This window comes from Mesorhizobium sp. PL10 (assembly GCF_053714315.1).
In genome coordinates this window covers 54,736-111,485 of sequence record NZ_JBSKBR010000006.1, presented here as the reverse complement: position 1 = coordinate 111,485, position 56,750 = coordinate 54,736, and the positions used below count along the sequence as shown (strand labels likewise).

Sequence of the window (56,750 nt, the reverse complement as noted above, 5' to 3'; positions counted from 1 at the left end):
CTCGGCGTTACCGACCCGGTCTCCGGCACGTCCGTCGTCGAGATCCGGCCCTGAGTGGCCCAACTGCAGGTTTGATATGCACCGCTCGACCACCAATGTGGGGGCCAATCCATCAACGCCAGCGAGCGACGCACGAACTGCTGGAGCGCGACCAGACTTCGACGTATAATCAGGCCCGATCTCCGGAGGACGAGCCATGAATGCAGTGCCTCAATGGCGGCTCGCAGGCGACTGGTTCGACATCTGCAGTTGCGACATCCCTTGCCCTTGCGAGTTCGCCCAGCGGCCAACCGGCAATCACTGCCAGGGCGTGCTCGCCTGGCATGTGCGTGAGGGTCAGTATGGCGGCGTGAAGCTCGACGGCCTGACGCTGGTGGCGCTCGGCGAGTTCGAAGGCAATCTATGGGCCGGCGAGGCAAGGGCTGTGATGGGCATGTATCTCGACGAGAAGGCGGATGATGCGCAGCGCGAAGCCCTGCAGGCGATCTTCGGCGGCCACGCCGGCGGCTGGCCCGCGGGCTTTGCCGCAAATATCGGCGAGATGCGCGGAATGGAGTTCGTTCCGATCACTTTCGAGGTGGCGGGCGACCTGGCCACATGGCGGGTCGAAATTCCTGGCCTCGTCGTTGGGCGCGCAGAGGCGCTTTCCGGCCCCACCACACCACCTGGCAAGCGGGTGCAGACGATCAATCCGCCGGGTTCGGAGGTCGGCCCGGGCCAGGTTGTCACCTGGGGGCGTTCTGTCGAGGTGAGCACCAAAGGCTTTGGGTTCGACTGGACTGGCACGGCCCGGTCGAGCAAGCACATCCCGTTCGACTGGACCGGCCCGAACTAGGGCATGACAATGGCTGACGCGATCCCCAGGAAATCGCGGCGGTTCACCCGGAATCTGCGCGGCATCCCGCTCGGTCTGCTCGCATCGCTCGTCGGGCTGACAGCAGTGGCGTGGGCGCTCACCCTCTACCAGACCTTCAGCATGGATATGCCCATGGGCATTGCCGTGCGCGGCGGTATGGAGGGTATGGAAGGCATGGCCGGCATGGCGACGGCCGGAATTGCCGCCGACGGCTGGTCAGTTGCCGGCGCCGCCGCTTTTGTCGCTGTGTGGACCGTGATGATGGCGGCCATGATGCTGCCAGCTGCGGCGCCCATGATATTTATGTTCGCGGCCGCGCAGGCCAGGCGCGAACAACACGTGGCCATCCCGACGTGGACCTTCGTCGCGGGCTATCTGCTCGTCTGGGCGGCGGCGGGCCTTGTCGTCTATGCCCTGGTCCAGCTCGGTAGCGACGTTGCAACGAACCTCGATCCGCCCCAGCGTTCGAAATGGGCACCGCTCGCGCTCGGTGCCACGCTTTGCGTCGCCGGGCTCTATCAATTCACGACCCTCAAGCATATTTGCCTCAGCCATTGCCGTTCGCCGCTCGCTTTCGTTGCGCAGCACTGGCGCGAGGGGCGTGTTGGCGCGCTCAAGATGGGACTGCGCCACGGTCTCTATTGCTTTGGCTGCTGCTGGGCGCTGTTTGCCGTGTTGGTCGCAACCGGCGTCATGAGCATCGCCTGGATGCTGCTTTTGACGCTGCTCGTCTTCGTCGAGAAGCTGCTGCCCCCTGGCCGCCGCTTCGAAGGTAGTTTGGGAGTTGCGCTAGTGGCCCTCGGGATCGTTGTATCGCTCGGGGCGATCGATATGCCTTGGATGGGAGGCTAGAGGAGCAGGAGCATCTCTGCTGTGCCGGCAGACGCTTTCGACGGCAATCCATTCGCATCGCGCTGGTTTTTTAGTAGGCTGTGGCGCGGCAAGGTTGAGGGTCCGGCGTGACAGTAGTCGACGATCGTCTTCTCGAAAGCAGCATGACCAAGGTGGAGCAGGCGCGAGCCTGGAGCCCGCGCGTCATCTCGAAATTCGAGACGCTGATCAGGAGCGCCGACGACCGCTCACTCTATCGCGTCAATCCGCTGAGCTTTGCTCGTGACCGCGCAATCGCCGAGCCTGAAGCAATCGACCTCTTCCTTCATGCCACCCGCTGTGGCTTGTTCGACATGAGCTGGGATGTGCTCTGTCCCCAGTCCGGGATGGTGCTCGATAGTTTCGGCGCCCTGCGCACGCTGAAGACCCATTACGTTTGTGGCCTGTGCGACGTATCGGGCGACACCGACCTCGACGACTTCATCGAGGTCACCTTCTCGGTGTCGCCGAAGTTACGGCGCCTGCCGTATCACGACCCTGAGACGCTCCCGGTCGAGGATTTTCACTGGAAGCTCCACTTCGGACATGACGGGCGTCTGCCGGGGCAAGACGTTCGCTTTCTTGACGTTCTGCGCGGCTTCGTCAGGGGCATGACGTTTTTGCCGCCCGGCACCACCACAGTGCTCCGCGCCGACATAGGACCGGGCGCCCTTGCGGGCGTCAACGTGCGGACACAGGCCGCATTCGCCGTGCCGATATCAGGCAATCCGATGTCGGCACCGACAGTTCTGAAGATCGATTATGATGGCAAGCGCTTCCTGCCGGCATTGCCCGCCGTGCCACCTGGCCCGATCGTCATGGAGGTGGCGAATACTGGGCCGGTGCGCGGTTCGTTGCTCGTCATCAACTGGCCGCCCGAGCTTGTCGCGCTGACCACCAAGCCGGCGCTCGATTTCGACCCTTATGTTTCCGGCGGAGCGCTGCTTGCGCGGCAAACCTTCCGCCAGCTCTTCCGGTCCGAGCGTGTCGACGAGAAGGAGGGGCTCGGCATCCGGCAGATCACCTTCCTGTTCACGGACCTCAAAGGCTCGACCGCCATGTATGAGCGCCTGGGCGATCTCAACGCCTATGCTTTGGTCCGCGAGCATTTCGCACTGGTCAACGCGACGGTTCAGCAACATTCCGGGGCGGTGGTCAAGACGATTGGCGATGCGGTGATGGCTGTATTCTCGCAGCCGTCGGATGCAATCTCGGCTGCACTCCACATCCTTGACGAGATCGATCGCTTCAACGGCGACCATGACGGGCCGGGGATCATCCTCAAGATCGGGGCCCACTGTGGGCCATCGATCGCCGTGACGCTCAACGAAAACCTCGACTATTTCGGCCAGACCGTGAATGTCGCCGCGCGCGTGCAATCCCTGGCAGAAGGCGGACAGATCTGCATTTCCGAGGCGCTCCACTCCGCGCCCGGGGTTGGCGAAATGCTTGCCGGCCACCGCGTCGAGGCCTTTGACGCGCCTCTTCGGGGTGTGGAGGGTGATGCAACTGTCTATCGCATTATGCGGGGATAGATACGATTGCGTGCCATGGCGCGAGGAAACCATGGCCGGCCAGTTGCTCTCGCAAGCCGGAGCGGTCGCGGGCGCCTTCATGCAGGCGCTGCAAAGCAGCGGTTTCTCGGTTCCAGACGATTTTTCAGTCATCGGTCTCGACGATATCGCAGTTGCCCTTCATAGCCGCCCGCCCTTGACCACCATCCGCATCGACCGCGTCGAACTGGGCCGTGCCGGAATACAGATGCTGATGAAACGCATCGCGGATCCGGGCGCAAACATTGTGCGCGTCAACATCGGCGTGCAATTGGCCGTGCGCGCCACCGTCGGCCCGGTGCGAAAAAGCCCCTATGAGGGTGGCTCAATAAAAGCGTCTGTCGACGTAGGTGTAGACGCCGGCCCCAATGGCGACCGCACCGACCGTGATCACGATCGACGGTGCGCCCATCAAACTGGCAAGGATCGCCCAGATAAGGGCAATGACGATAGCGCCGAGCGTTCCCAGGATCAGTCTCGGCAATGTCTACCCCTCCACGTACCGACCGTTTGCGGATCGGTCGTCCAACCACCGGTCATGCGAAACGCCGCATGAAAGCACAGTGCAGCCCATGAGGTGAAGGGCTGCGCGGGAATACTATGGTGCGAAAAAGATGATGTCCGCGCCGCCACGGCCCGGCTTGAATCGCCAAAAAAGTCTGTGGCCGCAGCCTAACGGCGCAACGCGTAGACGTCCGCCATGCTTTCGCCGCCCATCGGCATCGCCATATCGTCGTCGAGAAGGCGGGTGATGCGGGCAAAGCCCGTAAACGCCTTCCTTGCCTCCTCGGCCGACATCCGGCCCGACAGGGCCGCGGAGCAGCAATTCACGGCGCATTGATAGACCGGTCCACGCCGTCCCACCGGCCACTTCTGCAGAAAGACCATCGCTTCGGCAACGCTATCGACTTCCTCGATGGGATGTCCCTGCCCGCGCGCGATGCGCACCGGCGTAAAGAAATGCAAGCGGTTCATTTTGTTCTCTCCCTGGTCGGCCGCAGTGCGAACCAACCCTATGAAATTCGCGAACAGCGAGTTGGTTCCCGCTCGTTGCAAAAAAATTTCGCGCTGGTCGAACCGAGATTGCCGGCGGCCGTCTTTTGTCCGGAACGTTACGCCCGCTGATGCATTTCGCTCCCGTATTCGCCTTTTGAGGGACAGTTTATACCATGCGCATAGCCCACGTCGCCCCGTTGCATGAATGCGTGCCACCCAGACTCTATGGCGGCACCGAGCGAATCGTTTCCTATCTCACCGAAGGGCTGGTCGAACTCGGCCATGAGGTGACCCTGTTTGCCAGCGGCGACAGCCACACCTCTGCCAGACTGATACCCGGACGCGAGCGTGCGCTGCGCCTCGACCCCCGCCCGCTCAAGTCAGAGACAGCAGCCCATCTTGCGATGCTGGCCGATGTGAGGAACCGCGCCGATGAGTTTGATATCATTCATTTTCACCTCAGCCATTTCCTGCATTTTTCGTTCTTCGAGACCATGCCGGGCAAGACGGTGACGACGCCGCATGGCCGGCTGGACTATGTCGATCTGGCGCCGGCGTATGAGTGTTTTCCACGCTTTCCCCTGATCTCCATTTCGCGCAGCCAGAGAACCGAGCTCGCAAACGCCAATTGGCTGGCCACCATCCATCACGGGCTGCCGACCGGCCTCTATCAGCCGACCTTGGAGCCGGCGACGGACGAACCGTACCTTGCCTTCCTCGGCCGGCTGTCGCGCGACAAGCGGCCGGACCGCGCCATCGACATCGCCTTGCGCTCGGGCATGAAGCTCAAGCTGGCGGCCAAGATCGGCGATGACGACCGCGCCTATTTCCACGAGACGATCGAGCCGCTGATCGAAGGCAACCGTATCGAGTATGTCGGCGAGATTGCCGAGGACGAGAAGGCTGAATTCCTCGGCAATGCGGCCGGGCTCCTGTTTCCGATCGATTGGCCGGAGCCGTTCGGCCTTGCCGCGATCGAGGCGATGGCCTGCGGTACGCCAACCATCGGCTGGAACTGCGGTGCGTTGCCGGAAGTCATCGACCAGGGCGTCACTGGCTTTATCGTCGATTCGCGTGACGCTGCCGTCGCCGCGGTGCCGGCCTTGCTGCAGCTCGACCGGAGAAAGGTGCGTGCCGTCTTCGAAAAGCGGTTCTCCGCCAAGAGGATGGCCCGTGACTATCTCTCTGCTTATGCGCGCCTGATCGGCATTCCAGCGGAAGCGAAAGCATCTTGAGCGACGGCGGATGCTCCGGAGCCAAAACAGAGATTTGTGACTGATGACCCAACTTGACGAGCGCAAGCTCGACCCCGCCGTGGCCCTTGCCTCCCTGGATGAAACCGCGCCGCGCGAGCCGCACCGGCTGTTCGCCCTGAAACAAGGCGACTGTTTTGCGGTAGCCGATGCTTATGGCGACATACGCGGCGCCGGCGATGGGTTCTTCCGCGACGACACGCGGGTGCTGTCGGAATTCCGGCTGGCCGTCGGCGGCCGGCAGACATCGCTGCTCGGCGCCTCGCTCAGCCAGGACAACGTGCTGTTTACCAGCAATTTGACCAACCTGCCGATGCAGAGCGTCGGCGGCCGCGACATCCCGCAGGGCGCCATCCACATCGAGCGCGTCAGGCTGCTGTGGCAGGACAGACTGTTCGAGCGCATCACTCTCTCCAACTACAGTCAGGAGCATTCCGCGATCCGCATTTCGCTGCACTTTGCCGCCGATTTCCGTGACATGTTCGAGGTGCGCGGTTCAACCAGGCCAAAACGCGGCACGGCGCATGCGGCCGAGATAGATGCGACTTCGGTGCTCCTGCGTTACGACGGGCTGGACGGTCTGGCCCGGCAGTCCGCGATCTCGTTTTCGCAGGCGCCGGACCAGCTGAGTGCCGAGCGCGCGGATTTCCTCATCGCGGTGACGAAGCGCAGCAGCAAGGTGTTCTATGTCGAGGTTGGTCCGGAACTGGCCGAGCCACCCGACCGCGACCGGTTTCGCGCGGCTGCGGCGCGCGCCCGCTTCGGCATGCGGGCCAAGCGCCGCCATGGCGCGACGGTGCACAGTTCGGGCCGCGTCTTCAACGACTGGGTGGAACGCGCCCGCGCCGATGTGGCCCTGCTGACCACCGAGCTGTCGACCGGCCCTTACCCCTATGCCGGCATTCCATGGTTTTCCACCGCCTTCGGCCGCGACGGGGTCATCTCGGCGCTGCAGATGCTGTGGCTCAATCCCGGCCTGGCGCGCGGCGTGCTCACCTTCCTCGCCCAGCACCAGGCGACCGAGACCTCGCCGTTCAGCGACTCGCAGCCAGGCAAGATCATGCACGAGACGCGCAAGGGCGAGATGGTGGCGCTGCAGGAGCTGCCCTTCGGCCGCTACTATGGCGGTGTCGACACCACGCCGCTCTACATCCACCTTGCCTGTGCCTATGCCGAGCGCACAGGCGACATGGACTTCATCGCCAACCTGTGGCCGTCTCTCTGCGCCGCCGCCGAGTGGACCGAGGAAGCCAGCCGCGCGACAGGCTTCGTCACCTATCAGCGCGCCGCCGAATCCGGCCTTGCCAATCAGGGCTGGAAGGACAGTTTCGATTCTGTCTTCCACGCCGACGGGCGCATTCCCAAGGGTCCGATCGCGCTGGTCGAAGTGCAAGGCTATGTCTTTGCCGCCTTCCGTGGCCTGGCGGCGCTCGCCCGCCGCCGGGGCGAGTTCGCCCAGGCCGATCACTGGGAAAACCGCGCCGAAGAGATGCGGATCGCCGTCGAGCGCGATTTCTGGCTCGACGATCTCGGCTTCTACGCGCTCGCCATCGATGGCGCCGGCGAACCCTGCAAGGTGCGCACGTCCAATGCCGGGCATTTGCTGTATGTCGGCCTGCCCGACCCGGCGCGGGCGCAAATGGTCGCCGACCAGCTGCTTTCGGCGTCCTTCCAGTCCGGCTGGGGCGTGCGGACACTGGCTGACGATGCGGTTCTGTTCAATCCGATGTCGTACCACAACGGGTCGATTTGGCCGCACGACACGGCGATTTGCGGTGCCGGCCTGGCGCGGTTTGGCGAGCGCGACAATGTGGTGCGGCTGATGAGTGGCACGTTCGAATCGGCCGTGCATTTCAACATGCGGTTGCCGGAACTGTTCTGCGGGTTCACCCGCTCGGTCGGCGAAGCGCCGATCGCCTATCCCGTTGCCTGCCTGCCGCAAGCATGGTCGGCGGGGTCGGCCTTCATGCTGATGCAGGCCTGCCTCGGCCTGGAAATCGACGGCTGGAACGGCGAAATCCATGTCACGCGTCCCCGGCTGCCGATCGGCATCGACACACTGACGCTCCGACATCTGGGCGTCGGCGAAAAGAAAGTCGATCTGACTTTCCAGCGGGTAGGCGACCGTGTCGTCGCCTTTCTCGCCGACCGCCATGAGGGGCTGATTCCGCTGATCGTGCGAAGCTAGCTGGGTCATTTTCGCGGGAACCGATCGCGGTTTTGTGCGTTGCAACATGACAGCTGCCTGCGGCCAGCCGCCGGAAGCATGTTCAAATTCAACGAAGAAGAATGGCCGCCGAAGGCGGAGATTGGCACTTTAATGACAGATTATGGCGTCGACATGCTCTGGATCGTGATCCTGGCAAGCCTCGGCCTATCCGCCCTCGCCATTGTGTTTTCAGTATCCCGGCAGCGCGGCAGCCACCCACCAGTCGCTCGAACGGCGGGCGAGGATGTGGTGGCGGAAGCAGCGCGCAAAGTCATGCGCGAGTTTGAAAAGAACGGCCAGTCCGTCGATGCCGCACTGGTGACGTGGTCACCCGAAACCTTGCGCAAGATCCTCACCGACGACCTGCCGGACGCGCAGGTCATCGTCGTCTCCAATCGCGAACCTTACATTCACAACGTCAAGGACAATGGCGTCGAGCTTGTCGTGCCTGCCAGCGGACTGGTCTCGGCGCTGGAGCCGATCACCCGCGCCTGCGGCGGCACCTGGATCGCCTATGGCGGTGGTAGCGCTGACCGCCTCACCGTCGACGAGAACGACCGGTTGCCGGTGCCGCCGGATCATCCGTCCTACACGCTGCGCCGCGTCTGGCTGAGCGAGGACGAATATCAGGGCTATTATCTCGGTTTTGCCAATGAAGGCCTGTGGCCGCTCTGCCATATCGCCTTCACCCGTCCTATCTTCCGCGCCTCGGACTGGGAGGCCTATGAGGCCGTCAACCGCAAATTCGCCGATACGGTGGTGGCCGAAGCGCGCAACGAGCGGCCGATCGTGCTGGTCCAGGATTACCATTTCGCGCTTTTGCCGCGCATGATCCGCGAGCGCCTGCCGGAGGCGATCATCATCACCTTCTGGCATATCCCTTGGCCGAACTCCGAAGTCTTCAGCATCTGCCCGTGGCGGGAGCGCATCCTGGAGGGGTTGCTCGGCAGCTCGATCATCGGCTTCCACACCCAGTTCCACGCCAACAATTTCACCGAAAGCGTCGATCGCTTCCTGGAAAGCCGCATCGAACGCGCCGATGCGGCGATCTCCTATGGCGGGCAGACGACGTTGGTACATGCCTATCCGATCTCCATCGAGTGGCCGGCCGAGTTGCTGGCAAAACTCCCGACAGTCGAGGAATGCCGCACCCGCCTGCGCGAGAGGTTCGGGCTTCGGGCTGACGTCAAACTTTGCATCGGCGTCGAGCGGCTCGATTACACCAAAGGGATTCTTGACCGCTTTCAGGCTTTGGACGAATTGTTCACGCGCCATCCCGAATGGATCGGCAAACTGGTCTTCCTGCAGATCGCGGCGCCCAGCCGCGGCACGCTGCCGGCCTATCAGCAACTGCATGACGAATGCATGCGCTATGCCGACGACCTCAACCAGCGCTATGGCAGCAGTGACGGCTACGAGCCGGTGATCATGGTGGCCGAACATCACTCGCAGGAGCAGGTCTACGAGATCTACCGAGCCGCCGACATCTGCATGGTCACCAGCCTGCATGACGGCATGAACCTCGTCGCCAAAGAGTTCGTTGCCGCGCGCGACGACGAGCAGGGCACTCTTTTGCTCAGCACCTTTGCTGGAGCGTCGCGCGAACTGCTGGAGGCGCTGATCGTCAATCCTTACGACGCGGCGATGATGAGCGAGGCCCTGCAGCAGGCGCTGACCATGCCGCCGGAAGAGCAGCGCCAGCGCATGCGGCGCATGCGCGAGAATGTGCGCGACAACAATGTCTATCGCTGGGCCGGCAGCATGCTGCTCGACGCGGCGCGGCTGCGCAAACGCGGCGATCTCGACCGGGCGACAGGTGTTGCCGAGCGGCCAGCAAGCACCGACACCAACATCGTCTCGCTCGTCGAGCGCATGCACAAGGTGGCGTCATGACAAGCCTGCCAACCGCCCCCAACCTGCCCGCAGGACAATGGGCGCTTTTCCTCGACATTGACGGCACCTTGCTGGAGCATGCCGCTCACCCGGACGCTGTGTCCGTCAGCGACGAATTGCGCACTCTGCTCGGCGCCATTGACGAACGGCTGGACGGCGCCGTCGCCTTCATCACCGGCCGCTCGGTTGAGGTCGCCGATCGCCTGTTTCATCCCCTGAAGCTGCGCGTTGCCGGCCTCTACGGGCTGGAACATCGGCTCACGCCCGACGGCCCGGTCGTTGCCGCGGATACTCCCGCCGATATGGCTGCCCTTGCCGACGCCATCGAAGCCGAACTGGATGACGGGCAGGTCCATATCGAGCGCAAGGGTCCGATCCTTGCCATCCATACGCGTGCGGCGCCGCATTTGCTGGCCAGGGCCACGCAACTTGTCGAGCAGGCATTGGCCAATCTTCCCAAGGGCTATCGGGTCATTCCGGGAAATGCCGGCGTCGAGCTCATGCCGCTCGAAGCAGCCAAGGGCGCCGCCGTGCGGCGCTTCATGGCAATCCCGTCCTTTGCCGGGAGGCGGCCGGTTTTCCTCGGCGACGACACCGCTGACGAAAACGGTTTCGAGGCGATCAATGAAGCCGGCGGCATCTCGATCCGTGTCAAACCGCGCGGCCCCACGGCGGCTCAATACAAGCTCGATGACGTCACCCGCGCGATCGCTTGGCTTGCCGCCAATTTCGAGGCGTCTCCGGTCCTTGACCGGAAAGTGTCCTGATCGCGGCTGTCAGCAGATCGAATCAAGACCGCTGCGATGGCGTCCGCCTCTACAAACGCCAATCGATAAGCGCGATTTGCATTGAATATCTTTAAGGTCAGAGCCGGCAAATGGATTGCTTGCGGGTTCCCCTGCGTCAGGCTTAACCTCCACGCAGCCAACGCGTGAGGGCGCGTGCTGCAAAAAGGGGACATCGCCATGACAATACAGGGTGCCTCGCCTGACCTCTACAACGAGGATCTGGCTCCGGCAAAAATTCGAAACTGGGGACCGTTTTCCATCTTCAATGTCTGGACGTCGGACGTTCACAGCCTGTGGGGCTACTATCTCGCTGCCAGCCTGTTTCTGTTTTGCGGCGGATTCGTCAATTTCATCATCGCCATCGGCATCGGCTCGCTGATCATCTATGCCCTGATGAACATGGTCGGCTATGCCGGCGTGAAGACCGGCGTGCCCTACCCCGTGCTGGCCCGCGCCTCCTTCGGCATCTGGGGCGCCAACATTCCTGCCCTGGTGCGCGCCATCGTCGCCTGCTTCTGGTACGGCGCACAGACGGCGGCAGCCTCCGGGGCGATCGTGGCGTTGTTGATCCGCTCGCAATGGTTCGCCGATTTCAACGCCAACACGCATTTCCTCGGCCATAGCGGCCTTGAGGTGATCTGCTTTGTCGTCATCTGGGCGCTCCAGCTCTTGATCATCCAACGCGGCATGGAAACCGTGCGCCGCTTCCAGGATTGGGCTGGCCCGGCCGTGTGGGTGATGATGCTGATCCTGGCGATCTATCTCTGCGTCAAGGCCGGAACCTTCGCCTTCACCAGCGATATCCCAATGGATGTGCTGTTGGAAAAGACCAAGGATGCCGGCGTGCCGGGAACGCCCGGTTCGTGGACGGCGCTGTTTGCGGTGGCGGCGATCTGGGTGACCTATTTCTCGGCGCTCTATCTAAACTTCTGCGATTTCGCCCGTTATGCGCCCGACCAGGCGTCGCTGCGCAAGGGCAACATCTGGGGCCTGCCGGTCAACCTCATTCTGTTCTCGTTGGTCGCCGGCGTCACCACCATCGCCGCCTATGACGTCTACCACGAGGTGTTGCTGCATCCCGACCAGATCTCGGCCAAGTTCGACAGTTGGTTCCTAGCAGCACTTGCCGCACTGACATTCGCCGTGGCGACGCTCGGCATCAATGTGGTGGCGAACTTCGTCTCGCCGGCCTTCGACTTCTCCAATGTCTTCCCGCGCCAGATCGACTTCAAGAAAGGCGGCTATATCGCTGCATTGATCGCGCTTGTGCTCTATCCCTTCGCGCCGTGGGAAGGCAGCGCCGCGTCCTTCGTCAACATCATCGGCGCGACGATGGGGCCGATCTTCGGCGTGATGATGGTCGACTACTATCTGATCCGCAAAGGCGAGGTCGATGTCGAGGCGCTCTACCGCGAAGACGGCGAATTCCGCTTCCAGGGCGGCTGGCATGTCAATGCCTTCATCGCCGCCGGCATCGGCGCCATCTTCTCGTCGATCCTGCCCAACTTCACCAACTGGCTGCCGGCCTGGTGGGGCGTCTATGGCTGGTTCTTCGGCGTGGCGATTGCCGGCGCGATCTACTACGTGCTGCGCACCATGGCGCTCGGCGCTGGAGCGAAGACGGCGAAGGCGTGAGCACACTTTCCCCTTCTCCCCCTGTGGGAGAAGGTGGATCGGCGCGTTAGCGCCGAGACGGATGAGGGATGTTCCAGCGGAGTGAGACGTTGGCGTTCCCTGGAACACCCCTCATCCGTCGCCTTCGGCGACACCTTCTCCCACAGGGGGAGAAGGGAAGTCCCTACCGACCATCTCAGCCAACCTGCGCACCGTGTTCCAGTTGCGTGCAGTCCCTATGCCGAGACGCTTGTGATTCATGGCCGCAAGCAGCCTTGAACTTGGCCGCTCGCGCGAAAAGACGACCCAGATGTCGCCCTCGACCGACGCCACCTTCTCGTCCTCGGCGGCATAGGCCTGTAGCGCGGCGACGCCATCTGCGGGCGTAGGCGTGCGCATGATCCGTACCGCGACCTGATCGCCAGTTTCAGCCGACTCGGCTGGGAATGGATTGGCGGCGGCAAGCTTCAGCCAGTCCTCGGCAGTGCGCACGATGATGACGACATGGCGGCCGAAGGTTTTTTCGAAGGCCGTTTCGAGCCGCTGTTCCAGCCTGGCTATGTCCGCCGCCCGTGTCTCGAAGACCAGATTGCCGGTCGCCACAAGCGTGCGCGGGTTCTTCAGCCCGAGGCTTTCGGCCATCGCCTTGAGGTCGGACATGACGACCCGGCGGCCGTCGCCGAGGATGATGCTGTAGAGCAGCGCGACATAGGTCTTCACCGGCGCCGCCAGCGACTTATACCAGCCGCGACTGGTCCACCGCAGCCGAGATGAAGCTGGCAAACAGCGGATGCGGCTCAAGCGGCCGGCTCTTCAGTTCCGGGTGATACTGAACGCCGATAAACCAGGGATGGTCTGGGTATTCGACCGTTTCCGGCAGCACGCCGTCGGGCGACATGCCGGCAAACACCAGGCCGCAATCTTCCAGCCGCTCCTTGTAGTCGACATTGACCTCGTAGCGGTGGCGGTGGCGCTCTGAAATCTGCGTGTCGCCATAGATCTCGGCGATCTTCGAGCCCTTGGTGAGCTCGGCCTGATAGGCGCCGAGCCGCATCGTGCCGCCGAGATCGCCTGATACGCGGCGCTTTTCCAGCATGTTGCCTTTCAGCCATTCTGTCATCAGGCCGACCACCGGCTCCTCGGTCGGGCCGAATTCGGTCGACGAGGCATGCTCGACCCCGGCCAGCGAGCGCGCCGCCTCGATGCAGGCCATCTGCATGCCGAAGCAGATGCCGAAATACGGCACCTTGCGCTCGCGGGCGAATTTCGCTGCCAGGATCTTGCCTTCGGAGCCGCGCTCGCCGAAGCCGCCGGGGACCAGGATGCCATGCACCTTTTCCAGCCAGGGCGTCGGGTCTTCCTTCTCGAAGATCTCGCTTTCGATCCAGTCGAGCTTGACCTTGACGCGGTTGGCCATGCCGCCATGCGACAACGCCTCGATCAGCGATTTGTAGGCGTCCTTGAGGCCGGTATATTTGCCGACGACGGCAATCGTCACCTCGCCTTCCGGATTGTGGATGCGGTTGGACACCGCCTGCCAGGGCTCCATGCGCGGCTTGGGCGCCGGATCGATGCCGAAGGCGGCCAGCACTTCCGAATCGAGGCCTTCCTTGTGGTAGGCCATCGGCACGTCATAGATGTGCGGCACGTCGAGCGCCTGGATGACAGCACTCTCGCGCACATTGCAGAACAGAGACAGCTTTCTGCGCTCTTCCTTGGGAATGGCGCGGTCGGCGCGGACCAGCAGGATATCGGGCGCAATGCCGATGCCGCGCAGTTCCTTGACCGAATGCTGGGTCGGCTTGGTCTTCAGTTCGCCGGCCGTCGGGATGTAGGGCATCAAGGTCAGGTGGACATAGACCGCATTGTTGCGCGGCAGGTCGTTGCCGAGCTGGCGGATCGCTTCGAGGAAAGGCATCGCCTCGATGTCGCCGACGGTGCCGCCGATCTCGCACAGCACGAAATCGTAGTCGTCATTGCCGTCGAGGACGAAATGCTTGATCTCGTCGGTGACGTGCGGAATGACCTGCACAGTCGCGCCCAGATAGTCGCCGCGCCGCTCGCGCTCGATGATATTCTTGTAGATGCGGCCGGTGGTGATGTTGTCCTGCTGATTGGCCGAGCGGCCGGTGAAGCGCTCGTAATGGCCAAGATCGAGATCGGTCTCGGCACCGTCATCGGTGACGAAGACCTCGCCATGCTGGTAAGGCGACATCGTGCCGGGGTCGACATTAAGGTAAGGGTCGAGCTTTTTGATGCGTGCGCGATAGCCTCGCGCCTGCAAGAGAGCCCCAAGGGCCGCTGCGGCAATGCCTTTTCCAAGTGAGGAAACCACGCCGCCTGTGATGAATACATATCGCGCCATGGGAGTCATCGCTTAACGCGGCCGAATTGATTCCGCCAGAGAAAAAACCGCCGCTGAGGCTTTTTCCAGAGAAGGCGCGATAGTCACGAGGTTCGAGACTGTTGTTTTAGTCAAAACAAAAGGGCCGGCAGAAGCCGGCCCTTTCGGCAGGATTGGGAGAACGTCAGATGATGACGACCTTGGTGCCGACCCTGACACGGCTGTAGAGGTCCATGACGTGCTCGTTGATCATGCGGAAGCAGCCATTGGAGGCGCTGGTTCCGATCGACTGCGGCGCGATGGTGCCGTGGATGCGCAGATGCGTGTCCTTCTTGCCGTCATAGAGATAGATGGCGCGGGCGCCGAGCGGGTTCTGACCGCCGCCGGGCATGCCGTCCTTGTACTGGCCATAGTGCTTGGGCTCGCGCTTCTGCATGTCCAGCGTCGGGATCCAGCGCGGCCATTCCTGCTTGTCGCCGACGGCGACCGTGCCCTTGAACTGCAGGCCTTCGCGGCCGACGGCGATCGCATAACGGCGGGCCGTCGAGGATGATTCGACGAGATAGAGGCGGCGCGCGCTGGTATCGATGACGATGGTGCCGGCGGAATAGCCGCTGAATTCGACTTCCTGCGGCACGAATTCCGGCTTCACCTTGAACTGCTTCTTTGCCTCGCGCTTGGCCAGAGCCTGGTCGAGCGCGCGCGTCTCGGGAAGATAGGCAATCGAGGAGGCAGAAGATGTACCACCGAACAGGCCGGCGAACAGACCGCCGCTCTGTGGCTTCTGGCCAGGGGCCTCGCTGCGCAATTCGCTATTGTTGCCGGTCAGCGCGACGTTCATCGCTTCGGCCGGGAGCGGCTCGGCCGACAGGATCGGCTCGATTGGCGCTAGCGGGTCAACCGGCGCAATGATCTTGGTGGTCTTCTTGGCCGACTTGGCGTCGGCGACCACGACCGGCTTGCCCTTGCTGGCCAGGAAGGCCTGGCGCTGGGCGTCGGCTTTGGCTTTTGCCGCCTCGCGCATGGCCAGCTTGCGGGCCTCGAGTGCCTTGGCGCCGGCTGCCGCCTTGTCGGCAGCGATCTTGTCTTCGAGCTTGCTGATCTGAGCCAGCTCCTCAGGGCTCGGGTCTTTCTTCTTCTTGAGAAGCTTCAACTGCGCCGCATCGCTCTTGGCGGCGACGTTGATGACAGCGGTTTTGCTAACCGCCTGCGGTGAGGTCATTGCCGGAGTGCCGGCGAAGGCCGCGGAGCTCATGCCGAATACGGCACAAAACCCCATAAAAATGAAGCTGCGAAGCTGCATGGCGAAGATCCGATCGTTCAATGCTTGTTGCCCACGGCGTCGCCCGGCGCCCCCCAAGGGCGCAGAAAGTGCCGCGCGCAATCTATAATCGAAGTGCCGGAGGAGCCTCAAGCGGGAGGCATAGTCGAATCTTCGTGATCATGTGCATTTGCCGCGACTGTGTTGAAACAACAACAGATCGCGGCGTCTGAGCTTACCCGACTACTGGTTCGGAACCTGTGGCGTGACCGGCAAGGTGACGCCGTTGGCAGCCGGCGGCGTAGCCGAATCGGTTGCAGGCGGCGTCGCCGGGGCCGGAGCCGTCGCAGGGGCTGTGGTGGCGGGAGCGGTGGCCGGAGGCGTCGTGGCGGGGCCATTGCCCGAAGGCGCAGCCGGTGCGGTGGTGCCGGCAGGTGGCGTCGTGCCGGGCAACTGGTTGAGCACGCCATTGCCGGCCGGCACGCGGTCGAGAATGTCGATCGGCTTTTCGCCGTAGCGGGCAACGATCGAGAGTGTCAGCGACGTGACGAAGAAAGCCGCGGCCAGGATCGCCGTCGCCCGCGTCAGCGCATTGGCGGCGCCGCGCGCGGTCATGAAACCGGAACCGCCGCCGATGCCGAGACCACCGCCTTCGGAGCGCTGCAGCAGCACCACGCCGACAAGGGCGAGCACGACCATGAGGTGGATGACGATCAGTACGGTTTCCATATTTTATCCTGGCAAGCCCTGCCGCTCCCTGGCGATCAGGGCCGGCGATTTGGAGGCGGCTCCATACAATGCTTTAACGGCATTTCCAAGCCCGTGGCCGGAATATGGGAAGCAATGCGCCCTTTGCAACGATTTCGGCCGCAGCGCGGCGTTTGATCAAGTCGGCGACGGAACTGGTCGGCAACGAAATTTCGGGGCCTACGCGATATTCTCGTAGGCCTCGGCAATGGCGAGAAAATCCGCCGCTTTCAGGCTGGCGCCGCCAACCAGCGCGCCGTCGACATTTTTGACGCCGAGCAGTTCGACCGCATTGGACGGCTTGACCGAGCCGCCATAGAGGATGCGGATCTTGCCGGCCACCGAGGCGCCGAGCCCCTCCGACAGTTTTTCGCGGATATGCGCATGCGCCTCGGCCACGTCGTCGGCGGTTGGCGTCAGGCCGGTGCCGATCGCCCATACCGGCTCGTAGGCGATGACGGTGTTGGCTGGCGTCGCGCTGGGCGGCACCGAGCCGGCGACCTGGCGCGACAAGACGTCGAGGGCAGCGCCCGCCTCGCGCTCGGCCTTGGTCTCGCCGATGCAGATGATGGCGACGAGCCCGGCTCGCCATGCGGCAGACGCCTTGGCCTGGACGGTCGCATCGTCCTCGCCGCGCTGTTCACGGCATTCGGAATGGCCGACAATGACGTGGCTGGCGCCGGCGTCCTTCAGCATCTCGGCCGAGACACAGCCGGTGAAGGCGCCGCTTTCCTTGGTGTGGCAATCCTCGCCGCCGGACCGCACCGGCGTGCGCGACAGGATTTCGGCCGCGCGCGACAACAAGGTGGCGGGCACGCAGACCAATGCTTCGGTCTCGGCGTCCAGCCCGCTCATGAAGCCGTTGCCGATCATCCTGAGCTCGTTCAGCGAGGCGCTGGTGCCGTTCATTTTCCAGTTGCCGGCAACGAGCGGTCGAATTCCTGGCGTCATGGGATCTGGTTCTCCGGGCGACATTGGGGTCTCGCCCTCCCTACCAAAATCAGGCCACAAAGCAATCGACAGTGAGCCGGAAGGGCGCTATTGCGCTTGTTTCAGACTCGGGCGCACACGAAAGTGCGGAAAAATCGGAAGTAGCAATGCTTGGTATATTGAGAAGCGCGGCGGGGACCTGGGTCGCGAAGACCCTGCTGTTACTGCTGGTGGCAAGCTTTGCCGCCTGGGGCGTCACCACCCGCCTGGCGGGCGGCTTCCTGGCCGGCCATCACGCGGTCATCACCGCCGGCAGCACCACCGTGTCGATCACCGAATACCGCCTCGCCTACGATCGCCAGATCAACATGCTGCAGCAGCAGATCGGCCAGCGCATCAGCCGCGAGCAGGCCAAGGCCTATGGCATCGACAACCAGGTGCTGGCGCAGCTGGTGTCGGGCGCCGTTCTCGACGAACAGGCGCGCAAGCTCGGGCTCGGCTTCTCAAAGGACAAGTTGGCCGAATTGACGCGCCAGGAACCCGCCTTCCAGGGCCCGAATGGCCAGTTCGACCGGCGGCTGTTCGAATCGCGGTTGCGCGAGCTCGGCATGCGGCCGGAGGACTATCTGAAGAACCGTTCCCAGGTGGCGGTGCGCCAGCAGATCGTCGAGGCGGTTTCGGACGGCCTCAAGGCGCCGGACACGTTCTTCAAGGCGGTCGCGCTCTATCGCGGCGAAGACCGCACCATCGACTATCTGACCTTGCCGAAGGCGCTGGTCGAGCCGATCGAGGCGCCGTCCGACAGCGTGCTTCAAGCCTATTTCGAGGCCAACAAGAAAACCTACGCGGCGCCTGAATACCGCAAATTCTCCTATGTCCGGCTCGAGCCTGAAGACATCATGGATATCAGCGCCGTGACCGACCAGCAGGTCAGCGACGACTACAACAAGAACAAGGGGCGCTACACCACGCCGGAGATGCGCACCATCGAACAGCTGGTGTTTCCGACGCTGGATGCCGCCAAGGCAGCATCCGATTCGCTGAAGACGGGCGCCACCTTCGACAAGATCGTTATCGCGCAGGGAAAGACCCAGGCCGACACGTTGCTTGGCACGCTCTCCAAGGACAAGATCAGCGACAAGGCAGTCGCCGATGCCGCATTCGCGCTTGCCGTCAACGAAGTCAGCCCGGTCGTCCAGGGTACGTTCGGCCCTGTGCTTTTGCGCGTCACCGATATCAAGCCCGAGGTGGTGAAGCCGCTGGCCGAAGTGTCAGACCAGATCCGCAAGGATCTGGCACTGGGCGAAGCAAGCCGCATCCTGCTCGACGTGCACGACAACTACGAAGACACCCGCGCCGCCGGCAGCACGCTGGCCGAAGCCGCCGCCAAGCTGAAGCTCAAGGACGTCACCGTCGACGCCATCGACCGCACCGGCCTCAAGCCGGACGGAACCGTCATCAAGGACCTGCCGGCATCGCCGGACCTGATCAAGGCGGTGTTCGAGGCCGAACCCAACACCGAGAACGAGGCCCTGACCACGACCAACAATGGCTTCGTGTTCTACGAGCTGACATCGATCACGCCGGCGCGCGACCGCACGCTGGACGAGGTTCGCCAGCGGGTGGTGGCGGACTGGACGACAGAGGAAACAACCAAGCGGCTGACCGCCAAGGCCGATGAGCTCGACAAACGCCTCAAGGCCGGCACCACGCTTGACGTCATCGCCGGCGAACTGAAACTTGAAAAGCAGACCAAGCGCGGTGTGAAGCGCGAGGCCGACGATGTCGATTTCGGCAAGGACGGCGCGGCAGCGATGTTCGGCGTCGGCGAAGGCGGCACCGGGCTGATCCCCTCGCCCACCGGCGAAGGCCAGATTCTGTTCAAGGTGGCCGAAGTGTTCGAGCCGGCCGGAGCCGATGCCAGTTCGGTGCCCGACGATGCCCAGAAATCCTTCACGCAAGGCATGTCCGACGATCTGCTCGACCAGTTGGTGGCGCAGCTGCAGACGCAGTACGCCGTCAGCGTCGACCAGGCCGCCGTTGCCCAGGCCTTGGCTCAATGAACGCCTTAACCCAATGAATGTCTTGGCCCCATGAGCGCCCTGAAGATCCATATCGCCAAGGTCGCCACCGGGACCGCGCTGACCTTTGACGAAGCGCGCGAAGCCTTCGACATCATCATGTCGGGCGACGCGACGCCTGGCCAGATCGGCGGCTTCCTGATGGCGCTGCGCGTGCGCGGCGAGACGGTGAGCGAGATTTCCGGCGCTGTCGCCACCATGCGCGCCAAGATGCTGCGCGTCGAAGCCCCTGAAGGCGCCATCGACATCGTCGGCACCGGCGGCGACAACTCGCACTCCGTCAACATCTCGACGGCTTCGGCCTTCGTCATCGCCGGCTGCGGCGTGCCGGTGGCCAAGCATGGCAATCGCGGCCTGTCCTCGCTGACGGGCGCCGCCGACGTGCTGGTTGCGCTCGGCGTCAAGATCGATATCCCGCCGGACGTGATCGGACGCTGCATCCATGAGGCCGGCGTCGGCTTCATGTTCGCGCCGGCGCATCATCCTGCGATGAAGCATGTCGGCCCGACCCGCGTCGAACTCGGTACCCGCACCATCTTCAACCTGCTCGGCCCGCTGTCCAATCCGGCTGGCGTCAACCGGCAGATGGTCGGCGTGTTCCTGCCGGAATGGATCGTGCCGGTGGCCGAGACATTGAAGGCGCTGGGCACAGAGCATGCCTGGGTCGTCCATGGCGACGGCTATGACGAGATCACCACTACCGGCGAGACGCAAGTTGCGGAACTTGCCGGCGGCGAGATCCGCCATTTTACGCTCATCCCGGAAGCGGTGGGTTTGCAGCGCCACACCAAGGACGAGTTGCGCGGCGGCGATGCCGCCTACAACGCCAAGGCATTGCGCGACATGCTGGGCGGCGCTACCGGGGCCTATCGCGACACGGTGCTGATGAATGCCGGCGCCGGTATGGTGGTGGCGGGCAAGGCAACGACGCTGGCCGACGGCATGGCGGCGGCGGCACAAGCCATCGACAGCGGCCGGGCGCTGGGCGTGCTCGACAGGCTGGTCGAGATTTCGAACGGATAGGACCGTGGCTGACATTCTGCGCAAGATCGAGGCCTACAAGCGCGACGAGATCGCGACGGCAAAGGCGAAGATACCGCTGGCCGAGATCAAGGCGCGGGCCAAGGACGCGGACGCGCCGCGCGGCTTTCTCAAGGCGCTTGAGGCGAAGCGCAGATCGGGCAGTTTCGGGCTGATCGCCGAAATCAAGAAGGCGAGCCCGTCCAAAGGCTTGATCCGCGCCGATTTCGACCCGCCGGCGCTGGCCCGGGCCTATGAGAAAGGCGGCGCCGCCTGTCTTTCGGTGCTGACCGATGCGCCATCCTTCCAGGGCGCGCCGGAATTTCTCACCAACGCGCGCAAGGCGGTGTCGCTTCCCGCGCTGCGCAAGGATTTCCTGTTCGACCCCTATCAGGTCTACGAGGCACGCGCCTGGGGCGCCGATGCCATCCTGATCATCATGGCCAGCGTCGACGATGCCTTGGCGAGCGAACTGGAAGCGACCGCATTCGAACTCGGCATGGATGCGCTGATCGAGGTGCATGACGAGGCCGAGACGCAGCGCGCGGTAAAACTGTCGTCGCAGCTGATTGGCATCAACAACCGCAATCTGAGAACATTCGAGACCAGCCTTGAAACCTCGGAGCGGCTGGCGTCGATGGTGCCGGGCGGCCGATTGCTGGTCAGCGAAAGCGGCATTTTCACCCACGACGATTGCCTCAGGATGCAAAAGACCGGCATCGAAACCTTCCTTGTCGGCGAAGGCCTGATGCGGCAAGAGGATGTCGCCGCGGCAACGCGCCTGCTTTTGACAGGCAAGGCGACAGCCGAGGTAGCCTGACGATGACAGCCGCCCTCACCCATCTCGGCGCCAAGGGCGAGGCCAACATGGTCGATGTCGGCGGCAAGGACGAGACGACGCGCACGGCAATCGCCGAGGGCTTTGTCTCGATGCGGCCTGAAACCCTGAAGATGATCCTCGATGGCGACGCCAAGAAGGGCGATGTGCTGGGCACAGCGCGCATCGCCGGCATCATGGCGGCCAAGAAGACGCATGAGCTGATTCCGCTCTGCCATCCGCTGCTGTTGACCAAGGTGTCGATCGACATCGAGCCGGATCCCGCTTTGCCCGGCCTAAGGGTCACCGCGCTCGCCCGCGTCACCGGCAAGACGGGCGTCGAGATGGAGGCGCTGACCGCTGCATCGGTGGCCTGCCTGACGATCTACGACATGGCCAAGGCGGCCGACCGCGCCATGGTCATCTCCGGCATCAGGCTGGTGGAAAAGACCGGCGGCAAGTCCGGCGACTACAAGGCGGGTTCGTAAATGGCGCTGGTTCCGGTCGCCGAGGCGCTTCAACGCCTCCTCGACGGCGCTGCGGCGCTGCGGGGTGAAAGCGTCGCGCTGGCGGATGCGGCCGGCCGGGTGCTGGCGGAGTCAGTCGTAGCGCTGCGCACCCAGCCGCCTTTCAACGCGTCCGCCATGGACGGCTATGCGGCCCGGGCGCAGGATGTGGCATCCGCCCCGGCGCGGCTTTCTGTAATCGGAATGGCGCCTGCCGGGCGCGGCTTTGACGGCACTGTCGGCAAGGGTGAGGCCGTGCGCATCTTCACGGGCGCGCCGCTGCCTGAAGGCGCAGACACCATCGTCATCCAGGAAAATGTCAGGGATCTCGGCGGTGGCCAGGTCGAGGTCACCGAGCCGACGGCAAAGGAACGCAACATCCGCCGCCGCGGGTTGGATTTTGCGCAAGGTGACGTCCTGCTGGAGAAAGGCCGCGTGCTCGATCCGGCCGCACTTTCGCTGGCGGCATCGGCCAACCATCCGATGGTGAATGTGGTGCAACGGCCGCTAGTCGCCATCATCGCCACCGGCGACGAGTTGCTGCCGCCGGGCAGCGCGCTTGGCCCCGACCAGATCATCTCGTCCAACGCCTATGGCGTCGCGGCCGCCGCGCAATCGGTCGGCGCGCGCGCTCTCGATCTCGGTATCGCGGCCGACCGTAGGGAGGCGATTGCAGCACTGGTGCAGAAGGCAGTCGCGGCAAAGGCCGACGTCATCGTCACGCTCGGCGGAGCTTCGGTCGGCGACCACGACCTTGTGCACGACGTGCTTACCGGCGAAGGCATGAAGCTCGATTTCTGGAAGCTTGCCATGCGCCCGGGCAAGCCGCTGATGTTCGGGCGTCTCGGCGACATCAGATGCATCGGCCTGCCCGGCAACCCGGTGGCGAGCCTGGTCTGCTCGCAACTGTTCCTGAAACCGCTTTTGGCGCAGCTGGGTGGCCGCGCCCATCGGCAGGATATGCGGCAGGCGCAGCTCGGCGCCGCGATGCCGGCCAACGATCTCAGGCAGGACTACGTGCGCGCCGTGATCACGGAAGAAGCCGGCGCACTTGTCGCAACGCCGTTCGGCATCCAGGATTCGTCGATGCTGCGAATGCTGGCCGACGCCAACGGCTTGATCGTGCGCGAGCCCTTCGCTCCAGCCGCCGCCGCGGGCGCCGCCTGCAGCGTGCTGATGTTACGCTGAACAAAACGTCAACACATTCATTAAACTTTAAAAGGTTGCGGAACACAACTGGAACAGATAGTGTTTGTTCTGGGTTTGTTTTTTCTGATTCTGGTTTCAGAACCCGTGGGGGGCCGCGATGCTGACGCGCAAACAACATGAACTCCTGATGTTCATTCATGAACGCCTGAAGGAGAGCGGAATCCCGCCGTCTTTCGACGAGATGAAGGAGGCGCTCGATCTCGCTTCCAAGTCCGGCATTCACCGCCTGATCACGGCGCTGGAGGAGCGCGGTTTCATTCGCCGGCTGCCGAACCGGGCGCGCGCGCTGGAAGTGCTGCGGCTGCCAGACTCGATTGCACCCGGCCTCAATGCGGCGAAAAAGTTCTCACCAAGCGTTATCCAGGGCAGCCTCGGTCAGAACCAGGGGGGTCTCGGCCGCCAGATCAAGCCGGCCTCGCCCTCGCGTTCGATGTCTGCCGGCAATGACGACGCGGTTTCGGCGGTGTCGATCCCGGTTATGGGCCGGATCGCCGCCGGTGTGCCGATCGACGCCATCCAGCACCAGACGCATTCGATCTCGGTGCCGCCCGACATGATCATGGGCGGCGAACACTACGCGCTCGAGGTCAAGGGCGACTCGATGATCGAGGCCGGCATTTTCGACGGCGACACCGTCATCATCCGCAATGCCGACACCGCCAGCCCCGGCGAGATCATCGTGGCGCTGGTCGACGACGAGGAAGCGACACTGAAACGCTTTCGCCGCAAGGGCGCCTCGATCGCGCTGGAAGCCGCCAATCCGGCCTATGAGACCCGCATCTTCGGACCGGATCGGGTCAAGGTGCAGGGCAAACTGGTCGGGCTGATCAGGCGTTACTGAGCCGGTTTAGGTTTGTACTTTTCGCGCTGCTTGTAAGGCGGCAGGCCGCGTGCTTCGCGTGAGAAGTGGCGTTGCTCGTGCCAGGGACGGTAGGGTTTGTCGACGGCGAAGCGAATGGTTGGGGCTGTCGCGGCCGATTGCGGATCGAAGAAGACGGCGGCACTACCATCGCGGGCAAGCTGCTTCTTGGTCACGACCAGAACCAACGGGTCGCGGCACGGATTGTAGGCGGTGGCGTCGTCGATGACGATCAGGCTCGCGAAAGCGCAGGCTGGCCGGGCTGTTTTGCGGTCTTTTGCAAGCGCGACAATGGCTCCGGACGGGTGCCGGGCAATGCAGAGATCGCCTGTGCAGTAGAAGGGTGAGCCGGGCGGCAGGTCGAGCGGATCGAGATCGAACCGCCTGTCTCCCGTCTCAAATGTCTCGGGCTGAATGATGGTCTCGGCCATCAGCGCCCGTTTCCAGTTGTCGGTGGTGAATTCGTTTGCGCGGTCCCGGTTGAGAGCGAGCTCGCCGCCACCGATCGGCACAGCCACCAGATGCGCATCCTCGGAAATGAGCACATCGGGCGTGTGCACCTGCGGCACCGTCAACAGACCAGCCAGCGCGAAAGGTACGGCCGCCAGCCTCAGCCAGGTTGTGGCCATGGTTGCGATGACCAGTGCGACCGTTGCCAGCAACACGGACTGGATGGAGATCAGGCCGACGGCATCGAGCGGCGAACGCTCGGAGATCCAGGCAGAGATCGCGATCATTGCCGTCAGGCCCTTGCCCATCACATAGAGGAATGGCCCGTCCGCGCCGAACGGCATGGCCAGCGCACTGAGCACTCCGAATGGCATGACAACCAGCGATACGATCGGCATCACAATGAGATTGGCGAGCAGACTGAGCGGCGACACGCGCTGGAAATGCCAGATCGCGAACAGCAACGTGGCGCTGCCGGCAATGATCGAGGTCATGGCGAGGCCGCCCATGCCAGCCAAGAATCTTTGCGACAGAAAACCGACAAGGGAGCGCTTTGCCGGCGGCGTTCTCACTTTGTCGGCGCGGTAGTCGGCCCAGCCGGCATAGGCGCCGACAAGGGCGGCGGTGGCGGCAAACGACATCTGAAAGCTCGGGCCGACAACCTCATGCGGCGACACCAGGATGACGGCGATGGCCGAGATTGCCAGGTTGCGCATGGTGAGCGCGGCACGATCGAACAGCACTGCGATGAGCATCACCGCCAGCATGATGAAGCTGCGCTCTGCGGCGACCACGATGCCTGAAATGACGAGATAGGCGGCGATCGAGACGAGTGCCACGGCGGCCGCATATTTCTTCACCGGCCGGCGCGAGGAGAAATCGGGAAACAGTGCGAAGGCGCCACGCAGCAACGCCATGATGGTGCCGGCGACCAGCGCCATGTGCAGACCCGAAATGGAGATGATGTGGTAGATGCCGGTGCGCCGCATCGCTTCGTTGACCTCGTCCGGAATGCCGGCGCGCACGCCGACAATGAGCGCTGCGGCAATCTCGCCTTCGGCCCCGCCGATCTTGCCCCTGATATGATCGGCAATGTTTTCGCGCGCATTCTCAATCGCGGAAGAGAGCCGTGCAGTCAGTCGCGGCGGTTCCTGCGCGGCGATGGTTTTGGGATTGCCGAGAAAGAAGCCGCTGCCGCCGATGCCGCTGAAATAGCTGTCGAAGGAGAAATCGTAGCTCTCAGGCCGCACCGGACCCGTCGGCGGCAACAGCCTGGCATAGCCGGTCACCAGGGAGCCTGCCGTCATATCGGACGGAATCCTACGCGCCGAGAGCCTGACCCGCTCCGGCGCGTAGCGCAGCTTGGGGTGAGCGGTGGAAATCACGTCGAGCGTCAGCCTGACGCGGCCGTTCTCCATGTCTTCAAGACTGACAACGCGCCCGGTCAACCGTGTCTGGATCTCGGAGCCCAGCATCTGCGTTCCGGCGCGCCAGGTCTCGACCTTGGCGGCAACCACGCCCAACGCGCATAGCATCGTAGCCATGCAGCACAGATGCGTCCTTTGCCAGGATCGCGTGGCGACAGCACAGTATGTCGCCAACGCCACAATGGCGATTGGCTGGGCAAAGCCTGGCTCGCTGGCCAGCGAGAAATAGACAATGACCCCGGCCGCCAGGAAGACCGGCACCAGCAGGAAGGCAACGCCACGGTCGAGTTCCGTGCCGGCGGCCACCGCAACGCTGCGGCGGATTGCGGGCCATGACGGACGGCGGAGCAGTCTGCCCAGACGGACGCCAGTTCCAGGCACGGCGACAGGCGCTGATGGCGCGTCATCCGGAGACAAGGGCCGGACGCCAGGTCGCGTCTCGGGCAACGCGACGGGCATCGGCTCGGCATAGGGAGTATCGGCAAACAGAGAGCGTTCGCTGACGCTTGCTTCAGCGCCCTCGCCTTCCCTCGCGCCCCAGCTACGTCCAGCCATCGGGTCTGCCCCTTGCGCCCCAGACCTCCTATGCTACATGAACGCGCAAAGCGCGAAAGTCCGCGCGATCATGCCCTGCTTTCCAGCCCTTTCCGAGAGTTCCATGCCCGACAAGGTCGTCACCCGTTTTGCCCCCTCGCCCACCGGCTACCTGCATATCGGTGGTGCGCGCACGGCGCTGTTCAACTGGCTCTACGCCAAGCACACCGGCGGCACGATGGCGCTGCGCATCGAGGACACCGACCGCGAACGCTCCAGCGCCGCGGCAACCCAAGCCATTCTGGATGGGTTGACCTGGCTTGGCCTTTCCTGGGATGGCGAGGCCGTCTCACAGTACGAGCGCGCGCCGCGCCACCGCGAGGTGGCCGAGGAACTGGTGCGTCTGGGCAAGGCTTATTACGCCTACGAGACGCCTGCAGAGCTCGAGGCGATGCGCGAGGCGGCACGCGCCAAGAGCTTGCCGCCGCGCTACAATGGCGCGTGGCGCGACCGCGACCCCTCACAGGCTCCTGCCGGCGTCAAGGGCGCCATTCGCATCAAGGCGCCGATCTCGGGCGAGACCGTGGTGTATGACCGCGTGCAGGGCGAGGTGCGCTTCCCCAACAAGGATCTCGACGATTTCATCATCCTGCGTTCGGACGGTGTTCCGACCTACATGCATGCTGTCGTTGTCGACGACCATGACATGGGAGTCACCCACATCATCCGCGGCGACGACCATCTGACCAATGCGGCGCGCCAGACGGTGATCTACAACGCCATGGGCTGGGAGGTGCCGTCCATGTCGCACATCCCGCTGATCCACGGCGCCGATGGCGCCAAGCTGTCGAAGCGGCATGGCGCGCTCGGCGTCGAGGCCTACCGTGCCATGGGCTATCTGCCTGAGGCGCTGCTCAACTATCTGGCACGGCTCGGCTGGAGCCATGGCGACGACGAGGTGATGTCGATCAAGGATATGATCGCATGGTTCGATATTGGCGACGTCAACAAAGGTGCGGCGCGCTTCGACTTCGCCAAGCTCGATGCGCTGAACGGGGTGCATATGCGCAAGATGGACGACGTCCAGCTGCTCGACATCTTCATCGCCACTTTGCCCTATCTCGAAGGCGGCCCGGCGCTTGCCGCCCGCCTCGACGATAAGAGGAAGGCGCAGCTGCTGGCCGCCCTGCCGGGCCTGAAGGAGCGCGCCAAGACGCTGGTGGAGCTGGTCGATGGCGCCGGCTTCCTGTTCGTCGAGCGGCCGCTGCCGGTCGACGAGAAGGCGGCGGCACTTCTCAGTGCCGATGCGCGTACGATCCTGCGCGGCGCGCACGCGGCCTTGCAGACCGTTTCCGGCGAATGGACAGCCGCTGCGGCGGAAACCGCCGTGCGCGAGTTCGCGACGGCCGGCGGCCACAAGCTCGGCGCCGTGGCCCAGCCGCTGAGAGCCGCGCTTACCGGCCGCAGCACCTCGCCCGGCGTTTTCGACGTGCTTGCCGTGCTCGGCCGCGAGGAAAGCCTGGCGCGGATTGCGGATCAAATCGATTAGGAGCGAACTGGCCCAAGAAGATTGGCATTGAAAGGCGCGTTTCGCAGTGCAACATTAGGCCCTGGCCCAATCTGGCACGCACCTCCCAAAATGCGGTGGCGAGTTCGCGCATTCCGGTGATTTCGACGTGTCGTTTGCAGGACTTGCCTTGCCGGCATAAGGAAGATGAAGGAGTTTGAGAATGAGCGAAGCTGCGACAAAACTGGACACCGGCAGCAAGACGCATCCGTCGACTGCCACGCTCGAACTGGCCGGCAAGACGCACGAACTCAAGGTGCGAAGCGGTTCGGTCGGGCCTGACGTCATCGATATCGGTGCGCTCTACAACACCACCGGCGCCTTTACCTACGACCCCGGCTTTACCTCGACGGCAAGCTGCGAGTCGGCGATCACCTTCATCGACGGCGATGCCGGCATCCTGCTGCACCGCGGCTACCCGATCGACCAGCTGGCCGAACATGGCGACTTCCTCGAAGTCTGCTACCTCCTGCTTTACGGCGAACTGCCGACCAAGGCGCAGAAGGACGATTTCGACTACCGGGTGACGCGCCACACCATGGTGCACGAGCAGATGTCGCGCTTCTTCACCGGCTTTCGCCGCGACGCGCACCCGATGGCTGTGATGTGCGGCGTGGTCGGCGCGCTGTCGGCCTTCTATCACGACTCCACCGACATTTCGGACCCATATCAGCGCATGGTCGCCTCGATGCGACTGATCGCCAAGATGCCGACGATCGCGGCGATGGCCTACAAATACCATATCGGCCAGCCCTTCATTTACCCGAAGAACGAGCTGAACTTCGCCGCCAACTTCCTGCATATGTGCTTTGCTGTGCCGTGCGAGGAATACAAGATCAACCCGGTGCTGGCGCGCGCCATGGAGCGCATCTTCATCCTGCATGCCGACCACGAGCAGAACGCCTCGACCTCGACGGTGCGTCTCGCCGGCTCGTCGGGCGCCAACCCGTTCGCCTGCATCGCCGCCGGCATCGCCTGCCTGTGGGGCCCGGCGCATGGCGGCGCCAACGAGGCGGCGCTCAACATGCTGGGTGAGATCGGCCATGTCGACCACATCCCGGAGTTCATCGCCCGCGCCAAGGACAAGAACGACCCGTTCCGGCTGATGGGCTTCGGCCACCGTGTCTACAAAAACTACGACCCGCGCGCGAAAATCATGCAGAAGACGGCGCATGAGGTGCTGGGCGAGCTCGGCATCAAGGACGATCCGCTGCTCGATATCGCCATGGAGCTGGAAAAGATCGCGCTGACCGATTCCTACTTCATCGAGAAGAAGCTCTATCCGAACGTCGATTTCTATTCCGGCATCACGCTGAAGGCGCTGGGCTTCCCCACCACCATGTTCACCGTGCTGTTCGCGGTCGCCCGCACCGTCGGCTGGATCGCGCAGTGGAAGGAAATGATCGAGGATCCGCACCAGAAGATCGGCCGCCCGCGCCAGCTCTATACCGGCGCGCCGGAACGCGACTACGTGCCGATCGCCAAACGCTGATCGAGGCCGCATCCGGCTTTGCCAATGACAATGCAAAAAGCGCCCGCAAGGGCGCTTTTTAGTTGGAGTGACGAAGCTTGATGTGGCGAAGAACGACATCCGCCGCGATATCGCCCGAGAGTTTGTCGGTCGCCATGCGCCGTGCAACCTCGGCAAAGCCGTCCTTTTGCCAGGTGCGATAGGCAGTGTCTGAAAACAAAGCCTCGACTTGCCGCGCCAGATAGCGTGGCCGGACATATTGGTTGTAGTGTTCCGGCACGATCGCCTTGTCGGCGATCAGATTGGGCAAGGCGGCGCTCCATACCGTGACCAGCCCCTGGACCATGCGCATCACCGGATCGAGCCGGTAGCAGGAGATCATCGGCACACCAGACAGCGCCAGTTCGAGCGATACCGTTCCCGAAGCAATCAGCGCCGCATCGGCCTTGCCGAAGGCCTGCCATTTGCGCTCGGCATCGAGGATGATCTCAGGCTTTTCGTCCCAGCGCGCGACTGATGTTTTGACCAGATCTGCGACATGCGGCACCGTGGGCAACAGCAGACGCAGGCGGTGTCCGCGCGCGCGCAGCGCCGAGACCGTCTGGCCGAACGGATCGATAAGCCGGCTTACCTCGCCGCGCCGCGATCCTGGCAGGACGAGCAGTGTCTTGGCGCGGTCTGCCGAGAGATCGCGCGGCTGGCCTTGCGCCCTTGCCGCGCCAAGCACACCCGGATCATGTGTGAGGCGGTGTCCGACATAGGTACCGGGCGGACCGCCGAGGCGGCTCAGCTCCTTCACCTCGAAAGGCAGGATGCACAAGATGTGGTCGACATAGGGCTTCATCGCCACCGCCCTGCCCGGCCGCCATGCCCAGACACTCGGGCAGACATAGTGGATGATCGGGACGGAAGGATCGGCAGCGCGGACTTTCTTGGCGACGCGCAGCGAAAAATCCGGGCTGTCGATGGTGATCAGACAGTCGGGTTTCTCGGCAGCGACCGCACTTGCCGTCTGGCTGATGCGCCGCATCAGGCGCGGCAGATCGCGCAGGATGGCGCTGAGCCCCATCAGCGCGATCTCGGCCCCGTCGAACAGCGGCACCAGCCCGAGCGCCTGCAGATGCCGTCCGCCAATGCCGACCAGCCTGATATCGCGCCCGGTCGTGCGCTTCAGCGACTGGACGATGTCGGCGCCCAACAAGTCACCGGATTCTTCGCCGGCGACGATGGCGATCTTCAGCGGTTTCTCAGCTGCCATGGCCAGGCTCCACGGCCGGCAGGCCATACACGAACAGCCCAAGCGCGTTGGCGCGCGCGACAACGACGGGACCTTCGAGGATCAGCGAACGGCCGGCCTCGACGGCAATGCCGGCAAGCCCGGCGGCGTGTGCTGCCTCGACCGTCTGGGGGCCGATGGACGGCAGATCGGCGCGCAGTTCCTGGCCGGGTTTGGCGCATTTGACCAGGACGCCGCGCGTCTTGCCGGCGAGCCTGCCATGGCCGCGCAGCTGCTGCGTCCGCTCGAGCAGTCCATGGGTGCCCTCGACGCCTTCCAAAGCGATCGCGCGGCCGCCTATCGCAATCGCCGCCTGGCCGATGTCGAGTGCGCCGATGGCCTTTGCCGCTGCATGTGCCGCTTCGATATCGCGCCAGTCGGACTTTCGCGGCACTGCCTTGGTCAGCGGCCCTTCTGCCGCCACGAGCCGGGGCACGACCTCGTGCGCGCCGACGACCTTGATGCCGCGCGCCTCCAGGCCACGGGTCAATATTTTCAACAGGCCGTCGTCGCCGCGCGCAAGCGCCATGGCGACGGAGGGTATCAGCGCCACCAGCGCAAGGCTCGGGCGCATGTCGACCAGCCGCGGCCGGCGCCTGATCTCGCCGGCAAGCACCAGATGGGTGATCCGTCGGCGTCTCAGCAACGCGACCAGTGAGCCGACGTCTTCCAGCGCCAGGCTTTCATGCTCGTAGATTGTGAGGTCCGATTGACGGTCCGCCTGACCTTCGACCAGGATGATGACGGGCGGATGTCCGGCCTCTGCCAAGCCGGCGGCAACTTCAACCGGCAGGCTGCCGCCGCCGGCAATGATACCGACCCTGGCGTCCGGCGCGAGATCGAGGCCCGTTGAGCTGGCCTCAGTCTTCGTCATCGGCATCGTCGCCGGCGCCACCTTTAAGCGACGGGACGGCATAGTGCCGCTTGCCGCGACTGGCGATGAAATCGATGATCTTCATGGCGGTCGGCGACGAGGCGAACTCGGCCTTGGCGAATTCGATGTTTTCGCCGACGGTGCGGGAGCGGTCGAAGATCGTCTTGTAAGCCTTGCGCAGCAAGTAGATTTCAGCGCGCGGCAACCCAGCGCGCTTGAGGCCGATGATGTTAAGCCCACGCAGGCTGGCGCGGTTGCCCACGGCAATGGCGTAGGGAATGACATCGCCGACAAACGCCGAGCAGCCGCCGAGAAAGGCGTTGTCGCCAACACGTACGAACTGATGAACGGCGCTGAGGCCGCCAATATAGACGTTGTCACCGATCTCGCAGTGTCCGCCGAGCGTTGCGCCATTGGCGAAGGTTGCGTTTTTGCCGACGACGCAATCGTGAGCGATATGGGCATAGGCAAGGAAATTGCCATTGTCGCCAATGGTCGTCTCGCCGCGGCTGGAATCGGTGCCGAGATGCATGGTCACGCCTTCGCGGATCGTGCAGTTCTGGCCGATGACCAGCGTGGTGCGGCCGCCCTTGTGCTTGGTGTTCTGCGGGGGGCCGCCGAGCGTCGCCATCGGATAGACCTTGGTGGCGGCACCAATGGTGGTCGCACCCAGCACCGAGACATGGCTGACCAGTTCGACGCGGTCACCGATAACGGCGTCAGCGCCGACATAGCAGAAAGGCCCGATGGAGGCGCCTTCGCCGATTTGAGCACCGGCCTCGATAACGGCCGAGGGATGGATTGAAGCATGGATTTTCATAAGCATTTCGAACCGTCAGCCGGTAACCATCATTGCCGAGATCTCGGCTTCGGCGGCCTTTGCGCCTTCCACCATGGCCTCGCAGGCGAATTTGAGCAGGTTACCGCGCATTTTGATTTTCTTGACGTGGATCTTCAGCTGGTCGCCCGGAACGACCGGTTTGCGGAATTTCGCATTGTCGATGGTCAGGAAATAGACCAGTGACGGCTTTTCCGTGTTGAGGCTGCGAATGCAGATCGCACCAGCCGTCTGGGCCATGGCCTCGACGATCAGCACACCCGGCATCACCGGCTGGTCCGGGAAATGGCCCTGGAAATGCGGCTCATTGATGGTCACGTTCTTGATGCCGATGGCCGAGTCGTTGCCATCGATTTCGACGATTCTATCGATCATCAGGAAGGGATAGCGATGTGGCAAAAGCTTCATCAAACCCAATATATCGACCGCTTCGAGCGTCGCCGGCACCATCTCAGCTACTTCCCCCCTCGCCCTGCTTGCGCGTCCTGGCGAGCTTGCGCAGCATGGCGATCTCGCGCATGGCTTCCGCCATCGGCTGCGCCGGATAGCCTCCCCAGATCTCGCCCGCCGGCACGTTGCTCATAAACCCGCTTCTCGCCGCAAGCTTGGCTCCCGATCCTATGGTCAAATGATCGGCAAGGCCAACGCCGCCGCCCATGGTGACACCATCGCCGACGACGACGGAGCCGGAGATACCCGAAAGCCCTGCTATGATGCAATTGCGGCCGATGCGAACGTTATGGGCGATCTGCACGAGATTGTCGATCTTGGTGCCCTGGCCGATGACCGTATCCGACATGGCGCCGCGATCGACTGTCGTGTTCGAGCCGATTTCAACATCGTCCTGGATGATGACGCGGCCGATCTGCGGCACACGCTCGGGCCCTTTGGCACCGCCGACGAACCCGAACCCGTCCTGGCCGATGCGGGCGCCGCCATGGATGATGACGCGGTTGCCGATCAGCGCATACTGGACGCTCACGCCTGGACCAATATAGCCGTCGCGGCCGATCTGGCAGGAAGGGCCGATAACGGCGTGCGGCGCAATGACGGTTCCGCTGCCGATGGAAGCGCGCGGGCCGATGACTGCTCCGGCCTCGATGATGGCACCGGCCTCGACATGCGCCGAGGCATCGACATGAGCCTGCGGCGAGACCCCGGTTTCGCTGGTCATCGGTCCTGGAGTGGCCGCCGTCGGGAACAGCAGCCGGCCGACCATGGCGAAAGCCTGTTGCGGTCGAGGATGGACCAGAACCGCAACACCGGCCGGCGCCTTGGCGGCGAATTCCGTGGGACAAAGCACTGCCGCCGCCTTCAGCGACTGCATCAGCGCGAAATTGCGCTTGCCGTCGACGAAGACGAGCGCACCCTCGCCGCCTTCGCTGGCTGGCGCCAGGGCGTCGATCGATATGTGGGCAAGGTCGGAATCGACAAGCGACGCGCCGGTCAGATTCGCGACTTCGCCAGCCGTATACCGGCGTGATGGCGCGAAGAACACCGGATCGGTCATTCCAGAAGCAATATCCAGCTAGGTCGGATCAATTCACTTCCGGACCCCAACGGCCCGGAAGCATCGTTACCCGCGCATTAGAAGCGGCTCGACATGCCGAAGTTGAACTCCTGCACGTCGTCGGTCTTTTCCTTCTTGACGGGCATCGCGTAGTCAATGCGGATCGGGCCGAAAGGCGATGACCACAACAAGCCGACACCAACCGAGGCGCGCAGCTTCATGTCAGTTGAGGTTTGGGTGACACCAACGGTGTCAATCGCGCTGCCATACAGTGTAGCGGCATCTGCAAACACGGCTCCGCGCAAACCAAAGCTTTCCGGAATGACCGGTACCGGGAACTGCATCTCCGCCGAGGCATTGAAATAAGTAGTGCCGCCGAGATGGTCACCCGTTGCAATATCCGCAGGGCCGATACCGCCATACTCGAAGCCGCGGATCATGCGATCGCTGCTCTGGAACTGATCGAAGATACGCAGGCCGTCATCGCCATAGCCGGCAATATGGCCAGCGCCGCCTGAGATCAGGCCGACCAGATCCAGCTGTTCGGACAAGGTCTGGTAGACTGTGCCGCGACCCGTAACCTTGACGAATTTGGCATCACCACCAAGGCCGGCCACTTCCACACCCGTGGTGGCATAGATGCCCTCATGCGGGCTCTTCATGTCGTCGATGGTGTTGTAAACCAGCCCAAGGCTGACCGACGACTTGATCCACGGGCTTTCGTCAATTCCCTCGACGATCGCCGGAGATATGTCGCAGTCGGCGTCGGGAACGCCATCGTGAGGTGTGTCATCGCAACCGTCGTCGAGCTTGTACTTCTCCTGGGCGATGTTGTAGCCCAGCTGGGTCGAAATGTTGTCGGTGATCGGCAGACCGAACCGAACTGTCGCGCCCAGCGTCTCGCTGTCATACTTGGAGTAGTTTCGCGTCTGTTGGTAGATGTCAAAGCCCGCTGCGATGCGGCGCCCGAGGAAATAGGGCTCGGTGAAGGACAGGCTGTAGTCGCGCGAATTTTTGCCGCCGCCAGCCGAGACCTTGATGTACTGGCCGCGACCGAGGAAGTTGCGCTCCGCGATCGATCCTTCGACGGACGGACCTGCGGTCTCGCCACCGGTCGAATAACCGGCGCCGACCGAGAACTCGCCGGTCGACTTCTCGACCACGTCGACCACCAGCACGACCTGGTCGGGCTCGGATCCCGGAACGGTCGAGATGTCGACTTTCTCAAAATAGTCAAGCGCTTCCAGCCGCTTCTTCGCGCGCTGGATGAGGACCTGGTTGAAGGCATCGCCTTCGCTTACATCGAATTCGCGACGAATGACGTAGTCGCGCGTGCGATCGTTGCCGCGGATTTCGATGCGTTCGATATAGGCCTTGGTGCCCTGGTCGATCGTATAGACAACCGAAATGGTGTGGTTTTCGAAATTACGGTCGCCGCGCGGCGTCACCTGGGCGAAGGCATAGCCCGAACCCGCGACCTTCTCGGTCAGCGCGATGATGGTGTCTTCGACATCCTTGGCGTTGTAGACGTCGCCCTTGTGGGTCTGGACCACCGATTCCAGCGACTTCGAGTCGACCTCGGGAATGGTGCTCTCGACACTGACGTCGCCGAACGTATAGCGGTCGCCTTCCTGCACGGTGATGGTGACTGTGTACTGGTTGGTGGTGTCGTCGAGCTCGCCGACAGCGGAGACCACCTGGAAGTCGGCATAGCCGTGATTGTAGTAGAAACGACGCAGCGTCTCCTGGTCGGCGCGCAGCTTGTCCTCGTCATAGACGTCGTCGCGCAGCACAAAGGACAGGATACCCGAGCGCTTGGTGGCAATGACGTCGGACAGACGGCGGCTCGAATAGGCGCTATTGCCAACGAAATTGACCGCGGCGATCTTGGTGCGACCGCCTTCGTTGATGTTGAAGACCACGTTTACCCGGTTGTCGCCGAGATCCATGATTTGCGTCGTCACGGCGGCATCGTCACGACCGATACGCCTATAGGCGGCCTTCACCGCCTCGACATCGGAATCCAGCGTTGCCTGGGAGAAGGTGCCGCGCGGCTTCAACTGCACCGCGACTGCCAAGGCATTGTCCTTGAGCTTCTTGTTGCCCTGGAACAGGACCTGGTTGACGACCTGATATTCAGCGACCTTGACGACCAGCGTCGAGCCGACCTGGTTGATCTGGACGTCGGAGAACAATCCGGTGCCGAACAGTGCCTTGACCGCATCGTCGATATCGGCGCTGGAAAACGCCTTGCCGGGCTTGATGGTGATGTAATTGCGAATGGTGTCGGCGTCGACACGCTGGTTACCGCTGACCTCGACTCTCGAGACAACGGCCGCCTGCGCCGCAGATGTGGCAACGAACTGCACTGCGAGCGCGCCTGGCACAACCAGAGCGGCGGACATAGCCACCGCGGACGCGGCGCTCAAAAACTTGGATGCTGCCTTCATCGGGCTTTTGTACCTTTTCTCGAAGTCCCCACGGCGAGAAAACCGGACGTGCGGTAATTTCCCCTACCGTATTAACCGGATTTTCCCTACACACAAGGCTTCTGGTTAATTTGTAATTACTTAACCCTGATGCGTGGCTTTCGCGTCACGCATACCCCCGTGCATGGTAAACGGCGTCTCAACATTGCCGGTGCCGAAGCCGAATTTCTTCATGATTTCAGCACCCAAACAGATCGTTCCAGAAAACGAAGCCCATAAATCCCAGCACCAGAAAGAGGCCGGCCCGGTACCCCATCTCCATCATCCGCTCCGATACCGGACGTCGGAAAACGACTTCGATGGCGTAGAACAGGAGATGGCCGCCGTCGAGGGGGGGAATCGGCAAAAGGTTCAGAATTCCGATCCCGACTGACAGCAAAGCAACAAGTTGCACCAGCCATTCGAAGCCAAGTTTGGCCGCCTGCCCCGACATCTTGGCGATCTTGATCGGGCCGCCCAGCTGGCATTTGTCCTCGCGGCCGACAACGAAACGTTGCAGGAAGTGACCAGTGCCCTGAATGGCCTGCCCCGTCTGCTCGACCGCCGCTCCGAGCGCGCCAATCGGGCTGTAGGTGATCACTCTTGGCTGGCCGAGTTCCTTGTTGTTGACGACGCCGATGACGGCCACCCTGGTTTTGTTGCCTAGCGCGTCCTGCTGTTCCATCAACTCCGGCGTCGCGGTGACGGTGATCTCCTTGCCATCGCGCAGCATGGTGAAGGTGAGCGAGTCGCCGGCGCGACCCTGCACAAGGCGCTGGACGTCGGCGAAGGTCTCAACCTTGCTGCCATTGACGGCGACGAATCGATCGCCGGGCAAAATGCCGGCCTTTTCCGCCGGGCTACCGGCGGTGACTTGAGCCACCATCGGCTCCAGCACCGGGCGGCCATAGAGAGAAAACATCACGGTGAAGACGGCGATGGTCAAAAGGAAGTTGAACAGCGGCCCGGCAAACACCGTGGCCGCGCGTTTCCAGATCGGCTGGGTGTGGAAGGCAACTTCGCGTTCGGCATCGGTCAGCTTCTCCAGCCCTTCCGTGCCGGGCTGGCTCGACGTGACGCTCATGTCGCCGACGAATTTGACATAGCCGCCGAGCGGTATGGCGCAGAGCTTCCAGCGCGTGCCGTGGGTGTCGTTGAAGCCGAAAAGCTCGGGGCCGAAGCCGATCGAGAAAGCTTTTACGCCGATGCCGCACCAGCGGCCGACGAGATAGTGGCCCATTTCGTGAACGAAGACGACGACGGTCAGCACGAACAGAAACGGCACCAGTGTGCCGAGGACAAAGCCTTCCGTGCTGAAAAACGCGTGAAGAATCTCGTTCAAGTCGTGCCCTCAAATTCACCCACGGCGAAAAGGTGACGCCGCGACTGTGACATCAATCCAGGCGAATCCGTGGCGCGCGCCATTTCTTCGCCGTTAAATACCGCTCAAGCCGGAAACAGCCCCTGCGCCGGATGATCGGCGCCCGCCGAAATCCAGCCGATGACGTATAGGGCGAAAGCCGCCGCGACAAGCCCGTCCACCCTGTCCATGACGCCGCCGTGCCCCGGTATCAATGCACTGGAATCCTTACGGCCATGGCGGCGCTTGACCCAGGATTCGAAGAGGTCGCCAGCCTGGGCAACAATCGACAACACCAACGCGACCACAGCAAGCACGCCAAGATTGCCGGCCCCGGCGGCGGCAGCCAGAAGCACGCCGGCGACCACGCCGCCGACAGCACCGCCAAGGGCGCCGCTCTGCGTCTTGCCGGGGGATATCGATGGAGCGAGCTTGGGACCGCCGACGGCGCGGCCGACGAAATACGCAAAGATGTCGGTCGCCCAGACCACGGCGAACAGAAACAGGATCGCCACCAGGCCGGAACGGTCGCCGTCGCGCAGCAGCGCCAGCGACAGGCCCGACAGCGCCGCGTAGGCAAGGCCGGCGGCATCCCATTGCGCGGCTGCGCGCATGCGTGCGCCGACCGCCGCGACGACGACCATCGCCACGACAAGAAACAGCAGCCACGACGCCGGCACGCCGGCGACAAGGGCGCCGACGAAAACCAGAAGCAACGCTTCCGGCACGAATCCGAGGGCCGCACCGGCCGCAGGGCGCGACATGCGCGCCCACTCATAGAAGATGACCGCCGCCATTCCGGCGCAAAGCAGGCGGAACCACAGCCCGCCCAACCAGGTGAGGCCAAGCGTTATCGCCGCCAGCACCAGCGCCGAGACGATGCGAAGCTGTAGATTGTTCATCCCGCCGCCTGTCACGAGGCGGCGACGTCTTGGGCAAGCCCGCCAAAACGGCGCTCGCGGCCGGCGAAATCGCGCAGTGCGTCGGCCAGGTGCTCGCGGCTGAAATCGGGCCAGTAGCAAGGCAGGAAGACCAGTTCGCTATAGGCTGCCTGCCACAAAAGGAAATTCGACAGCCGAAGTTCGCCGCTGGTGCGGATGACCAACTCCGGGTCGGGGATGCCCGCAGTGTCGAGAGCGCCGGCAAAACTGTCTGCCGTGATCGCCTCGCTGTCGATCTCGCCGCGCGCCACGGCGGCGGCCAGCTTGCGCGCCGTGCGCACGATCTCGTCACGTCCGCCATAGTTGAAGGCGATGACCAGCGTCAGCGCTTCATTGCGGGCGGTCAGCGATTCGGCCTCCTCCAGCAGGCCCCTGATGTCCGGCTGCAGCCCTGCCCTGTCACCGATTATCCTGACGCGCACGCCGCTCTGATGCAGTTCGGCCAGATCGCGGCGGATAAACAGCTTCAAAAGCCCCATCAGATCGCTGACTTCGGATTTGGGTCGCGACCAGTTCTCCGACGAAAAGGCGTAGACGGTCAGGAAGGAAATGCCGAGACCGGGTGCTGCGCGCACCGTTTTGCGCAGCGCCTCGACGCCGGCGCGATGGCCGGCAAGCCGCGGCATGCCGCGCGCCTTGGCCCAGCGTCCGTTTCCATCCATGATGATCGCGACATGCGCGGGCGTTGCCATGGTCTCGCTTTCGGGCCGGTGTAGGCCGACCCTAAACCTGCATGATTTCAGCTTCCTTATCGGAAAGCAGGTGGTCGATGGTGCTGATCGTCTCGTCGGTCAGCTTCTGGACCTGATCGGAGCGCTTGCGCTGATCGTCCTCGCTGATGTCGCCGTCCTTTTCCGCTTTCTTCAAGAAGTCCATGCCGTCGCGGCGGACATGGCGCACCGCAACGCGGGCGTTCTCAGCATAACCGTGCGAAATCTTGACCAGTTCCTTGCGGCGTTGCTCGTTGAGTTCAGGCAGTGGAATCCGCAGATTCGTACCGTCGACGATCGGATTGAAGCCGAGATTGGATTCTCTGATGGCACGGTCGACAGCGCCGACCATCGACTTGTCCCAGACCGAAACCGAAATCATGCGCGGCTCCGGCACCGACACGTTCGCCACCTGGTTGATCGGCATGGCGGTGCCATAGGCCTGGACCTGGATCGCGTCGAGCAGATTGCTGGAGGCACGGCCGGTGCGCAGCGAAGCCAGATCGTGCTTGAACGCAGCAATCGCGCCGTCCATGCGCCGCTTGAGGTCGTCGAACTCACCACTCATCTCGGTCTCCTCGACCCGTTTGATCCGGGTTCACTGCTTAGGGCCCGTGTTTAAGCCCGCTTTGGAAAAACTGATCCCTTTTCCGGAGAGTATATACTCCGGATCACTCGTCGGCGACGATCGTGCAACGGCCGCCGCCCCTCAGAATATCGCCGAAACCACCTTGTTCGTGGATCGAATAGACGATTATCGGGATGTTGTTTTCGCGCGCAAGTGCAATTGCGGCGGTATCCATGATCGAAAGCCCCTTGTTGATGACCTCGGCATGGCTGATGCGCTCGAAGCGGGTCGCATTCGGATCCTTCTTGGGGTCGGCTGAGTAGACACCGTCGACCTGGGTGCCCTTGAACAAGGCGTCGGCGCCGATTTCGGCGGCGCGCAAGGCTGCGGCCGAATCGGTGGTGAAAAACGGATTGCCGGTGCCGCCGGCGAAAATGACGACCTTGCCCTGGTTCATATAGGCGGTGGCCTGGCGCTGGGAAAAGCTTTCGCACAGTTCAGGCATGGCGATCGCCGACAGCACGACGGCGTCGACGCCGATCTTGTTCAGCGAAGTGCGCAGCGCCAGCGAATTGATGACGGTGGCCAGCATGCCCATATGGTCGCCGGTCACGCGGTCGCCGCCCTTGGACGCTACCGCCACGCCGCGAAAGATATTGCCGCCGCCGATGACGACGCCGACCTCGATGCCGAGCGCGCGCGCTTCGGCGATGTCGGCGGCGATGCGGTCGACGACCGAGACGTCGATGCCGAAATGCTGCTCGCCCATCAACGCTTCGCCCGACGCTTTCAGCAAGACACGTCGATAGAGGGGCTTTGCCGTCATCTGGACCTCGTCATTTTGCGTGTGGCGCGCCTGGGCAGGCCACCCCCGCGCGGGCGGCGCCGCTGGCGCGATGCCGAGTTCCGATACACGAAGGGCGCCGCGATGTCACGCGGCGCCCCATGCCCAATTCCGCCTCCCTCATCGCGGTCCGTCAGTTGCTGGTGATGCTGACGGCGTCACCTTCGATCAGCAGCGGCGGCGCGTAGAAAGGCGGCTTGTCGCCGGTCACGGCGCTGCCGGTAACCCGGGCCTGGATCTCGGAACCGAAAAAGGAATAGGGGAAGGGCGGCGGCGTCTTGCTGACCGTATCCAGCCGCGCGCGAAGCTCGGCGGGAATCTCGAAATCCAGCGCCGCCAGATTGTCCTGCAGTTGCCCCAGTTTCGTGGCGCCAAGGATAACAGAGGCGATGCCCGGCTGCGTTGCCACCCAGTTGACCGCGACCTGAGCCATGCTGTGTCCGAGCTCGGCGGCGACCTTTTCGAGCTCCGCTACGATCGCCCAGTTGCGCTCAGAAAATTTCTGGAAGCCCGGATGGGTGGTGTTGCGAAAGCCGTCCAGCCGGCCGGCATTGCCATCCTGCACCGGCCGATATTTGCCGCTGAGCAAGCCGCTGGCCAGCGGGCTCCACACCATGATGCCGGCGCCATGGCGGGTGCCGAAGGGCACGAATTCATGCTCGATCGAACGCTCGGCCAGCGAATATTCGAGCTGCAGGGCCGACACCGGCTCATAGCCGCGCAACTCGGCGATCGTTTGCGCGCGACCCGCATACCAGGCCGGCACATCGGACAGGCCGACATGGCGAATTTTGCCTGCACGCACGAGATCGTCCATCGTGCGCATGACCTCCTCGGCCGGCGTCAGCCGATCCCATACATGCAGGAGGTAGAGGTCGATATAGTCGGTGCCCAACCGTTTCAGCGAGGCGTCGACGGCGCGCAAAATGTTCTTGCGACCGTTGCCGCCGCCATTCGGGTTGCCAGGTTCCGCGTTGAAGGTGAATTTAGTGGCGATCACCGCTCTGTCGCGCAAGCCCCGCTCGGCGATGAATTCACCAAGCCAGGTTTCGGCGGTGCCACCGGTATAGAGGTCGGCAGTGTCGAAGAAATTGCCGCCTGCGTCGACATAAGCGTCGACCATGGCACGTGCCGTCTCCCTGTCCGCGCCCCAGCCCCATTCGGTGCCGAAGGTCATGGTGCCCAGCGCCAGCCGGCTGACGCGCAGGCCGCTGTTGCCGAGGGTGTAATAGGTCATGGTCATGGCGTGATTCCGATCCTGATTCTCTTGATGCCGGCTCACTGGCCGGGCGTGGTCTTGACCCAGGGATTGCCGCGCTCATGCGTGGCGCGGAAAATGAAGCCGTCGACCTTCCAGCCGGTGCCGGAGCGGACCAGATGGTGCTCGTAGGTGCCCCAGACTTCCCAGAGCGGGTCGCCATTGCCTTCCATCCGGTTCCAGGCATAGCCGTTGGAGGAGACGGTGGCCGCATCCGCTTCAAGCACCACCTGATGGTTGGTGCGCAGATGCAGGCTCGTCTTGCTGCCCCGGAGGTTGCCGGCCCAGGTGGCGATCAGATCGTCGGCGGGGATGGTCGCCGCGGGCTGTCCCGACAGGCTGCTGAAGTCGACGGTGACACGGTCGGCGAAATAGGAACGCGCAAGCTTCCAGTCCTGCGCATCGACGGCACGGTCAATGGCGTCGGCGATGCGGATGACGGCGCGTTCGTCGGCGAGCGCGCGCCAGCCGGACGGCTCGGCGCCACCGGCATCGGCCGGCGCCAGGGCCAAGCCTGCGGCGAAGGTTAGTTGTTTCAAGGCGTTCATGTTTTTCTCCGCGCATCTGCCCACCGCCGATGTGTTGGCGACAATATGGTCCGACACGCTGGCATCGGCAAGATTGCATTGTTTGCAAAGACTATGCGATATCATGCATGAATGGACCGCGACCTGCTCAGCCATCTGCCTGTTGTCATTGCCGTCGCCCGGCGCGGCGGCTTCGCGCTTGCAGCGGCCGAACTCGGCATGAGCCCGTCCGCGGTCAGCCACGCCGTTCGCCTCGTGGAGGAGCGTATAGGCCAGCCGCTGTTTGCGCGCACGACGCGCAGCGTCTCATTGACGGAAGCCGGCAAGGCGCTGGTGGAGACGGCGGCCCCTGCCCTTCAGGACATTGCCGAGCGGATGGATCGCATCCGCGCCATCAAGGGCCGGCCCTCAGGCCTGCTCAGGCTTAACGTTCCCAACATCGCGATCCCACTTGCTGTCACGCCTGTGGTCGCGGCGCTGGCGGAGCGTTATCCGGATGTGACGGTCGAATTGCTTACCGACCAGGGCCTCATCGACATTGTTGGCGAGGGCTTCGACGCCGGCATCCGGCTGGGCGAAATGATCGCGCAAGACATGGTCACGGTCCGGCTGACGCAACCGTTCAAGGCCATGATCGTCGCCTCTCCCGCCTATGTCGGCCGGCATGGCCGCGCGCGCAGCGTGGCCGATCTCGCGAACCATAATTGCATCGGCTACCGCCTCGTCCGCTCCGGTGCACTCTACCGCTGGGACCTGACCGAGGATGGCAAGGATGTCGTGGTCGAGACGAAGGGCACTGTCATCGTTACGGATTCGCTGGCCGCGATCGAGCTTGCGCTTGCCGGCGTCGGGCTGACCTATGTGTTCGAGCCGCTGGTGCGCGCGGAGTTGGCCGCCGGCCGCCTTGTTCAGATCCTGCCGCAGACGGCAATCGAAGAGCCAGGCCTCTTCCTTTACTTCCCGCGCCGCGCATCGATGGCGCCGAAGCTCAGGGCCTTCATCGATACGGCACAAGAAATCGGCCGAGCATCCTTGCGGACACCCGGCCGAGTTGCCTGAGCTGAGAAGCCCCTTCAGGGGCTATTTCCAAGGATTATTTCTTCACCGCAGCCGCGACTTCCGCCGCGAAATCGGTCTCTTCCTTTTCGATGCCTTCGCCGAGCGCAAAACGCAGATAGGCGGAGATCTTGGCCGGGGCGCCGATTTCCTTCTCGGCATCCTTCAGCGCCTTCTCGACAGTGATGTCGGGATTGAGCACGAAGGCCTGCTTCAGGAGCACGACTTCCTCGTAGAACTTGCGCAGGCGGCCCTCGACCATCTTTTCGATGATCGCTTCCGGCTTGCCGGACTGGCGTGCCTGATCGGAGAAGATCGCCTTTTCGCGTTCCACCGCGGCCGGATCGATCTGCTCGGCCGTCAGTGCCATCGGGTTGGTGGCGGCGACGTGCATGGCGACCTGGCGGCCAAAAGCGTTGGCGGCATGCTCGTTGCCCGTGGTCTCGATCGCGACCAGCACGCCGAGCTTGCCAAGGCCATCGGCAACCGCGTTGTGGACGTAGGTAGCCACCGCGCCATGCGGAACGGTCAGCTTGGCCGAGCGGCGGAAGCCCATGTTCTCGCCGATTGTGCCGACAGCATCCTTGATGGTGTCAGCAACCGACTTGTCCGAACCCGGGTATTTTGCGGCAGCCACGGCGTCTGTCGTGCCATAAGCGAGTGCAACCTTGGCGACGTTGGCGACGATTTCCTGGAAAGCAGCGTTGCGGGCGACGAAATCGGTTTCGGAATTGACTTCGACGACAGCAGCCTCGCGCACGCCATTGTCGACGCCGATCAATCCCTCTGCTGCGGTGCGGCCGGCCTTCTTGTCGGCCTTGGAGATGCCCTTCTTGCGCAGCCAGTCGACGGCCTCTTCCATGTTGCCGTTGGTCTCGGTCAACGCCGCCTTGCAGTCCATCATGCCCGCGCCCGTCAAGTCGCGGAGTTCTTTGACCTGTGCAGCCGAAATGCTCATTGTCGCCTCTTTGTTTTAAATGCACCGACGCACCACCGGTACTCGGTGATGCGTCTGCTTTGTTTTATGCATGTCGTCATCCCAAAACCGCTGCGCACTTTTGGGCGACATGCATTAGCGTGCCAAAATATTAGAAAGATGAAGGCCGGGACCGGCCTTCGCTATCAGGCTTCCGGGGTCTCGGCCGCCGGGGTCGGATCGAGCGCCGGTTCGACCGGAGCCTCGACCGAGGCGCCGATGTCGACGCCGAGCGCGCCCTGCTGGCGAGCGATGCCGTCGATGGCAGCCTTGGCGATCAGGTCGCAATAGAGCTGGATGGCGCGGGCCGCGTCGTCATTGCCGGGGATCGGGAAGTCGATCTTGTCCGGATCGCAGTTCGAATCGATGATGGCGACGACCGGGATGCCGAGGCGCTTGGCCTCGAGGATGGCGATCGCTTCCTTGTTGGTGTCGATGACGAACATCAGGTCGGGCGTTGAGCCCATATCCTTGATGCCGCCGAGCGCCTTGTCGAGCTTCTCGCGCTCGCGGTCGAGGTTGAGGCGTTCCTTCTTGGTCAGGCCCTGAGCCTCACCCGCCAGCATCTCGTCGAGCTTGCGCAGGCGCTGGATCGAATTCGAGATCGTCTTCCAGTTGGTCAGCATGCCGCCGAGCCAACGCGAGTTGACGTAGTACTGGGCCGAACGCTGCGCCGCGTCAGCGACGATGTCCGACGCCTGGCGCTTGGTGCCGACGAACAGCACGCGGCCGCCCTTGGCGACGGTGTCGGAAACCTGCTTCAGCGCCTGGTGCAGCAAAGGCACCGTCTGCGAGAGGTCGATGATGTGGATGTTGTTGCGGGCGCCGTAGATGTAGGGCGCCATTTTCGGGTTCCAGCGGTGGGTCTGGTGGCCGAAGTGAATGCCAGCTTCCAAAAGCTGGCGCATACTGAAATCAGGCAGTGCCATTCAAAGTTCCTTTCCGGTTAGCCTCCACGGACACAGGCATTTTTGGACTTTGTCCTCGAACGCCACCGGAGGTTTCAGCCGGATTTCTCCCGGGCAGACACCAAAGTCCGTGTGTGGAATGAGCGGGCATATAGAGGGGAAGTGCTGCAAACGCAAGCCGTGAGGCGCGTTAGCGCTTAGCGTGCGGCAATCAGCGCTCCGGTGCCGATCATGGCACTGCCGGCAAACCGGTTCATCAGCCGCATGCGTTTGGGTGTCCTGAACCAGCCGGATGCCCTCCCCGCCAGCGCGGCGTAGGTGCCCATGGTGAGGATGTTGACGCTGACGACGACAGCCACCACCAGCACGCCATCGGCAAATGTCATGGTGTCGAGGTTGAGAATAAGCGGCATGATCGAAGCATGGAACAGAACCGCCTTCGGGTTGCCAAGCGCCACGGACGCGCCAAGCAGGAATGACCGCGACAATCTGGTTTGAGGCATCGCCTGCGCGATCGATTGCGCGGCGGCGGCCCGCCACATCCTGACGCCGAGAAAGATCAGGTAGGCCGCACCGGCATATTTCAAGGCGAGAAACACCCATTCGAAAGTCTGGGCCAGTGCCACCAGTCCAAGCAGCGCCAGGGTGACAAGCACCGCATCGCCAGCGGCAATGCCAATTCCGGCGACGAAGGCGCGCAGGAAGCCGCGCGATACGCCGTTGGTGATCACCGTGAACATCGCCGGACCCGGCGTTGCAGCGGCAAGCGTGATGGCAAGGCAGTAAGCCAGGAATGCCGTTAAAGTCACGATCGGCCCTTTCCGTTGGGTACCCGCACGCGCCGGAAGATCGCGACGATCTCCTCGCGGCTGCATTCGATGGCGCCGAGCCGCACCGCGCGGTCGCGCTCGAAGCCGGTTATGTCATAGTGCGGCGCCGATGTCTTGGGCGGTCCCTGATAGGACGAACGTTTGACGCCAAGCTCGGCGGCGAAACGATGCAGTTCGTCGGTATCGTCGGCCATCAGATGGCACCAGCGATGGCCGGCCCACTTCCAGATCGCCGCATCGACATAAACCGCCATCAAGCCTGCCGTGGCCAGCTCCACCCTGTTGCTATTTCGAGACCGGGCAAGGCTTGGTCTGGTCGAACAGCGACAGGTTGACCAGCTTGCCGGTCATCGAGAACTCGCCATAGTCCATGGTAAGGTCGCGGGTGATGCCGTTCTCATGCAGCTTGAAGCTGATGCGGTATTCCGGCACCTCTTCGCCCGATTTGTCGGTCGTATCGAAATAGGCGATGTCGACCGGCCAGTATTTGTCGCCGGCGAGCTTGGCCAGCGCCGGGGCTTCCGGGTCGGCCTTGTCGCCCTCGGTCTTTTTGCCGACGATGACGGTGGTGGTCATCACCTTGTTGGCGTCCTCCGAACCGTCGAACAGGCTGGTTTCGTAGAAATTCTCACCCTTTTCGGCCTTGCCGATCAGCTCGACCAGATGCTGGGTCGGGAACTGGGTGGCGGCAAGTTCGAGGCTGTTTTTCTCGGGCTTGTCGATGTCGACCTTGAGGCCCTTGGTTTCTTTGGTGGCCGTGCCCTTGACCTCTTTGTCGAGGTTCTGGTCGGAGAAGGATTTGGTCACGAACGAAAAGGTCTTGCCTTCGGCGTCCTCAAAGGTGGTCGTCTGCTGGTCTGTCAACTTCGTACCGTCGGCGGTGACGATTCGGGTGACGAAGCGGAATTTCACCGTGTAACCCTCGCAGGACGAGCCATTGAACTCGTAGACCATGCGGCCGGTGATGCCGGTGATTCCCGAGCGGTCCGAGGCCTTGTCGAGGGTAAGATCATAGACGGCTCGATGCGCCTGCAGCGCCGGCACGGCAAAGGCGGGAGCCATCGAGAAGATCGCCGGCAACAGGACGGCATGGAAGGCAAGGCGCGTTGCGCGCATATGGGGCTCCGATCGTCGCGGCTGATGGCAGGCCGCAGGTAAAGATGGTCCAGCTTAAAAAAAGTCGTGGCGGAAGCGAGGCAAAAATAGCAATTTCGGCCCCGGCCAGCGCGGCGTCTCCAAGCAATAGGGAAATACCATGAGTGAAACAATCGAAAAGCGGCTAAGCGATCTCGGCGTGACGTTACCGGCCGCCGCGGCGCCCGCCGCGAACTATGTGCCCTATTGCAGGTCCGGCAATCTTTTGTTCACCGCCGGGCAGCTGCCACTCAAGGACGGCAAGCTGCAGGCAAGCGGCCTGCTCGGCCGCGACGTCGACACGGCAGCCGGCAAGGAAGGTGCAAAATACTGCGCAATCAACATCTTGGCACAGGCCAAGGCGGCGCTTGGCGATCTCGAAAAGATCCAGCGTCTGGTCAAGATCACCGTCTTCGTCGCATCGGTGCCGGATTTCGTCGAGCAGCATCTGGTCGCCAACGGCGCCTCCGATTTCCTGGTCGCCGTCCTTGGCGAACGCGGCAAGCATGCCCGCTCAGCCGTCGGCACCGCCTCGCTGCCGCTTAATGCCGCAGTGGAAATCGAAGCCGTCTTCGAAGTCGCATAAGCAGGGACTGAGCGATGACCGACCTTTCCTGGCTGACTGCCCGCCCCGTGGCGCATCGCGGCCTTCACGACATGAACAAGATGCGCTGGGAGAACACGCTCTCGGCCTTCACTGCTGCCGCCGAGCGGGGCTACGCGATCGAGTGCGACGTGCATTTGTCGTCCGACCGCGTTCCCGTCATCATGCATGATGGCGATCTCAAACGGCTGACCGGTCAGGACGGCTTTGTCTGGCAGCGCACGGCAGCGGAACTGGCGGCGCTAAGGATCGGCGGTACCAAGGACCATGTGCCGACGCTGCAGGAAGCACTCGACCTTGTCGACGGCCGCGTGCCTATGGTTGTCGAACTGAAGGGCGTGCCCGGCTATGACGAAGGGCTGGTGGCCAGCGTCGGCAAGATGCTCAAACGCTACAAGGGCAAGGCCGCGATCATGTCGTTCGACCACTGGCTGGTCCGCGATTTCCCCAAGGACGCGCCTGGCATTCCTGGCGGGCTGACGGCCTATGGCAGGGATAACCAACTGATCGAGGCGCATTTCGCCATGCTGGCACATGACCTTGCCTTCACCTCCTATGCCGCGGGCGATTTGCCGAATCCGTTCGTCAGCTTCGTGCGCGAAAAGTTGAAAATGCCCGTCATCACCTGGACGGTGCACGACCAACCGGCGGTCGATCTCACCTTCAAATACGCAGACCAGATGACGTTCGAAGGGTTCGAACCCGATCTGGTCAAAGTCGCCTGACACAAGTGCCTGAAACGTGACTTGTAGCGGCCCGGACAGAGCTTAAATAAGCCTCATGGATCAAGGTGACGACGGCGATGGGCAAACGGTGAATGCGAAGTTTTCCATCCGCATCGCCGCCGGCATCGGCGCCTTCACCTGCGATGAGTGGAACGGCTTTGCCGGCACCACACGCGGCGATGCAGAAACCAGCTACAACCCTCTCGTTTCCTTTGCTTTTTTAGGTGCGCTCGAGGATTCCGGCTGCGCCGTTCGGCGCACCGGCTGGCAGGGCCATCATCTCCGGCTGGAGAATGCGCAAGGCAGACTGCTGGGCGCGGTACCTTGCTATCTCAAATCGCATAGCCAGGGCGAATATGTCTTCGACCATGGCTGGTCGGATGCTTTCGAGCGCGCCGGCGGCCGCTACTATCCAAAACTGCAGTGCGCCGTGCCGTTCTCCCCGGTCACCGGTCCTCGACTGCTGGTCAGCAGGAGCGAAGACAGCGCCACAGTGAAGGCTGGCCTCGCGGCCGGCCTGAAGGCGGTGACGGAAAAGCTCGGCGTGTCGTCCGCCCATGTCACCTTTGCGCAAGAAAGTGATATCGAGACGCTGGAGGCGGCGGGCTTTCTGCATCGCACCGACCAGCAGTTCCACTTCTTCAACGAAGGCTTTTCGACCTATGATGACTTCCTTGCCACGCTGGCGTCGCGCAAGCGCAAGGCGATGAAGAAGGAGCGTCGTGAAGCGCTCGCAAACGATATCTCGATCGACCGGCTGACCGGCAAAGACCTGACCGAAAAGGCCTGGGATGATTTCTTTGCCTTCTACATGGACACTGGCAGCCGCAAATGGGGCCGCCCCTATCTCAACCGCAAGTTCTTCTCGCTGATCGGCGAGCGCATGGCCGACGATATCCTGCTGGTCATGGCCAAGCGCAATGGTCGCTATATCGCCGGCGCCATCAACTTCATCGGCTCCGACGCGCTTTACGGGCGCAATTGGGGTTGCATCGAGGACCACCCGTTCCTGCATTTCGAAGTCTGCTACCACCAGGCGATCGACTTCGCCATCGAGCGCAAGCTGAAGGTGGTCGAGGCGGGCGCGCAAGGCGAGCACAAGCTGGCGCGTGGCTACCGTCCCGTGACCATGCATTCGGCGCATTACATCGCACATCCCGGCCTGCGCAATGCGGTGGCCGACTATCTCCGGCGCGAACGGCGCGAAGTCGAGCGGATGGGCGAAATTCTGGAAGAACATACGCCTTTCCGCAAGGATCTTGAGGAGTAGCAGTCTGTCGTCCCGGGTGCGACTTGATCCGGTCGTCACCACCCGTGCCGCTTTGCTAGACGACGACCCGATCGTCTATTTCGACCTCCCCTCGACGAAAAAGCGGTGCTTCCATCGAGCGCTGGTCCAAGCCGCGATGGTCGATCTCGCCTGACCGACTTGCCGGTCCGGGACAGCTTCGCTACACCGGGAGCATACTCCCGGAGTGCCGCCATGACCGAGCCTTACGACCCCAGCAATATCTTCGCAAAGATCCTGCGCGGCGAAATTCCCTCGCACCAAGTCTACGAGGATGACGCGGTGGTCGCCTTCATGGATGTCATGCCGCAAGGGCCTGGGCACACGCTGGTGGTGCCTAAGGCGCCGTCGCGCAATCTGCTCAATGCCGATCCGTCGACGTTCGGCGCGCTGTTCACGGTCGTCCAGAAGGTAGCGGTGGCGGTCAAGAAAGCTTTCGGCGCCGACGGCGTCACCATCCTGCAGTTCAACGAACCGGCCTCTGGGCAGACCGTTTATCACCTGCACGTCCATGTCATCCCGCGGTTCGAAGGCATCGCGCTGAAGCCGCATACGGGACAGATGGAGAAGCCCGAAGTCCTGGCCGAGAACGCAGGCAAGATCCGGGCAGTGCTGAACGGTTGACGCTGGGGTGCCCCAAGGCAATGCGCTCGGGCAAAATCCACTGCATCGGTTAGGGAAGTATCAAGCCACGCCATGGTAAGTTGCCCTACCCTGGTGTGTTTGGATTTTCAAAAATCGTGGGCAATTCGGTTGCGACATCAGAACCGTTGACAAAAGCAGTTTCCGGGCGGGCCTTTCTGAGCATCTTGGCGGACGCATACCGGCGCCATCGGCTACTGCATGTGATGGCCACCGCCGCCTTGCTTTTGGCAGCCGCGGTCGGCCTGCGTACCGGAAACATGCCGGATTTCAGCGTTCTGGATGACTACGCCCAATACCTTCTCTTCGCTTTCTGGATGGGCGGCTGTGCCTTCGCACTCGGCAGCTTTTTTCACCTTGCGCTCATCAAGCGCGATCCTGAACCGCTCGGCACTTTTCTAAGATCGATGGGGAGCTTGTTCGGCGACGCCGAGCGCAACGCCAACAGCCTGAATGGTCTGGCTGCGAGCATTGCGCTCATATCCGCTTTCGGCGTGTTGAAAGGCGCGGTCGCGATCCTCTCGCCATTCGCATGGGACCACGCATTGGACCAGGCCGACCGGGCGCTGCATTTCGGTCGAGCTCCCCATGAATGGCTATGGTTTATCGTCCAGTCGCCGCTCGCCGTAAGAGCGTTCAACCTGACTTACAATTTCTGGTTCGTCGTCCTTATCGCCTCGGTCTTCATCGCTTGCATCACGCGCAAGGACACGAAGCTGCGTCACCAGTTCCTGATGAGCTTCATGCTCGTGTGGATACTGGCGGGTTTCTTCCTGGCAATGGGCCTGTCTTCGGCGGGACCGTGCTTTTACGAGCGACTGGGGCTGGGCAGCGACTATCATCCCCTGATGCAGACGCTCGCTGCTGCCGATCGCATCTATCCGATCTGGGCGCTGAGCACGCAGGACATTTTGTGGAGCGGCTATATCGGCGCGACCCCAGGCAGTCTCGGCATATCCGCCTTCCCATCCATGCATGTGGCGATGGCGGTGCTTTTCGCGCTTTATGCAACGCGCCGCTCTCGGTTGGTTGGCCTGTTGATGTGGGCATACGCCGCCATCATCATGGTCGGTTCGGTTGTCCTTGGCTGGCACTATGCCGTGGATGGCTACGCGAGCGTGCTGATCTCGATCGCCATCTGGAAGGCGTGCGGTCATGTCCTGGCTCGCTTCGCACCCGACGGCGTTACCACCTGACCTCAAGGCGCCCTGTTTCGGCAAACCGGCCAGCCAACGAAAAAAGCCCCGTTTCCGGGGCTTTTCTTTGTTTTTCGAGCCTGTCAGCCCTTGCGTGGCAGTTGCGGCACCAGGCTGCGCTTGCCGCCATCCTTGCCTTTGGGCTCAGGCTTCTGCGCCACCGCTTTTTTGGCTACCGGCTTCTTGGCCACCGCCTTGCGGGGTTTCGGCGCCTCCGCCTCTTCCGGCTCCTGCTTCGGCTGCACCGGCGCTTCGTCGGCCAGCGATTCGAGCTTCAGGCCGGTTTCGCCGGTTTCCTTCTTCTCGACGGTGACGCGCACCGTGCCGCCCTTCTTGAGCTTGCCGAACAGCACCTCGTCGGCCAACGGCTTCTTGATGTGCTCCTGGATGACCCGGCCGAGCGGCCGCGCACCCATGCGCTCATCATAGCCCTTGTCGGCGAGCCAGGCGATCGCGTCCGGCGACAGGTCGAATGTGACACCACGCTCGGAGAGCTGGGCCTCGAGCTGCATGACGAACTTCTGTACCACCTGATGGATGACCGGCACCGGCAGCGAGCCGAACGGGATGATCGCATCGAGACGGTTGCGGAATTCCGGCGTGAACAGCCGGTTGATCGCCTCGACATCGTCGCCTTCGCGCTTGGTCGACCCGAAACCGATCGCCGCACGCTGCGCATCGGATGCGCCCGCATTGGTGGTCATGATCAAGATGACATTTCGGAAGTCGATCTGCTTGCCGTTGTGGTCGGTCAGCTTGCCGTGGTCCATGACCTGCAACAGGATGTTGAACAGGTCGGGATGCGCCTTCTCCACCTCGTCGAGCAGCAGCACGCAGTGCGGATGCTGGTCGACGCCGTCGGTCAACAGGCCGCCCTGGTCGAAGCCGACATAGCCGGGAGGCGCGCCGATCAGCCGCGAGACGGTGTGGCGTTCCATATATTCCGACATGTCGAAGCGGATCAGCTCAACGCCGAGCGAGGCGGCAAGCTGCTTGGCCACTTCGGTCTTGCCGACGCCGGTCGGGCCTGAGAACAGGTAAGAGCCGATCGGCTTTTCCGGTTCGCGCAGGCCGGCACGCGCCAGCTTGATCGCCGAGGTCAGCGCGGTGATCGCGGTGTCCTGGCCGTAGACGACGCGCTTCAGCTCGACATCGAGGCCTTGCAGCACCTTCTCGTCGTCGGCCGAAACCGTCTTCGGCGGGATGCGGGCCATGGTGGCGATCGTCGCTTCGATCTCCTTGATGCCGATGGTCTTCTTGCGCTTGGCTTCCGGCACCAGCATCTGCGAAGCGCCGGTCTCGTCGATCACGTCGATCGCCTTGTCCGGCAGCTTGCGGTCGTTGATGTAGCGCGCCGACAGCTCCACCGAGGCCTTGATCGCCTCGTTGGTGAACTTCACCTTGTGGAATTCCTCATAATAGGGCTTGAGGCCCTTCATGATCTCGATGGCGTCCTCGACGGTCGGCTCGTTGACGTCGATCTTCTGGAAGCGCCGCACCAGAGCGCGGTCCTTCTCGAAGAACTGGCGGAACTCCTTGTAGGTAGTCGAGCCGATGCAACGGATGGCACCCGAAGACAGCGCCGGCTTCAACAGGTTCGACGCATCCATGGCGCCGCCCGAGGTTGCGCCGGCACCGATGACGGTGTGGATCTCGTCGATGAACAGCACGGCGCCCGGATAGTCCTCAAGCTCCTTGACGACCTGCTTCAGCCGCTCTTCGAAATCGCCGCGATAGCGGGTGCCCGCCAAAAGCGTGCCCATGTCGAGCGCGAAGATGGTGGCGTCCTGCAGCACTTCCGGCACATCGCCTTCGACGATGCGCTTGGCCAAACCTTCAGCAATCGCCGTCTTGCCGACGCCGGGATCGCCGACATAGAGAGGGTTGTTCTTGGAGCGGCGGCACAGCACCTGGATGGTGCGGTTGATCTCGCTCTCGCGGCCGATCAGCGGATCGATCTTGCCGGCCTTGGCCTTGTTGTTGAGGTTGACGCAATAAGCCGTCAGCGCATCCTGCTGCTGCTTCTTCTTGCCGCCCTCCTCCTGCGGCTCGGCGCCGTTCTGGCCGCCCTGCTCGTCATCGGCGCCGCGCGGCGAGCGCGTCTCCGAAGCGCCGGGGCGCTTGGCGATGCCATGCGAGATGTAGTTGACCGCGTCGTAACGGGTCATCTGCTGTTCCTGCAGGAAATAGGCGGCATGGCTCTCGCGCTCGGCAAAGATGGCGACGAGCACGTTTGCGCCGGACACTTCCTCGCGGCCGGATGACTGCACATGGATCACGGCGCGCTGGATGACGCGCTGGAAGCCGGCGGTCGGCTTGGAATCCTCATCGTAACCGGTGACGAGGTTGTCGAGTTCGGTGTCGATATAGGTGAGAACGGTGTGCTTCAGCTCGTCGAGATCGACGTTGCAAGCGCGCATGACTGCGGCCGCCTCGGTGTCGTCGATGAGCGCGAGCAGCAGATGTTCAAGGGTTGCATATTCATGGTGCCGCTCATTGGCGAGCGTCAGCGCCTGGTGAAGCGCCTTTTCCAGGCCTTGGGAGAAAGCCGGCATGTTACCTCACTTCTTCTCCATCACGCATTGCAGCGGATGCTGATTCTGTCGGGCGAAATCCATGACCTGGGACACTTTGGTCTCGGCCACCTCGAATGTATAGACCCCGCACTCGCCCACTCCATGATTATGAACATGAAGCATGATGCGTGTGGCGGCTTCGCGGTCCTTTTGAAAAAAACGCTCCAGGACGTGAACCACGAACTCCATGGGCGTGTAGTCGTCGTTGAGGATAAGGACCCGATAAAGGCTGGGCTTCTTGGTCTTGGTTTTCGTGCGCGTAATGACAGCCGTACCGCGACCGGCCTCGTTGCCGTCGCCGTCACTTTGCATCCGCACCACGCTTGTCGTGGCAGTCAAACCGATCGTCACGTAATCCTGCCTCTTTCGAATCCCCATGCGAGTTCGACATGTAGGTGTTCGATGGACGATTTTAAGCCCTTCTTGTTAGCTGACAATATGGCTAGGTGGGCAAACCGAGGCGATTTTCAAAATCGTGAACCGCCAAGGCCACGGAATTGAAACCGGCATGAAAAAACCCGGCCGCGCATCCGCGACCGGGTCTGTTTTGCAAGCCCGAAAGGCCGTGCCTGGTATTTTGGCGCGAAATTACTTCGCCTTGGCGACAATCGATTCGAAGGGCTTGTAGGCCTCCTTGGCGAGCTCGGCGTAGAGATCGCCGAACTTGGTCGCCTCGGCGACGAAGCTCTCATAGCTCTGCTTGGCGAAGTCGGACTGGATCTCGATCGCCTTTTCCAGCGACTTGGCGGTGAACAGCTTTTCGACCGCGGCGCTGCCGGCTTCGAAGCTCTTCTTGGTGTATTCGCCGGCTTCGGTGGCGATCGCCTGCGCGCTCTTGGAGAGCGAAGCGAAGCTCTTCAATCCGGTGTCGGCAAACTCTTTGCCGTATTTCGAGAAGTCCTCATAGGTCTGGGTCATTTCACGTCTCCCTTGGCGGTTTTAAGGCGCCCTTGCCTGAGCGCAGTTGTGCAATGCAGGAGAGTATATTGTGCGTTGCACAAAAGTCAAGATTTCCGCGGCATCGGGCCGCGCCGTGCCGGCAACCGCTAAAATTCGAATAAAGAAAGCCTCAAGCCCGAGGAAAATGGTGAACGCGCCGGTTACCATAAACGGATTGGTAACGCAGGCTGCGATAGTTTGACGACAAGTGAGGCCGGATCCCTTTGCCGCCTCCGGGGCAATGAGTTTCAAAGGAACTATCAGTGCGTCAGGCGTTGTCGGTCTTCGGTTCAAAATCCGCATCTTCCCTCAAAACGATCATGATCCTCGCTTTGGCGATGTCATTCGTCGTTGCGGATGCCGCATCGTCGATGGCCGCCAGGTCGTCGGCGATCGTCGTCGATGCCAAGACCGGCAAGGTGCTTTATTCGTCCGATGCCAATGGCCGGCGCTACCCGGCGTCGCTGACCAAGATGATGACGCTCTATCTGACCTTCGAGGCCATGGCGAAGGGCAGGATCAGCAAGAACACGCCGGTGCCGTTTTCTGCCAAGGCTGCGGCCGAGCCGCCGACCAAGCTTGGCGTCAAGGCTGGCGGAGCGGTTTCCGTCGAGACCGCCATCCTGTCGATGGTGACCAAGTCGGCCAATGATTCGGCGACCGCGCTCGGCGAACTGCTCGGCGGCAGCGAGAGCAATTTCGCCCGCATGATGACGGCCAAGGCGCGGCAGCTCGGCATGGACGGCACCGTGTTTCGCAATGCCAACGGCCTGCCCGATCCCGGCCAGTTCACCACCGCCCACGACATGGCGATGCTCGGCATCGCGCTCAGGGAACATTACCCGCAATATTACGGCTACTTCTCGCAGCGCTCCTTTCTCTATGGACGCCAGCGCATCAACGGCCACAACCGGCTGCTCGGCCGCATCAAGGGCGTCGACGGCATCAAGACCGGTTACACCCGAGCCTCCGGCTTCAACCTTGTCTCGTCGGTTTCCGACGGCAATCGCCGTCTCGTCGCCGTCGTCATGGGCGGCACGTCGGGGCGCAGCCGCGACAACCAGATGGCCGGGTTGATCAACGCCTACATGCCGCGCGCATCGACACGCGGTGACGGCGCCCTGGTCGCAAAGGCCGGCGGCGACAATCCGATCAAGGCGCTGGCCAAGGTTTTCCTTCCCAAGCATGACGCGCCGACGCCGGACGACAAGCCGGTGGTTACAGACGATGCGGTGGCGTCCAACGACGATCCGACATCTGTCGACGAGCAGTCTGCCGACGAACAGACGGTGGCCGCCGTCGAAGAGCCCGCCCCCGTCGTCAAGACCAGGAAGGTCAAGACCGTCATCGTGACGGCGCCCAAGGTCGAAACGGCACAAGTGGTTGCGGCTTACGCCGAACCCGCGCCAGCAGCACCTCAGGCGATCGACCCGGTAAACACTGCCTC

53 protein-coding genes (2 of these 53 only partly in view) are annotated in these 56,750 nt (G+C 62.8%); 25 read left to right on the top strand and 28 right to left on the bottom strand.

Translation table 11 applies throughout. The features are described 5' to 3' along the window. The 5 genes from ACWGTO_RS11885 to ACWGTO_RS11865 all read left to right on the top strand — a co-directional run. Positions 1–54, top strand: partial view of a putative quinol monooxygenase gene (locus ACWGTO_RS11885; RefSeq protein WP_454575045.1) — the 3' end only. Its footprint begins 246 nt before the window's first position; only the last 54 of its 300 coding nucleotides appear in the window; its start codon lies off the left edge, out of view; it ends in the stop codon at positions 52–54. A gap of 142 nt (positions 55–196) precedes the next feature. Next, positions 197–835, top strand: a complete 639-nt coding sequence (locus ACWGTO_RS11880; protein WP_454575044.1) for a DUF1326 domain-containing protein — start codon at positions 197–199, stop codon at positions 833–835. Positions 836–844: 9 nt separating this feature from the next. Continuing rightward, on the top strand, positions 845–1,708 hold the full coding sequence (locus ACWGTO_RS11875) for a DUF2182 domain-containing protein (RefSeq protein WP_454575043.1): 864 nt from the start codon (positions 845–847) through the stop codon (positions 1,706–1,708). Positions 1,709–1,815: 107 nt separating this feature from the next. Beyond that, a complete protein-coding gene (locus tag ACWGTO_RS11870) occupies positions 1,816–3,261 on the top strand; it encodes a DUF5939 domain-containing protein (RefSeq protein WP_454575042.1) in 1,446 nt (481 codons plus the stop codon). A 31-nt stretch (positions 3,262–3,292) separates the two neighbouring features. Further along, positions 3,293–3,835 carry a substrate-binding domain-containing protein gene (locus ACWGTO_RS11865; RefSeq protein ID WP_454575041.1) on the top strand — a complete coding sequence of 181 codons (543 nt, stop codon included), beginning with the start codon at positions 3,293–3,295 and terminating at the stop codon, positions 3,833–3,835. A 116-nt stretch (positions 3,836–3,951) separates the two neighbouring features. Here ACWGTO_RS11865 and ACWGTO_RS11860 read toward each other — a convergent pair whose 3' ends face one another. Next, positions 3,952–4,254: a DUF982 domain-containing protein gene (locus ACWGTO_RS11860; RefSeq protein WP_454575040.1), complete on the bottom strand. Its 303-nt coding sequence runs from the start codon at positions 4,252–4,254 to the stop codon at positions 3,952–3,954. 194 nt (positions 4,255–4,448) lie between these two features. Here ACWGTO_RS11860 and ACWGTO_RS11855 point away from each other — a divergent pair, with 194 nt between their 5' ends. The 5 genes from ACWGTO_RS11855 to ACWGTO_RS11835 all read left to right on the top strand — a co-directional run bounded on the left by ACWGTO_RS11855 (position 4,449) and on the right by ACWGTO_RS11835 (position 12,053). Continuing rightward, entirely contained in the window at positions 4,449–5,510 is a 1,062-nt protein-coding gene (locus tag ACWGTO_RS11855) for a glycosyltransferase family 4 protein (protein WP_454575039.1), read from the top strand. A gap of 43 nt (positions 5,511–5,553) precedes the next feature. Then, on the top strand, positions 5,554–7,716 hold the full coding sequence (locus ACWGTO_RS11850) for an amylo-alpha-1,6-glucosidase (RefSeq protein ID WP_454575038.1): 2,163 nt from the start codon (positions 5,554–5,556) through the stop codon (positions 7,714–7,716). Positions 7,717–7,848: 132 nt separating this feature from the next. Then, positions 7,849–9,630: an alpha,alpha-trehalose-phosphate synthase (UDP-forming) gene (locus ACWGTO_RS11845; RefSeq protein WP_454575037.1), complete on the top strand. Its 1,782-nt coding sequence runs from the start codon at positions 7,849–7,851 to the stop codon at positions 9,628–9,630. Beyond that, on the top strand, positions 9,627–10,397 hold the full coding sequence (gene otsB, locus ACWGTO_RS11840) for a trehalose-phosphatase (RefSeq protein ID WP_454575036.1): 771 nt from the start codon (positions 9,627–9,629) through the stop codon (positions 10,395–10,397). Before ACWGTO_RS11845 ends, otsB begins: the two co-directional genes overlap by 4 nt. 198 nt (positions 10,398–10,595) lie before the next feature. Continuing rightward, positions 10,596–12,053, top strand: a complete 1,458-nt coding sequence (locus tag ACWGTO_RS11835) for an NCS1 family nucleobase:cation symporter-1 (protein WP_454575035.1) — start codon at positions 10,596–10,598, stop codon at positions 12,051–12,053. 111 nt (positions 12,054–12,164) lie between these two features. Here the strand turns inward: ACWGTO_RS11835 and ACWGTO_RS11830 are convergent, their stop codons facing one another. The 5 genes from ACWGTO_RS11830 to tpiA all read right to left on the bottom strand — a co-directional run bounded on the left by ACWGTO_RS11830 (position 12,165) and on the right by tpiA (position 17,335). Then, positions 12,165–12,752 (bottom strand): DUF1697 domain-containing protein, encoded by a 588-nt coding sequence (locus ACWGTO_RS11830; RefSeq protein ID WP_454575034.1) that lies wholly within the window; start codon positions 12,750–12,752, stop codon positions 12,165–12,167. 16 nt (positions 12,753–12,768) lie between these two features. After that, positions 12,769–14,406 carry a CTP synthase gene (locus tag ACWGTO_RS11825; RefSeq protein ID WP_454575033.1) on the bottom strand — a complete coding sequence of 546 codons (1,638 nt, stop codon included), beginning with the start codon at positions 14,404–14,406 and terminating at the stop codon, positions 12,769–12,771. A gap of 154 nt (positions 14,407–14,560) precedes the next feature. Beyond that, a complete protein-coding gene (locus ACWGTO_RS11820; protein WP_454575032.1) occupies positions 14,561–15,679 on the bottom strand; it encodes a L,D-transpeptidase in 1,119 nt (372 codons plus the stop codon). 201 nt (positions 15,680–15,880) lie between these two features. Then, on the bottom strand, positions 15,881–16,366 hold the full coding sequence (gene secG, locus ACWGTO_RS11815; protein WP_454575031.1) for a preprotein translocase subunit SecG: 486 nt from the start codon (positions 16,364–16,366) through the stop codon (positions 15,881–15,883). Positions 16,367–16,564: 198 nt separating this feature from the next. Next, the gene (tpiA, locus tag ACWGTO_RS11810; protein WP_454575030.1) at positions 16,565–17,335 is read right to left on the bottom strand and encodes a triose-phosphate isomerase; all 771 of its coding nucleotides are present in this window, start codon (positions 17,333–17,335) and stop codon (positions 16,565–16,567) included. Between the two features lie 146 nt (positions 17,336–17,481). Between tpiA and ACWGTO_RS11805 the strand changes: the two genes are divergently transcribed. From ACWGTO_RS11805 to lexA, 6 genes are all read left to right on the top strand, one after another. Then, positions 17,482–19,377 (top strand): peptidyl-prolyl cis-trans isomerase, encoded by a 1,896-nt coding sequence (locus ACWGTO_RS11805; protein ID WP_454575029.1) that lies wholly within the window; start codon positions 17,482–17,484, stop codon positions 19,375–19,377. Between the two features lie 30 nt (positions 19,378–19,407). Further along, on the top strand, positions 19,408–20,418 hold the full coding sequence (gene trpD, locus ACWGTO_RS11800) for an anthranilate phosphoribosyltransferase (RefSeq protein ID WP_454575028.1): 1,011 nt from the start codon (positions 19,408–19,410) through the stop codon (positions 20,416–20,418). A 4-nt stretch (positions 20,419–20,422) separates the two neighbouring features. After that, on the top strand, positions 20,423–21,235 hold the full coding sequence (gene trpC / locus ACWGTO_RS11795; RefSeq protein WP_454575027.1) for an indole-3-glycerol phosphate synthase TrpC: 813 nt from the start codon (positions 20,423–20,425) through the stop codon (positions 21,233–21,235). 2 nt (positions 21,236–21,237) lie between these two features. Then, a complete protein-coding gene (gene moaC / locus ACWGTO_RS11790) occupies positions 21,238–21,720 on the top strand; it encodes a cyclic pyranopterin monophosphate synthase MoaC (protein WP_454575026.1) in 483 nt (160 codons plus the stop codon). Further along, entirely contained in the window at positions 21,721–22,926 is a 1,206-nt protein-coding gene (locus ACWGTO_RS11785; protein WP_454575025.1) for a molybdopterin molybdotransferase MoeA, read from the top strand. 118 nt (positions 22,927–23,044) lie between these two features. Further along, positions 23,045–23,788 carry a transcriptional repressor LexA gene (gene lexA, locus ACWGTO_RS11780; protein ID WP_454575024.1) on the top strand — a complete coding sequence of 248 codons (744 nt, stop codon included), beginning with the start codon at positions 23,045–23,047 and terminating at the stop codon, positions 23,786–23,788. Here lexA and ACWGTO_RS11775 read toward each other — a convergent pair. After that, the gene (locus ACWGTO_RS11775) at positions 23,782–26,238 is read right to left on the bottom strand and encodes a ComEC/Rec2 family competence protein (protein ID WP_454575023.1); all 2,457 of its coding nucleotides are present in this window, start codon (positions 26,236–26,238) and stop codon (positions 23,782–23,784) included. The two genes, lexA and ACWGTO_RS11775, sit on opposite strands and share 7 nt — an antisense overlap. Before the next feature lie 103 nt (positions 26,239–26,341). On the opposite strand from ACWGTO_RS11775, the gene gltX reads away from it, so the two are divergent. Together gltX and gltA are read left to right on the top strand one after the other, a co-directional pair. Beyond that, entirely contained in the window at positions 26,342–27,766 is a 1,425-nt protein-coding gene (gene gltX, locus ACWGTO_RS11770) for a glutamate--tRNA ligase (RefSeq protein ID WP_454575022.1), read from the top strand. 181 nt (positions 27,767–27,947) lie between these two features. Further along, the gene (gene gltA / locus ACWGTO_RS11765; protein WP_454575021.1) at positions 27,948–29,276 is read left to right on the top strand and encodes a citrate synthase; all 1,329 of its coding nucleotides are present in this window, start codon (positions 27,948–27,950) and stop codon (positions 29,274–29,276) included. Positions 29,277–29,334: 58 nt separating this feature from the next. Here the strand turns inward: gltA and lpxB are convergent, their stop codons facing one another. The 13 genes from lpxB to ACWGTO_RS11700 all read right to left on the bottom strand — a co-directional run bounded on the left by lpxB (position 29,335) and on the right by ACWGTO_RS11700 (position 42,450). Beyond that, complete coding sequence (gene lpxB, locus ACWGTO_RS11760; RefSeq protein ID WP_454575020.1) at positions 29,335–30,513, bottom strand: lipid-A-disaccharide synthase; 1,179 nt, start codon at positions 30,511–30,513, stop codon at positions 29,335–29,337. Further along, positions 30,503–31,405 (bottom strand): LpxI family protein, encoded by a 903-nt coding sequence (locus ACWGTO_RS11755; protein ID WP_454575019.1) that lies wholly within the window; start codon positions 31,403–31,405, stop codon positions 30,503–30,505. Before ACWGTO_RS11755 ends, lpxB begins: the two co-directional genes overlap by 11 nt. Further along, positions 31,392–32,225 carry an acyl-ACP--UDP-N-acetylglucosamine O-acyltransferase gene (gene lpxA, locus ACWGTO_RS11750; RefSeq protein ID WP_454575018.1) on the bottom strand — a complete coding sequence of 278 codons (834 nt, stop codon included), beginning with the start codon at positions 32,223–32,225 and terminating at the stop codon, positions 31,392–31,394. The genes ACWGTO_RS11755 and lpxA overlap by 14 nt, the downstream gene beginning before the upstream one ends. A gap of 15 nt (positions 32,226–32,240) precedes the next feature. Then, positions 32,241–32,693 (bottom strand): 3-hydroxyacyl-ACP dehydratase FabZ, encoded by a 453-nt coding sequence (gene fabZ, locus ACWGTO_RS11745; protein WP_142865736.1) that lies wholly within the window; start codon positions 32,691–32,693, stop codon positions 32,241–32,243. 1 nt (position 32,694) lies between these two features. Then, on the bottom strand, positions 32,695–33,753 hold the full coding sequence (lpxD, locus tag ACWGTO_RS11740) for a UDP-3-O-(3-hydroxymyristoyl)glucosamine N-acyltransferase (RefSeq protein ID WP_454575017.1): 1,059 nt from the start codon (positions 33,751–33,753) through the stop codon (positions 32,695–32,697). Between the two features lie 77 nt (positions 33,754–33,830). Then, positions 33,831–36,203, bottom strand: a complete 2,373-nt coding sequence (gene bamA, locus ACWGTO_RS11735; protein ID WP_454575016.1) for an outer membrane protein assembly factor BamA — start codon at positions 36,201–36,203, stop codon at positions 33,831–33,833. Between the two features lie 217 nt (positions 36,204–36,420). Then, a complete protein-coding gene (gene rseP, locus ACWGTO_RS11730) occupies positions 36,421–37,563 on the bottom strand; it encodes an RIP metalloprotease RseP (RefSeq protein ID WP_454575015.1) in 1,143 nt (380 codons plus the stop codon). 104 nt (positions 37,564–37,667) lie between these two features. Beyond that, positions 37,668–38,483 carry a phosphatidate cytidylyltransferase gene (locus tag ACWGTO_RS11725; RefSeq protein ID WP_454575014.1) on the bottom strand — a complete coding sequence of 272 codons (816 nt, stop codon included), beginning with the start codon at positions 38,481–38,483 and terminating at the stop codon, positions 37,668–37,670. A gap of 11 nt (positions 38,484–38,494) precedes the next feature. Then, positions 38,495–39,265, bottom strand: a complete 771-nt coding sequence (locus ACWGTO_RS11720; protein ID WP_454575224.1) for an isoprenyl transferase — start codon at positions 39,263–39,265, stop codon at positions 38,495–38,497. Then, the gene (gene frr, locus ACWGTO_RS11715) at positions 39,246–39,800 is read right to left on the bottom strand and encodes a ribosome recycling factor (RefSeq protein WP_454575013.1); all 555 of its coding nucleotides are present in this window, start codon (positions 39,798–39,800) and stop codon (positions 39,246–39,248) included. The genes ACWGTO_RS11720 and frr overlap by 20 nt, the downstream gene beginning before the upstream one ends. Before the next feature lie 103 nt (positions 39,801–39,903). After that, positions 39,904–40,626, bottom strand: coding sequence for a UMP kinase (gene pyrH / locus ACWGTO_RS11710; RefSeq protein ID WP_454575012.1), 723 nt, complete (start codon positions 40,624–40,626; stop codon positions 39,904–39,906). 151 nt (positions 40,627–40,777) lie between these two features. Then, entirely contained in the window at positions 40,778–41,887 is a 1,110-nt protein-coding gene (locus tag ACWGTO_RS11705; protein ID WP_454575011.1) for an aldo/keto reductase, read from the bottom strand. A 35-nt stretch (positions 41,888–41,922) separates the two neighbouring features. Beyond that, on the bottom strand, positions 41,923–42,450 hold the full coding sequence (locus ACWGTO_RS11700) for a nuclear transport factor 2 family protein (protein WP_454575010.1): 528 nt from the start codon (positions 42,448–42,450) through the stop codon (positions 41,923–41,925). Between the two features lie 111 nt (positions 42,451–42,561). Between ACWGTO_RS11700 and ACWGTO_RS11695 the strand changes: the two genes are divergently transcribed. Beyond that, positions 42,562–43,488, top strand: a complete 927-nt coding sequence (locus ACWGTO_RS11695; protein WP_454575009.1) for a LysR substrate-binding domain-containing protein — start codon at positions 42,562–42,564, stop codon at positions 43,486–43,488. 34 nt (positions 43,489–43,522) lie between these two features. On the opposite strand, the gene tsf is transcribed toward ACWGTO_RS11695, so the two are convergent. From tsf to ACWGTO_RS11670, 5 genes are all read right to left on the bottom strand, one after another. After that, entirely contained in the window at positions 43,523–44,443 is a 921-nt protein-coding gene (tsf, locus tag ACWGTO_RS11690; protein ID WP_454575008.1) for a translation elongation factor Ts, read from the bottom strand. Between the two features lie 164 nt (positions 44,444–44,607). Continuing rightward, positions 44,608–45,390 carry a 30S ribosomal protein S2 gene (gene rpsB, locus ACWGTO_RS11685; RefSeq protein ID WP_142865747.1) on the bottom strand — a complete coding sequence of 261 codons (783 nt, stop codon included), beginning with the start codon at positions 45,388–45,390 and terminating at the stop codon, positions 44,608–44,610. Positions 45,391–45,566: 176 nt separating this feature from the next. Further along, on the bottom strand, positions 45,567–46,178 hold the full coding sequence (locus ACWGTO_RS11680) for a LysE family translocator (RefSeq protein WP_454575007.1): 612 nt from the start codon (positions 46,176–46,178) through the stop codon (positions 45,567–45,569). Then, positions 46,175–46,453, bottom strand: coding sequence for a DUF4031 domain-containing protein (locus ACWGTO_RS11675; RefSeq protein ID WP_454575006.1), 279 nt, complete (start codon positions 46,451–46,453; stop codon positions 46,175–46,177). Before ACWGTO_RS11675 ends, ACWGTO_RS11680 begins: the two co-directional genes overlap by 4 nt. 31 nt (positions 46,454–46,484) lie before the next feature. Then, on the bottom strand, positions 46,485–47,315 hold the full coding sequence (locus tag ACWGTO_RS11670) for a cell envelope integrity EipB family protein (RefSeq protein ID WP_454575005.1): 831 nt from the start codon (positions 47,313–47,315) through the stop codon (positions 46,485–46,487). Between the two features lie 139 nt (positions 47,316–47,454). On the opposite strand from ACWGTO_RS11670, the gene ACWGTO_RS11665 reads away from it, so the two are divergent. From ACWGTO_RS11665 to ACWGTO_RS11645, 5 genes are all read left to right on the top strand, one after another. Beyond that, positions 47,455–47,919: a RidA family protein gene (locus ACWGTO_RS11665; protein ID WP_454575004.1), complete on the top strand. Its 465-nt coding sequence runs from the start codon at positions 47,455–47,457 to the stop codon at positions 47,917–47,919. 14 nt (positions 47,920–47,933) lie between these two features. Further along, positions 47,934–48,662, top strand: coding sequence for a glycerophosphodiester phosphodiesterase (locus tag ACWGTO_RS11660; RefSeq protein ID WP_454575003.1), 729 nt, complete (start codon positions 47,934–47,936; stop codon positions 48,660–48,662). 55 nt (positions 48,663–48,717) lie between these two features. After that, entirely contained in the window at positions 48,718–49,932 is a 1,215-nt protein-coding gene (locus ACWGTO_RS11655; protein ID WP_454575002.1) for a GNAT family N-acetyltransferase, read from the top strand. 213 nt (positions 49,933–50,145) lie between these two features. Next, positions 50,146–50,574, top strand: a complete 429-nt coding sequence (locus ACWGTO_RS11650) for an HIT family protein (protein ID WP_454575001.1) — start codon at positions 50,146–50,148, stop codon at positions 50,572–50,574. Between the two features lie 224 nt (positions 50,575–50,798). Next, on the top strand, positions 50,799–51,788 hold the full coding sequence (locus tag ACWGTO_RS11645; protein WP_454575000.1) for a phosphatase PAP2 family protein: 990 nt from the start codon (positions 50,799–50,801) through the stop codon (positions 51,786–51,788). Between the two features lie 83 nt (positions 51,789–51,871). Here the strand turns inward: ACWGTO_RS11645 and clpA are convergent, their stop codons facing one another. The 3 genes from clpA to ACWGTO_RS11630 all read right to left on the bottom strand — a co-directional run bounded on the left by clpA (position 51,872) and on the right by ACWGTO_RS11630 (position 55,282). Beyond that, positions 51,872–54,343 carry an ATP-dependent Clp protease ATP-binding subunit ClpA gene (gene clpA, locus ACWGTO_RS11640; protein ID WP_454574999.1) on the bottom strand — a complete coding sequence of 824 codons (2,472 nt, stop codon included), beginning with the start codon at positions 54,341–54,343 and terminating at the stop codon, positions 51,872–51,874. Positions 54,344–54,349: 6 nt separating this feature from the next. After that, entirely contained in the window at positions 54,350–54,676 is a 327-nt protein-coding gene (clpS, locus tag ACWGTO_RS11635) for an ATP-dependent Clp protease adapter ClpS (RefSeq protein WP_023671012.1), read from the bottom strand. Positions 54,677–54,952: 276 nt separating this feature from the next. Further along, a complete protein-coding gene (locus tag ACWGTO_RS11630; RefSeq protein ID WP_454574998.1) occupies positions 54,953–55,282 on the bottom strand; it encodes a phasin family protein in 330 nt (109 codons plus the stop codon). A gap of 341 nt (positions 55,283–55,623) precedes the next feature. Between ACWGTO_RS11630 and ACWGTO_RS11625 the strand changes: the two genes are divergently transcribed. Next, positions 55,624–56,750: the 5' portion of a D-alanyl-D-alanine carboxypeptidase gene (locus ACWGTO_RS11625; RefSeq protein WP_454574997.1), read on the top strand. Its footprint extends 253 nt past the window's final position; 1,127 of the gene's 1,380 nt are visible here — the first part of the coding sequence; it begins with the start codon at positions 55,624–55,626; its stop codon lies beyond the right edge, outside the window.

Bases quoted from the DNA above. Each gene is read 5' to 3' on its own strand.
- ACWGTO_RS11880 (WP_454575044.1), top strand. From the start codon at position 197: ATGAATGCAGTGCCTCAATGGCGGCTCGCAGGCGACTGGTTCGACATC.
- ACWGTO_RS11875 (WP_454575043.1), top strand. From the start codon at position 845: ATGGCTGACGCGATCCCCAGGAAATCGCGGCGGTTCACCCGGAATCTG.
- ACWGTO_RS11865 (WP_454575041.1), top strand. From the start codon at position 3,293: ATGGCCGGCCAGTTGCTCTCGCAAGCCGGAGCGGTCGCGGGCGCCTTC.
- ACWGTO_RS11860 (WP_454575040.1), bottom strand. From the start codon at position 4,254: ATGAACCGCTTGCATTTCTTTACGCCGGTGCGCATCGCGCGCGGGCAG.
- ACWGTO_RS11855 (WP_454575039.1), top strand. From the start codon at position 4,449: ATGCGCATAGCCCACGTCGCCCCGTTGCATGAATGCGTGCCACCCAGA.
- ACWGTO_RS11850 (WP_454575038.1), top strand. From the start codon at position 5,554: ATGACCCAACTTGACGAGCGCAAGCTCGACCCCGCCGTGGCCCTTGCC.
- ACWGTO_RS11845 (WP_454575037.1), top strand. From the start codon at position 7,849: ATGACAGATTATGGCGTCGACATGCTCTGGATCGTGATCCTGGCAAGC.
- otsB (WP_454575036.1), top strand. From the start codon at position 9,627: ATGACAAGCCTGCCAACCGCCCCCAACCTGCCCGCAGGACAATGGGCG.
- ACWGTO_RS11835 (WP_454575035.1), top strand. From the start codon at position 10,596: ATGACAATACAGGGTGCCTCGCCTGACCTCTACAACGAGGATCTGGCT.
- ACWGTO_RS11825 (WP_454575033.1), bottom strand. From the start codon at position 14,406: ATGACTCCCATGGCGCGATATGTATTCATCACAGGCGGCGTGGTTTCC.
- ACWGTO_RS11820 (WP_454575032.1), bottom strand. From the start codon at position 15,679: ATGCAGCTTCGCAGCTTCATTTTTATGGGGTTTTGTGCCGTATTCGGC.
- secG (WP_454575031.1), bottom strand. From the start codon at position 16,366: ATGGAAACCGTACTGATCGTCATCCACCTCATGGTCGTGCTCGCCCTT.
- tpiA (WP_454575030.1), bottom strand. From the start codon at position 17,335: ATGACGCCAGGAATTCGACCGCTCGTTGCCGGCAACTGGAAAATGAAC.
- ACWGTO_RS11805 (WP_454575029.1), top strand. From the start codon at position 17,482: ATGCTTGGTATATTGAGAAGCGCGGCGGGGACCTGGGTCGCGAAGACC.
- trpD (WP_454575028.1), top strand. From the start codon at position 19,408: ATGAGCGCCCTGAAGATCCATATCGCCAAGGTCGCCACCGGGACCGCG.
- moaC (WP_454575026.1), top strand. From the start codon at position 21,238: ATGACAGCCGCCCTCACCCATCTCGGCGCCAAGGGCGAGGCCAACATG.
- ACWGTO_RS11785 (WP_454575025.1), top strand. From the start codon at position 21,721: ATGGCGCTGGTTCCGGTCGCCGAGGCGCTTCAACGCCTCCTCGACGGC.
- lexA (WP_454575024.1), top strand. From the start codon at position 23,045: ATGCTGACGCGCAAACAACATGAACTCCTGATGTTCATTCATGAACGC.
- ACWGTO_RS11775 (WP_454575023.1), bottom strand. From the start codon at position 26,238: ATGGCTGGACGTAGCTGGGGCGCGAGGGAAGGCGAGGGCGCTGAAGCA.
- gltX (WP_454575022.1), top strand. From the start codon at position 26,342: ATGCCCGACAAGGTCGTCACCCGTTTTGCCCCCTCGCCCACCGGCTAC.
- gltA (WP_454575021.1), top strand. From the start codon at position 27,948: ATGAGCGAAGCTGCGACAAAACTGGACACCGGCAGCAAGACGCATCCG.
- lpxB (WP_454575020.1), bottom strand. From the start codon at position 30,513: ATGGCAGCTGAGAAACCGCTGAAGATCGCCATCGTCGCCGGCGAAGAA.
- ACWGTO_RS11755 (WP_454575019.1), bottom strand. From the start codon at position 31,405: ATGACGAAGACTGAGGCCAGCTCAACGGGCCTCGATCTCGCGCCGGAC.
- lpxA (WP_454575018.1), bottom strand. From the start codon at position 32,225: ATGAAAATCCATGCTTCAATCCATCCCTCGGCCGTTATCGAGGCCGGT.
- fabZ (WP_142865736.1), bottom strand. From the start codon at position 32,693: ATGGTGCCGGCGACGCTCGAAGCGGTCGATATATTGGGTTTGATGAAG.
- lpxD (WP_454575017.1), bottom strand. From the start codon at position 33,753: ATGACCGATCCGGTGTTCTTCGCGCCATCACGCCGGTATACGGCTGGC.
- bamA (WP_454575016.1), bottom strand. From the start codon at position 36,203: ATGAAGGCAGCATCCAAGTTTTTGAGCGCCGCGTCCGCGGTGGCTATG.
- ACWGTO_RS11725 (WP_454575014.1), bottom strand. From the start codon at position 38,483: ATGAACAATCTACAGCTTCGCATCGTCTCGGCGCTGGTGCTGGCGGCG.
- frr (WP_454575013.1), bottom strand. From the start codon at position 39,800: ATGAGTGGTGAGTTCGACGACCTCAAGCGGCGCATGGACGGCGCGATT.
- pyrH (WP_454575012.1), bottom strand. From the start codon at position 40,626: ATGACGGCAAAGCCCCTCTATCGACGTGTCTTGCTGAAAGCGTCGGGC.
- ACWGTO_RS11705 (WP_454575011.1), bottom strand. From the start codon at position 41,887: ATGACCATGACCTATTACACCCTCGGCAACAGCGGCCTGCGCGTCAGC.
- ACWGTO_RS11700 (WP_454575010.1), bottom strand. From the start codon at position 42,450: ATGAACGCCTTGAAACAACTAACCTTCGCCGCAGGCTTGGCCCTGGCG.
- ACWGTO_RS11695 (WP_454575009.1), top strand. From the start codon at position 42,562: ATGGACCGCGACCTGCTCAGCCATCTGCCTGTTGTCATTGCCGTCGCC.
- tsf (WP_454575008.1), bottom strand. From the start codon at position 44,443: ATGAGCATTTCGGCTGCACAGGTCAAAGAACTCCGCGACTTGACGGGC.
- rpsB (WP_142865747.1), bottom strand. From the start codon at position 45,390: ATGGCACTGCCTGATTTCAGTATGCGCCAGCTTTTGGAAGCTGGCATT.
- ACWGTO_RS11675 (WP_454575006.1), bottom strand. From the start codon at position 46,453: ATGGCGGTTTATGTCGATGCGGCGATCTGGAAGTGGGCCGGCCATCGC.
- ACWGTO_RS11670 (WP_454575005.1), bottom strand. From the start codon at position 47,315: ATGCGCGCAACGCGCCTTGCCTTCCATGCCGTCCTGTTGCCGGCGATC.
- ACWGTO_RS11665 (WP_454575004.1), top strand. From the start codon at position 47,455: ATGAGTGAAACAATCGAAAAGCGGCTAAGCGATCTCGGCGTGACGTTA.
- ACWGTO_RS11660 (WP_454575003.1), top strand. From the start codon at position 47,934: ATGACCGACCTTTCCTGGCTGACTGCCCGCCCCGTGGCGCATCGCGGC.
- ACWGTO_RS11655 (WP_454575002.1), top strand. From the start codon at position 48,718: ATGGATCAAGGTGACGACGGCGATGGGCAAACGGTGAATGCGAAGTTT.
- ACWGTO_RS11650 (WP_454575001.1), top strand. From the start codon at position 50,146: ATGACCGAGCCTTACGACCCCAGCAATATCTTCGCAAAGATCCTGCGC.
- ACWGTO_RS11645 (WP_454575000.1), top strand. From the start codon at position 50,799: ATGGCCACCGCCGCCTTGCTTTTGGCAGCCGCGGTCGGCCTGCGTACC.
- clpA (WP_454574999.1), bottom strand. From the start codon at position 54,343: ATGCCGGCTTTCTCCCAAGGCCTGGAAAAGGCGCTTCACCAGGCGCTG.
- clpS (WP_023671012.1), bottom strand. From the start codon at position 54,676: ATGCAAAGTGACGGCGACGGCAACGAGGCCGGTCGCGGTACGGCTGTC.
- ACWGTO_RS11630 (WP_454574998.1), bottom strand. From the start codon at position 55,282: ATGACCCAGACCTATGAGGACTTCTCGAAATACGGCAAAGAGTTTGCC.